At 52.5% G+C, this 57671-nt stretch carries 45 protein-coding genes and 6 pseudogenes (1 of these 51 running past the window's edge); 44 read left to right on the top strand and 7 right to left on the bottom strand.

Going from position 1 to position 57671, the window contains the following annotated elements; translation table 11 throughout:
- Window positions 1–831, top strand: partial view of a sugar-binding transcriptional regulator gene (locus tag EO763_RS17205; protein WP_161529678.1) — the 3' portion only. 111 nt of this gene lie to the left of the window's left edge; the window shows 831 of its 942 coding nt (coding positions 112–942); its start codon lies beyond the left edge, outside the window; it ends in the stop codon at window positions 829–831.
- 309 nt (window positions 832–1140) lie between these two features.
- Here the strand turns inward: EO763_RS17205 and EO763_RS17200 are convergent.
- Both EO763_RS17200 and EO763_RS17195 read right to left on the bottom strand, forming a co-directional pair.
- A pseudogene (locus tag EO763_RS17200) lies at window positions 1141–1734 on the bottom strand (IS3 family transposase); the annotation flags it as partial.
- Window positions 1707–1856 (bottom strand): annotated as a pseudogene (locus EO763_RS17195) (IS4 family transposase); the annotation flags it as partial. The pseudogenes EO763_RS17195 and EO763_RS17200, both read right to left, overlap by 28 nt.
- Window positions 1857–2855: 999 nt before the next feature.
- Between EO763_RS17195 and tssB the strand changes: the two are divergent.
- The 31 genes and pseudogenes from tssB to EO763_RS17040 all read left to right on the top strand — a co-directional run bounded on the left by tssB (window position 2856) and on the right by EO763_RS17040 (window position 45146).
- Window positions 2856–3359: a type VI secretion system contractile sheath small subunit gene (gene tssB / locus EO763_RS17190; protein ID WP_010282535.1), complete on the top strand. Its 504-nt coding sequence runs from the start codon at window positions 2856–2858 to the stop codon at window positions 3357–3359.
- A 22-nt stretch (window positions 3360–3381) separates the two neighbouring features.
- Window positions 3382–4860 (top strand): type VI secretion system contractile sheath large subunit, encoded by a 1479-nt coding sequence (gene tssC / locus EO763_RS17185; protein WP_010303163.1) that lies wholly within the window; start codon window positions 3382–3384, stop codon window positions 4858–4860.
- A 5-nt stretch (window positions 4861–4865) separates the two neighbouring features.
- Complete coding sequence (gene tssE, locus EO763_RS17180) at window positions 4866–5297, top strand: type VI secretion system baseplate subunit TssE (protein ID WP_161529677.1); 432 nt, start codon at window positions 4866–4868, stop codon at window positions 5295–5297.
- Window positions 5298–5299: 2 nt separating this feature from the next.
- Complete coding sequence (gene tssF / locus EO763_RS17175) at window positions 5300–7066, top strand: type VI secretion system baseplate subunit TssF (RefSeq protein ID WP_039494780.1); 1767 nt, start codon at window positions 5300–5302, stop codon at window positions 7064–7066.
- A complete protein-coding gene (gene tssG / locus EO763_RS17170; RefSeq protein ID WP_039547063.1) occupies window positions 7030–8028 on the top strand; it encodes a type VI secretion system baseplate subunit TssG in 999 nt (332 codons plus the stop codon). The genes tssF and tssG overlap by 37 nt, the downstream gene beginning before the upstream one ends.
- A 2-nt stretch (window positions 8029–8030) precedes the next feature.
- Window positions 8031–9251, top strand: coding sequence for a type VI secretion system-associated FHA domain protein TagH (gene tagH / locus EO763_RS17165; RefSeq protein WP_161529676.1), 1221 nt, complete (start codon window positions 8031–8033; stop codon window positions 9249–9251).
- Window positions 9251–9772 carry a type VI secretion system lipoprotein TssJ gene (gene tssJ, locus EO763_RS17160; protein ID WP_010303144.1) on the top strand — a complete coding sequence of 174 codons (522 nt, stop codon included), beginning with the start codon at window positions 9251–9253 and terminating at the stop codon, window positions 9770–9772. Before tagH ends, tssJ begins: the two co-directional genes overlap by 1 nt.
- Window positions 9773–9774: 2 nt before the next feature.
- Entirely contained in the window at window positions 9775–11112 is a 1338-nt protein-coding gene (gene tssK, locus EO763_RS17155) for a type VI secretion system baseplate subunit TssK (RefSeq protein WP_010282513.1), read from the top strand.
- Window positions 11113–11127: 15 nt separating this feature from the next.
- The gene (icmH, locus tag EO763_RS17150) at window positions 11128–11904 is read left to right on the top strand and encodes a type IVB secretion system protein IcmH/DotU (protein ID WP_161529675.1); all 777 of its coding nucleotides are present in this window, start codon (window positions 11128–11130) and stop codon (window positions 11902–11904) included.
- Window positions 11905–11917: 13 nt separating this feature from the next.
- Window positions 11918–14515, top strand: coding sequence for a type VI secretion system ATPase TssH (tssH, locus tag EO763_RS17145; RefSeq protein WP_161529674.1), 2598 nt, complete (start codon window positions 11918–11920; stop codon window positions 14513–14515).
- Window positions 14516–14517: 2 nt separating this feature from the next.
- Window positions 14518–16056 carry a sigma-54 interaction domain-containing protein gene (locus tag EO763_RS17140; protein ID WP_161529673.1) on the top strand — a complete coding sequence of 513 codons (1539 nt, stop codon included), beginning with the start codon at window positions 14518–14520 and terminating at the stop codon, window positions 16054–16056.
- Window positions 16056–16616: a type VI secretion system-associated protein VasI gene (vasI, locus tag EO763_RS17135; RefSeq protein ID WP_161529672.1), complete on the top strand. Its 561-nt coding sequence runs from the start codon at window positions 16056–16058 to the stop codon at window positions 16614–16616. Before EO763_RS17140 ends, vasI begins: the two co-directional genes overlap by 1 nt.
- An 11-nt stretch (window positions 16617–16627) precedes the next feature.
- Window positions 16628–18046: a type VI secretion system protein TssA gene (gene tssA, locus EO763_RS17130; protein WP_161529671.1), complete on the top strand. Its 1419-nt coding sequence runs from the start codon at window positions 16628–16630 to the stop codon at window positions 18044–18046.
- A 24-nt stretch (window positions 18047–18070) separates the two neighbouring features.
- Window positions 18071–21568 carry a type VI secretion system membrane subunit TssM gene (gene tssM, locus EO763_RS17125; protein WP_161529670.1) on the top strand — a complete coding sequence of 1166 codons (3498 nt, stop codon included), beginning with the start codon at window positions 18071–18073 and terminating at the stop codon, window positions 21566–21568.
- A gap of 48 nt (window positions 21569–21616) precedes the next feature.
- Window positions 21617–23050, top strand: a complete 1434-nt coding sequence (locus tag EO763_RS17120; RefSeq protein ID WP_161529669.1) for a VasL domain-containing protein — start codon at window positions 21617–21619, stop codon at window positions 23048–23050.
- Between the two features lie 28 nt (window positions 23051–23078).
- On the top strand, window positions 23079–24434 hold the full coding sequence (locus tag EO763_RS17115) for a tetratricopeptide repeat protein (protein ID WP_161529668.1): 1356 nt from the start codon (window positions 23079–23081) through the stop codon (window positions 24432–24434).
- 109 nt (window positions 24435–24543) lie between these two features.
- Entirely contained in the window at window positions 24544–26514 is a 1971-nt protein-coding gene (locus tag EO763_RS17110; RefSeq protein WP_161529667.1) for a type VI secretion system Vgr family protein, read from the top strand.
- Entirely contained in the window at window positions 26507–27403 is an 897-nt protein-coding gene (locus EO763_RS17105; RefSeq protein WP_161529666.1) for a DUF4123 domain-containing protein, read from the top strand. The genes EO763_RS17110 and EO763_RS17105 overlap by 8 nt, the downstream gene beginning before the upstream one ends.
- 11 nt (window positions 27404–27414) lie before the next feature.
- Complete coding sequence (locus tag EO763_RS17100; protein WP_244322016.1) at window positions 27415–29019, top strand: hypothetical protein; 1605 nt, start codon at window positions 27415–27417, stop codon at window positions 29017–29019.
- A gap of 65 nt (window positions 29020–29084) precedes the next feature.
- A complete protein-coding gene (locus tag EO763_RS17095; protein ID WP_244322015.1) occupies window positions 29085–30059 on the top strand; it encodes a hypothetical protein in 975 nt (324 codons plus the stop codon).
- Window positions 30060–30085: 26 nt separating this feature from the next.
- The gene (locus EO763_RS17090; RefSeq protein WP_039495236.1) at window positions 30086–30352 is read left to right on the top strand and encodes a type VI secretion system PAAR protein; all 267 of its coding nucleotides are present in this window, start codon (window positions 30086–30088) and stop codon (window positions 30350–30352) included.
- Between the two features lie 105 nt (window positions 30353–30457).
- Window positions 30458–31543, top strand: a complete 1086-nt coding sequence (locus EO763_RS17085) for a hypothetical protein (RefSeq protein WP_161529664.1) — start codon at window positions 30458–30460, stop codon at window positions 31541–31543.
- A gap of 24 nt (window positions 31544–31567) precedes the next feature.
- Complete coding sequence (locus EO763_RS17080) at window positions 31568–32029, top strand: hypothetical protein (protein WP_161529663.1); 462 nt, start codon at window positions 31568–31570, stop codon at window positions 32027–32029.
- Between the two features lie 594 nt (window positions 32030–32623).
- Window positions 32624–33142, top strand: a complete 519-nt coding sequence (locus EO763_RS17075; RefSeq protein WP_039276651.1) for an Hcp family type VI secretion system effector — start codon at window positions 32624–32626, stop codon at window positions 33140–33142.
- A gap of 175 nt (window positions 33143–33317) precedes the next feature.
- The gene (locus EO763_RS17070) at window positions 33318–35354 is read left to right on the top strand and encodes a type VI secretion system Vgr family protein (RefSeq protein ID WP_161529662.1); all 2037 of its coding nucleotides are present in this window, start codon (window positions 33318–33320) and stop codon (window positions 35352–35354) included.
- Window positions 35355–35363: 9 nt separating this feature from the next.
- A complete protein-coding gene (locus EO763_RS17065) occupies window positions 35364–36734 on the top strand; it encodes a Tle-like phospholipase domain-containing protein (RefSeq protein ID WP_161529661.1) in 1371 nt (456 codons plus the stop codon).
- A gap of 80 nt (window positions 36735–36814) precedes the next feature.
- Window positions 36815–37513, top strand: a complete 699-nt coding sequence (locus EO763_RS17060; RefSeq protein WP_161530428.1) for an ankyrin repeat domain-containing protein — start codon at window positions 36815–36817, stop codon at window positions 37511–37513.
- Window positions 37514–37672: 159 nt separating this feature from the next.
- Window positions 37673–38630: pseudogene (locus tag EO763_RS17055) on the top strand (DUF4123 domain-containing protein).
- A complete protein-coding gene (locus tag EO763_RS17050; RefSeq protein ID WP_161529660.1) occupies window positions 38627–39544 on the top strand; it encodes a DUF4123 domain-containing protein in 918 nt (305 codons plus the stop codon). Before EO763_RS17055 ends, EO763_RS17050 begins: the two are co-directional and overlap by 4 nt.
- Before the next feature lie 20 nt (window positions 39545–39564).
- Window positions 39565–44778: an RHS repeat-associated core domain-containing protein gene (locus EO763_RS17045; RefSeq protein ID WP_244322012.1), complete on the top strand. Its 5214-nt coding sequence runs from the start codon at window positions 39565–39567 to the stop codon at window positions 44776–44778.
- On the top strand, window positions 44775–45146 hold the full coding sequence (locus EO763_RS17040) for a hypothetical protein (protein WP_161529659.1): 372 nt from the start codon (window positions 44775–44777) through the stop codon (window positions 45144–45146). The genes EO763_RS17045 and EO763_RS17040 overlap by 4 nt, the downstream gene beginning before the upstream one ends.
- Before the next feature lie 60 nt (window positions 45147–45206).
- Here EO763_RS17040 and EO763_RS17035 read toward each other — a convergent pair whose 3' ends face one another.
- Window positions 45207–45518 carry a SymE family type I addiction module toxin gene (locus tag EO763_RS17035; protein WP_244322100.1) on the bottom strand — a complete coding sequence of 104 codons (312 nt, stop codon included), beginning with the start codon at window positions 45516–45518 and terminating at the stop codon, window positions 45207–45209.
- A 619-nt stretch (window positions 45519–46137) separates the two neighbouring features.
- Here EO763_RS17035 and EO763_RS17030 point away from each other — a divergent pair.
- A complete protein-coding gene (locus tag EO763_RS17030; RefSeq protein ID WP_161529657.1) occupies window positions 46138–46482 on the top strand; it encodes a hypothetical protein in 345 nt (114 codons plus the stop codon).
- Window positions 46479–46880, top strand: a complete 402-nt coding sequence (locus EO763_RS17025; RefSeq protein WP_161529656.1) for a DUF7674 family protein — start codon at window positions 46479–46481, stop codon at window positions 46878–46880. Before EO763_RS17030 ends, EO763_RS17025 begins: the two co-directional genes overlap by 4 nt.
- Before the next feature lie 66 nt (window positions 46881–46946).
- Here EO763_RS17025 and EO763_RS17020 read toward each other — a convergent pair whose 3' ends face one another.
- Window positions 46947–47087 carry a SymE family type I addiction module toxin gene (locus EO763_RS17020; RefSeq protein WP_244322011.1) on the bottom strand — a complete coding sequence of 47 codons (141 nt, stop codon included), beginning with the start codon at window positions 47085–47087 and terminating at the stop codon, window positions 46947–46949.
- Window positions 47088–47215: 128 nt separating this feature from the next.
- Between EO763_RS17020 and EO763_RS17015 the strand changes: the two genes are divergently transcribed.
- Window positions 47216–47587: a hypothetical protein gene (locus EO763_RS17015; protein ID WP_161529655.1), complete on the top strand. Its 372-nt coding sequence runs from the start codon at window positions 47216–47218 to the stop codon at window positions 47585–47587.
- Between the two features lie 59 nt (window positions 47588–47646).
- Here the strand turns inward: EO763_RS17015 and EO763_RS23975 are convergent, their stop codons facing one another.
- The gene (locus EO763_RS23975) at window positions 47647–47943 is read right to left on the bottom strand and encodes a SymE family type I addiction module toxin (protein ID WP_425281366.1); all 297 of its coding nucleotides are present in this window, start codon (window positions 47941–47943) and stop codon (window positions 47647–47649) included.
- Here EO763_RS23975 and EO763_RS17005 point away from each other — a divergent pair.
- Both EO763_RS17005 and EO763_RS17000 read left to right on the top strand, forming a co-directional pair.
- Window positions 47899–49599, top strand: a pseudogene (locus EO763_RS17005) (RHS repeat-associated core domain-containing protein); the annotation flags it as partial. The gene EO763_RS23975 and the pseudogene EO763_RS17005 sit on opposite strands and share 45 nt — an antisense overlap.
- A gap of 1 nt (window position 49600) precedes the next feature.
- Complete coding sequence (locus EO763_RS17000) at window positions 49601–49969, top strand: barstar family protein (RefSeq protein WP_161529654.1); 369 nt, start codon at window positions 49601–49603, stop codon at window positions 49967–49969.
- Window positions 49970–50032: 63 nt separating this feature from the next.
- Here the strand turns inward: EO763_RS17000 and EO763_RS23970 are convergent.
- Window positions 50033–50275, bottom strand: a pseudogene (locus tag EO763_RS23970) (SymE family type I addiction module toxin).
- A gap of 17 nt (window positions 50276–50292) precedes the next feature.
- Here EO763_RS23970 and EO763_RS16990 point away from each other — a divergent pair.
- From EO763_RS16990 to EO763_RS16970, 5 genes and pseudogenes are all read left to right on the top strand, one after another.
- A pseudogene (locus EO763_RS16990) lies at window positions 50293–50487 on the top strand (RHS repeat domain-containing protein); the annotation flags it as partial.
- Between the two features lie 265 nt (window positions 50488–50752).
- Window positions 50753–51712 (top strand): L-tyrosine isonitrile synthase, encoded by a 960-nt coding sequence (gene pvcA, locus EO763_RS16985; RefSeq protein WP_373367349.1) that lies wholly within the window; start codon window positions 50753–50755, stop codon window positions 51710–51712.
- Between the two features lie 54 nt (window positions 51713–51766).
- A complete protein-coding gene (locus EO763_RS16980) occupies window positions 51767–52618 on the top strand; it encodes a TauD/TfdA dioxygenase family protein (protein WP_161529650.1) in 852 nt (283 codons plus the stop codon).
- Between the two features lie 11 nt (window positions 52619–52629).
- Window positions 52630–53970 (top strand): glycosyltransferase, encoded by a 1341-nt coding sequence (locus tag EO763_RS16975; RefSeq protein WP_161529649.1) that lies wholly within the window; start codon window positions 52630–52632, stop codon window positions 53968–53970.
- A gap of 220 nt (window positions 53971–54190) precedes the next feature.
- Complete coding sequence (locus tag EO763_RS16970) at window positions 54191–54529, top strand: bacteriocin immunity protein (RefSeq protein ID WP_244322009.1); 339 nt, start codon at window positions 54191–54193, stop codon at window positions 54527–54529.
- 94 nt (window positions 54530–54623) lie between these two features.
- On the opposite strand, the gene grxB is transcribed toward EO763_RS16970, so the two are convergent.
- Window positions 54624–55259 (bottom strand): glutaredoxin 2, encoded by a 636-nt coding sequence (gene grxB / locus EO763_RS16965; protein ID WP_161529648.1) that lies wholly within the window; start codon window positions 55257–55259, stop codon window positions 54624–54626.
- 215 nt (window positions 55260–55474) lie between these two features.
- Between grxB and EO763_RS16960 the strand changes: the two genes are divergently transcribed.
- Together EO763_RS16960 and EO763_RS16955 are read left to right on the top strand one after the other, a co-directional pair.
- Window positions 55475–56356, top strand: a complete 882-nt coding sequence (locus tag EO763_RS16960; protein WP_161529647.1) for a LysR family transcriptional regulator — start codon at window positions 55475–55477, stop codon at window positions 56354–56356.
- A 115-nt stretch (window positions 56357–56471) separates the two neighbouring features.
- Window positions 56472–57668 carry an MFS transporter gene (locus EO763_RS16955; protein ID WP_161529646.1) on the top strand — a complete coding sequence of 399 codons (1197 nt, stop codon included), beginning with the start codon at window positions 56472–56474 and terminating at the stop codon, window positions 57666–57668.
- Window positions 57669–57671: the final 3 nt, after the last annotated feature.

The raw sequence follows: 57671 nt of genomic DNA, 5'->3' as shown, positions 1-57671 counted from the left end.
CCGGTTGTTCAACGACTCATCGCTGCCGCTAAAGATGAAGGAATCGTTTCGATTAGCCTTCACCATCCTGTAGCCAATTGCCTCGATTACGCCCAGTTGCTGCAGGAAAAATACCAGCTCATTGAATGCAATATTGTCCCCACCTACAGCCAGGAAAGTACGCTGGACAGCGTTTCTTTCGGTTGTTATCAATTGATCGCGCGCTATCTGCAAAGCGATAAACCAAAAACGATCGGCATTGGCTCCGGGATGACACTGAAAAAGACCATCCAGCGAATCGACTTCGATAGCGCCAAAACTCGCTGTGTGGCGTTAATCAGTGCGATGGATGCCAATGGCGAGTGTAACTATTATGACGATGTTCCCCTGCTGTTGGCGCGAAAAATTCAGGCGAAATATTATCAATGGCCTGTACCGCGCTACACGCAAACGCAGAAGGAACATGAAATGTGGTGTTCCAGCCGTCTCTTCTGCAATGTCTCCGCTGTGGCTCAGGAGTCAGATGTTATTTTCATTGGTATCGGTTCATTAGATATGCAAAGTCCTATATTCAAAGATGGATTTATTAACCAGGTGCAACTAAACGAGCTGACAGAACAGGGGGGAATTGGCGAAATTCTGGGATGCTTTATCAATGCTGATGGAGGTGTAGTAGACAGTGATATTAACCGGCTAATTACCAGTTATGATATTCGCCGTAGCCAGTGCCCACGAATCGCGGTCGCATGCGGAGAATACAAACGCCCTGCAATTCTGGCGGCACTGAAAGGTGGCTGGATAAACGGTCTGGTCACAGATGAACAGACCGCACGGTGGTTGCTGACCCGTTAACAATTTCATTTTCCGCAGAATTGAAACGGGTACGAAATTCATCGACGCATTGTTTGTACTCCAGAGTCGAAAAGACCTGCATTTATTAGTTGCTATCAGGTCTTTCACCGCTCCCAGCATATCTTCAATGGTTATATCTGAGGCGGAAGATATAACAGAATAATGACTGCTGTATTCGGCGTAGTTATGACATTAGCATTTAGTAATATCTGATATGAAATTTTTTTCGGATTGAGAAGACCGTTACTGGGTTAAACTCTGGACTCGTAAATACGGCAATGATCCTACCCACGTAATGTGGACACAGCCCTAAGCGAGGTTCTGGTTTTCAAACTGTTCCGGGCTGAGTCCGCCACAGGCACTGTGACGACGCCAGCGATTGTAATCGCACTCGATATAATTAAACACCGCTGTTCGCATCATTTCCCAACTGGAAAATCGTTCTCCGTGGATACATTCCACCTTCAGCAAGTGAAAGAAGCTTTCCGCACAGGCATTATCGTAGCAGCAGCCTTTTGCGCTCATACTGCCTCGCAGATTATGGCCTTTCAGCATGGTCTGATAGTCTGCTGAACAGTTCTGACCGCTACGATCAGTGTGAACAATGACGTTTTGAGGCCGTTTTCGTCGCCACAGTGCCATGTGTAGAGCCTTACATGCCAGCGCCGCCGTCATTCTCGATGACATCGACCAACTGATAACGGCACGCGACCACAGGTCAATGACCACCGCCAGATACAGCCAGCCTTCATCTGTACGTAAGTAAGTGATATCTCCTGCCCATTTTTGATTCGGACCGCTGGCGATAAAATCTTGCTTCAGCAAATTTTCAGACACAGGCAGGCCGTGCTCCCAGTAGCTGACCGGACTGAACTTCCGGGCGGCTTTTGCCCGCATCCCCTGAGCGAAAGTGTCGCACCGTTTATCAACGCAGTGGTTGAATCAATAAGCGCATTTTGCCGATATTGATGTGTCGAAGCTAAAGCATCACGGAAAAAAGTCTGGCATACTTTACGGGCAGGTATGGGGTGATCTCATTGAATTTTTTGGCGAAAACCAGTAGATCATAAAACTCTATGCTTGTCTCCTTTTCTAGGGATTCGTCAGCCCCTAGGGCGTCCTTATTCCACGATATTGCTGATAATCCATTTCACGATATCTTTTTATGGCCTCATGCCTTTTCCCTCATTTCCTCTTTCCGTCGTACACCAAAAATCACGTTCAGTCTGGAATAGCCTTCTGCCGGATAACTGCCATTTTTTAACCTGAAAGTGACATAAAAAAGATCATTTCACTGTCTCTTGTGGTGATTTTTGTTATGAAATAATGAAATAATATCATTATCAGTCATTTGTGCTTGCTTTGTGTTTTTTGATAGTTAAAAAAACCAATAATTTTCATTATAAAATAAATGATTGCTAAATTATCTAATATTTATATTTTAATCAGGAAATAATTTACGAAAGTAATGTAGCTGTTTGTTCTGCTAAAAGTAAAAAATAGAGGTTAATTTGTTTTTCTAAATTAAAATTAAAGCATCGTTTGTAATTTTTTTATTTATTAGTCTGTTAAGTATTTCGTTATTAACGAAATTAAAAGGCACAAAATATATTCCTTTTCCGTTAATTGAAAATCAGCGTAATAGTCTTTTTTATTTTGTTTATTTTTGCTTAAAATTTGTCTAATTTATTGTTTTTGTTGTGTTTTGTGTTTTATTGATTCCATTTACTTGCTCTGCTATATAAGCATTGACCGTGTGTTTGTGTTGTGTGTATGATCCAAACTCAAAATATAAATGTATTTAACTCCTTCTTGGTGTGATTTTTTTACGCCGATATAAGCCGCAACGTTACGGTTTTATTATGATTTTTAATTCGATTTTAATTTATTTCATCTCGCTGGTCGAAAAGCAAATGTGTTATTTGTTTGCCGAATCGCTGCCGTTCTTATGAATTACGGTGGGCTTTTGGTAGGAATCGACTTTACTTCTCCGGGCCCGAGTGCCCTTACGTTGGTATAGACACATGGCAAAAGGAACTGATGGTGCATCTGTCGCACCAAAGGAACGTATTAATATCAAATATGTTCCGGCCACTGGTGGTCAGCAGGCGGAAATAGAATTGCCGTTGACGCTGATGATCGTGGGAAATATGAAAGGGCGCACAGAGGAAACGCCGATCGAAGAACGTCAAACCGTATCGATCGATAAGAACAACTTTACCTCGGTGATGAAAGAAGCAAATCTGGAATTGAATTTCAGTGTGCCAAACCGTCTTGAAGAAGAAAGTCAGGACGACCTGCCAGTGAAACTGAGCATCGGCGGTCTGAATGATTTCTCCCCTGACCGTATTGCCCAACAAGTGCCTGAATTACGTAAGTTGCTTGATTTACGTGAAGCACTGGTCGCGCTGAAAGGCCCTCTCGGCAATATTCCCTCATTCCGTAATCGTTTGCAGGATCTGTTGTCCAGCGAAGAAGCCAGAGAGCAGCTTTTGAAAGAGCTCGATCTGGTAAAACCCGCCGAATAATTGACGAAATAGGGAAATAAATATGTCAATAATTGAAGAACAGGTTCAGGCAGGCGCTGCCAGCGCTTCTGGATCGCTGCTTGATGACATCATGGCTCAAGCGCGTATCAGCCCGGTTGATGAAGGCTACAGCGTGGCTAAACAGGGTATTGCCGCACTGGTCGCTAACATTCTTGATAGCGGTAATGCAGCAGAACCCGTGAACAAAGCGCTGGTCGATAGCATGATCGTCGAACTGGACAAAAAGCTCAGCAAGCAGATTGACGTGATTCTGCATGCTAAAGAACTGCAGGAACTGGAATCTTCCTGGCGTTCGATGAAACTGTTGGTTGATCGCACCGATTTCCGTGAAAACATCAAACTGTTGGTGTTGCATGCGACGAAAGAAGAGCTGTTGGAAGATTTCGAATTCGCTCCTGAAATCTCCCAGTCTGGCTTCTATAAGCACGTCTATTCCAGCGGTTACGGCCAGTTTGGCGGCCAGCCTATCGGTGGCGTGATTGGTGACTATGCGCTGACGCAAAGCTCACCAGACATCAAACTGATGCAGTATGTCAGCGCCGTTGGCGCGATGGCGCATGCGCCGTTTATCTCTTCTGTTGCACCGACCTTCTTTGGCGTTGATCGCTTCACCGATCTGCCTTCCATCAAAGATCTGAAATCCGTTTTCGAAGGCCCAGCCTATACGAAATGGCGTTCGCTACGTGAGTCCGAAGATGGTCGCTATCTGGGGCTGACGGCACCGCGCTTCCTGGCTCGCCTACCTTATGACCCAGTAGAGAACCCGATTAAGGGCTTCAACTACAAGGAAGATATCAGCACCGATCACGAACACTATCTGTGGGGCAATACCGCTTACCTGATGGGAACGGCGCTAACGGACAGCTTTGCGAAATACCGCTGGTGTCCGAACATCATCGGTCCGCAGAGCGGCGGTGCGATTACCGACCTGCCTGTGCATGTTTATGAAGCTATGGGCCAACTTCAGGCCAAGATCCCGACTGAAGTCCTGATCACCGATCGTCGCGAATATGAAATGGCCGAAGAAGGCTTTATCACGCTGACGATGCGTAAAGACAGCGACAATGCAGCCTTCTTCTCGGCTAACTCGGTGCAGAAGCCGAAGGTGTTCCCGAACACCAAAGAAGGCAAAGAAGCGGAAACCAACTACAAGCTGGGTACGCAACTGCCGTACATGTTCATCATCAACCGTCTGGCGCACTACATCAAAGTGCTACAGCGTGAACAGATTGGCTCATGGAAAGAGCGTCAGGATCTGGAGCGTGAGCTGAATACCTGGATTAAACAGTACATCGCCGATCAGGAAAACCCGCCGGCAGATGTCCGTAGCCGTCGTCCTCTGCGTGCCGCACAAATCAAAGTGCTGGATGTAGAAGGAGAACCAGGTTGGTATCAGGTCACCATGTCTGTGCGCCCGCACTTCAAGTACATGGGGGCGAACTTTGAGCTGTCGCTGGTAGGGCGTTTGGATAAGGAATAAGGCTGATGCCGTCTCTTTCTGCCTGGGAAAGGGGAAACGCGGCAAGTCTGTTTGATCGTATCCGTGGGGAGGAGCGACGCTCCTCCCCTGAAACGGACGTTGAAGCACTGATCGAGTCCGTTAAGCGTCAACTGGACAATGTGCTCAACACCCGGCCCGGAAATTGCCGCAGCGCACCTGAGCTTGGCGTGATTGATTTTAATGACGCGACGCAAGGTGGTGCGGATATTCGGGGGAAAATCCGGGAGGCGATCCGACAGTGTATCTGTCGCTTTGAACCTCGAATTGTTCATGTGGATGTCAACACATCGGACTATTTATCGAATCCGATGGAGATGTCGTTTCAGGTTACCGCTCGGGTCAGATTGGAAGATCTGGAGCAGGTTGCCTCTTTCAATATCCATATGGATAGCCACCGCCACTACAGAATGATCTGATTATGTCACTGGAACATTTTTTCAGGGATGAGCTGACCTACTTGCGCCTGCAAGGGCGTGAATTCGCCAAGGCGCACCCTGAGCTTACCCGATTTTTGTCAGAACAAACCACGGATCCAGACGTCGAGCGTCTGCTGGAAGGGTTCGCCTTTTTGACAGGGAGCCTGCGGGCGAAGATCGAGGATGAATTTCCGGAACTGACACACGGTCTGCTGGGCATGCTGTGGCCTAATTACCTGCGCCCCGTACCGAGCATGACGATTATGCAGTTTTCGGTACTCCCTGGCGCGATTGCCCAACCCGCGTTTGTTGAGCGCGGCTGTGAACTTGATAGTCTGCCGATTGATGATGTGGTTTGCCATTTTCAGACCTGCCACGATGCCTGGATTTATCCGGCGGATATCCGTGATATCAAGGTACAAAGCGGCAACGATCTTTCCACCATTACGCTGGACGTTGGACTGCATGGCCCGCTATCGCTAAGCGACCTGCAACTCGACAAACTGCGCTTTTATCTGGGTGGTGATACCTATACGGCCTACGAACTCTATTTCTGGATTGCCAGCCAACTGTCGCACATTGAGCTAGAAGTCGATGGGCAACGCTTCCGTCAGGAAGCCAATGTGCTGAAGACGGTCGGCTTTGAGCGTGAAGATGCGCTATTGCCGTATCCCGGTAACGTTTATTCGGGCTATCGTATCTTGCAGGAATACTTTTGTTTTCCTGAAAGTTTTCTCTTTTTCCAACTCGCTGGCGCGGTATGGCCTGATCTGCCGCTGACGGTAACGGAATTCCGCCTGCATTTCTGCTTTGATCGTCCGTTACCGGCGGAACTGAAGATCCGCCCTGATTCGTTCATGCTCAACTGCGTGCCTGCGATCAATCTCTTCCAGCATGATAGCGAACCGATCAACCTCAGCGGGCGCCAGACGGATTACCCGTTGAAGGCCAGCTACCGTGACGCGGATAGCTTTGAAATTTTCTCTGTGGATAAAGTTGAAGGTTGGGTTGAAGGGAACTCAGGCCGTGCTCGCGGCATTCCGCGCACGTACCAGCCTTTTGAGAGCTTTCAGCACCAAATCGAACGTGCTAAAGGGCGGCTGGCGCTCTATTACCGTATTCGGATAAGAGAAGCGGTGAACGGCAATGGTTTTGATCACATGCTCTCTTTTGTCCGCGGCGATGAGCAGGAAGTGATTGATTTGGATGAATCGATCTCGGTGACGTTGACCTGTACCAATCGATCGCGTGCAGCACAGTTGTCCGTTGGGGCGATCTGCGTGCCAACGGGGAATTCCCCGTCTTTCGCAACGTTCCGTAATCTGGTTCGGCCGACGCGGCCGCTGCGGCCTGCGATGGATGGGAGTCTGCACTGGACGCTGATCTCCAACTTGTCTTTGAACTATGTGTCGCTGCTACGGCGTGATGCGTTGGTACAGATTCTGCGTACTTACGATTTCCCAGCGCTGCACGATAAGCAGGCAGAGCAAGCCTCGCGTAAGCGTCTGGCGGGTATCGACTCTATCGAAACCACCCCTATCGATCGTCTGGTTCAGGGGATGCCGGTTCGCGGCTTGAAATCCATTCTGTCAGTACGGCAATCCGCGTTCTCCAGTGAAGGAGAACTCTATCTGTTTAGCACGGTGCTGGCGCACTTCTTCTCGCTATACGCCAGCGTCAACGCTTTCCACCTGTTGGAAGTGGTCAACATCGATAACAAGGAGCGCTACCGATGGCCGGTACAGATAGGTCAACACTCAATGATGTGACGTTCCGTCAGGATGTCTCACGCTTTAATTTTTTTCAATTGGTGGAGTTACTTAATCAACTGGAAGGCGTGGATCTGGAACAAGAGCTGGATTTCCGCCCTGAACAGGAACGCCTGCGCTTTCGCTCTACGGCCTCCATCGGTTTTCACCCCAGCGATATCTTGCAGGTGGGGCGCGATGACGAGGGCCGTCAGGAGCTGGAAGTCGCGTTTCTTGGCCTGCACGGCAGCCAGTCGCCGATGCCCGGTTATTACCTCGAAGAGCTGGCCTGGGAATACGCGCAGGGCGAGCAGAAGCTTGGCGTATTTCTCGACTTCTTTCACCACCGCTTACTCACGCTGTTGCATCGCGCATGGCGTAAATACCGCTATCACGTCCGCTTTCAGAATGAGGGGGAGGATGGATTCTCCCGCCTGATGTTTGCGCTCGTGGGGTTAGGGAATGACGCCGTACGCGACAGCCTGCCTGTTAACCGCGCCAAGATGCTCTCCTACGCCGGAGTACTCGCCAGCCCCAGTCGCTCACCAGAAGTGGTCGCGGGGTTAGTCATTCACTGTTTTGACCTGGATGACGTCGCCGTTCTGGCCTGGCAGCACCGTCGCGTGCCCATTCACGAAGGGCAGCAGAACCGTCTGGGAAAAGCAAACATGATGCTGGGCGGTGATTTTGTTATCGGTGACAAAGTAAATGACTGCGCTGGCAAGTTTTTGCTCAAGGTTGGCAATCTCAGCTTTAGCCGCTTTCTCAGTTTTTTGCCCAACGGCGAGCATTTTCAGCCGTTGGTGCGTTTTGTCTCTTTCATTCTTCGCGATCAGTTGGCCTGGGATCTGCGTCTTGGCTTTGCGGAAGGTGAAGCTAAGGGCTTAAGCCTGGGCAGTGAGCAAAGCAGCCGATTGGGATGGAGCAGCTTTCTCGGGCAGCCGCCCGCGGACCCCTATGTGACGATTTGTGTGCAGGAGTAAATGTGAACGTAACCCATCCACTCACGTTGGTTGTGCTCAACAGTGAGCAGCTCGATATCAATTCTCAGGTGCAGCACCAGTTCGATCATCGTGGTGGCACGCTGGGTGCGTCGGAAAAAGACCAATGGCAACTGCGGGATCGGCTGGGCTCTGTCGTGCCAGAGCACGCCCGTATCGAAGTGACCGATGGTTATTTCAGCCTGTGTGATCTGAGCGGGCAGTCTTTTATTAACGGTTCTCTGTCGCCGATTGGGCGAGATCGCAAAGTCATTCTGTCGCACGGCGATGAGCTGGTTATCGGGCCTTTCCGGTTGGGCGTTTATATCGGCGATCCCACCACGGAACAGGATATCGATCAGGTATTAGGGCAAGGCACGGTCGATGTGCTGGGCGGCTGGCTAAGTGAAGATAAAAAAAGGCGCTCAACGGATCTGGCCGATCCCACGGTTGTGTTGAATGACCCGCTGTGGGCGCTACAGAAAGAACAGAGCCAGCCACTCTTGCCATCAGACAGTGAGACGGTCGGAGCCTCACTCACGACCTCTCTTTCTTCTTTTTCTTCTGCTGAGGACACCATGGATCAGAAATTTGTGGAATTACCGACCATCAACACACCGTACGCGGGAGACGGGCTGGAAGGGTACAGCGATGGCACCTCTCTGGCTCCGCTGATGCGCGGGCTGGGGCTGTCGCTTCAGCCGGGCGATGATGCGCGATTGCGCGAAATGCTGGAAGAGATGGGAAAAAGCCTGCGCGCGATGGTTGAAGGCCTGCTGGCATTGCAGACGGAACAGGCTGCACTGGCGGACACGCATTTACGCCCGATTGAAGATAACCCGCTGCGTCTGGGGTTGGGCTATGTGGATACGCTGTCGGTGCTGTTTGCCGAAGGGAAAAGCCCGGTTCACCTGTCTGCGCCCGCTGCGGTGGAAGAAGTGTTGAACAATGTGCGGGTGCATCACATCGCGAATCAGCAGGCGATTGCCGTGGCGTTGGAAAATATTCTTCAGGCCTTTTCGCCTGCTGCGCTGCTCAGCCGTTTTGAGCACTATCGCCGCAGTAGCGAACCGCTTGCGGCAGATGACGGCTGGGCGTGGCAGATGTATCAGCACTATTACCGAGAATTGACGTCACCACGCCAGCAGGGGTTCCAAAAATTGTTCCATCAGGTGTATGCGCAGGCGTATGACCGTTCCGTGCGTCAGCAGCAGGAGCAAAAATGATGCTACGGGCATTGTGCTTATGTTCCCTGATGTTCCTGCTGTCGGGGTGTACCACGCTGGGCAAAATGGCGCAGGTGGCGGCGAACCCTGATATCCAGGTGGGCAGCAATAATCATCAGCCTTCTACCGTGGGGTTTAGCCTGCTGGCGGAACCGGACGTTAACCCGAACGACAGCGGTGAAGCTGCCCCTATCGAATTCCAGCTGGTTCTATTGGCGGAAGATTCGCGTCTGTTAGCCACCGATTACGACCAAATCACAACGGATATCGAAAAGGCGTTAGCCAAGAATTATCTCAGCCATCAGGACTACACGCTGTTGCCGGGGCAGTTCAAATATCTGCCGCCCGAAGCGCTGGATGAAAAAGTGCACTACCTCGGCGTGGTGGCGCGCTATGCGGATTCTGAAAGCGCCGAGTGGCGCAAAGTCATCAAACTAAAGAATACCGGGCAGACGTATCAGATCCTCGTGCACCTGCGCAGGGATGAAGTCGAAATCAAAAAAGACCAAGAAGAAGAATAATTATGTCGAGTCGCAATCGCATTATCTGGCGGGAAGGTCTGTTCATTAAACCGCAGCATTTTCAACAACAGCAACGACACACTGATTACGCACTGCACGCGCGTCTCAGCGCCCTCAGTGACTATTTCTATGGCTTGCAGTCGCTGGCGATTAATGAGGAATATCTCAATTTTGGTCGCATCGCGCTGGTTAACGCCAGCGGTGTGATGCCTGACGGCACCGTGTTCAATATTCCGGGTGATGACGCTCTGCCGCTACCGTTGGAGATTACCGATGTCGCGCTGGCAAACCAGAAAGTGTATCTGGCGCTACCGCTGGCGGTGAATGGCGTTAGTGAAGTCGGTCAACCGGGGCAGGGGATCGCCAGCCGTCTGCAATCGCACCGGCATGACGTGCGCGATTTGCACAGCGACGGTGGCGATATCGTTTCTCTGGAAGTCGGTAAGGTCAGCCTGCGTCTGATGCTCGATCGTGACGATCGCAGCGCCTATGCCTCGCTGGCGATTGCCAACATTCTGGATAAGCGCCCTGACGGCGGCTTGATTCTGGATCCTAACTTTATGCCGTGCAGCATCAGCGTCACTGCGATCCCCACCCTAAAACGCTTTTTGGGGGAATCTGCCGGTTTAGTGGCAGAGCGCGCACGCAGTCTGGCGCAGCGTATTGCCGCCCCGGGACAGCAGGGCGTAGCGGACGTGGCCGAATTCATGATGCTGCAATTGCTTAACCGCGCTCAGCCTAAACTGTCACATCTGGCGCGCCTTGGCACGTTGCACCCTGAACGCCTGCACGAAACGCTGGTTGAGCTGTGCGGTGAACTGATGACGTTTACCGATGAGTCGCGTCTGCCGCCGGAGTTCCCCGCCTATCGTCACGAACATCAGCAGGCCAGCTTTGAGCCGCTGATGATGGCACTGCGCCAAGCCCTGAGTACCGTGCTGTCGCCGCGCGCCGTTTCCATCCAACTGAAGAAACAGCCGTATGGTGTGATGGTGGCGATGGTGGGCGATGCGGAATTGATGGCTAGCGCCGAGTTTGTGCTGGCGGTGCGCGCGCGTATGCCGCAGGAGCATTTGCGTAAACAACTGCTGCAACAAACGAAGATCGCTTCCAGCGAGAAGATCCGCGAACTGATCAGCCTGCAATTGCCTGGCATTCCGCTGCTGCCGCTGCCGGTCGCGCCGCGTCAGTTGCCTTATCACGCAGGTTACAGCTATTTCCAACTGGATAGGCAAAGCCCTGCCTGGCAGGTGCTGGTGTCTGGCAACACGCTGGCGTTCCACATTGCTGGTGAATTCCCAGAACTGGATATGCAGCTTTGGGCTATTCGTGGTCAGTAGTCAGGAGAGGAAGAGATGAGCATCGAAGTGATTAAAAATGAGCAACTGGGCGATCTGCTTTTTGACCATGCCCGACAAATGGATATGGACTCTGACTACTGGTTCCGCCTGCGTGGACAAAGCATCAATCCGATGGTTGATGCGGTTACACCGCTGCTGGGCATGGTAGAGCGGGTCCGCCAACTGTCTGCCTATGGGGGTGTGGAGGATCTCTATCAGCGCGTGGTGTCTGAAATTCAGGCCATTGAGCAGGAATTGCATTCTCATGGTTATGAAAACGGTGTGATTTTGTCTTTCCGCTACATCCTCTGCACCTTCATTGATGAAGCCGTGATGGGGCGGGAGTGGGGTGGCCAAAGCATGTGGTCGGCACATTCCCTGCTGACGCGTTTTCACAATGAGACCTGGGGAGGTGAAAAGGTGTTTGTCCTGCTGGAGAAGCTGCTGGACGATCCCACTCGCTATCGCGACATTCTGGAATTTATCTACCTCTGCCTCTGTCTGGGGTTTGAAGGACGCTATCGGGTGATGACGCAGGGGCGTGAGGAGTTGAACCGCGTTGTGAGTCAGTTACATGACTCCTTGCACCCTGAGCCCACTAATGCACCTACGGTATTCCACCTGAATTTGGGGCAGCAAGCCTCGCGCTACCAACTGCGCAGACAGGTGTCACTGCGCACGCTGTTTGTCGGCGTGTGTGTGGTTCTGGTGGCCGCATTCGGCCTGTACCGCTATCAGCTAACTCATCAAACCCAGGACGTACTGCGTCAGCTGGGAGAATTATTACAATAACAGGAGCTACACCGTGATTCGAATTGAACTGCCGACACTGGTTGAACGACTCAACCCCGTGTGCCGTCATATGCTGGAAGAAGCGGCGGCACTCTGTATTCAACATCAGGGTGCGGAAATCCGTATTGAGCACCTGTTGATGAAAATGCTGGAAACGCCGCTGTGCGATGTACGCCAGATCCTCAAGCGTGCAGGCGTGGATGCGGATGAACTGTCTTCGCTGCTGTTGCCTTCCTCCATGGATAAAGAATTTGACGCGGGCTACCCTTCTTTCTCCCCTCTGCTGGTGGAGTGGTTACAGGATAGCTGGCTGCTGGCCTCGGCTGAGTTTCAACACGTACGCCTGCGTAGCGGCATCTTACTGCTGGTCTTGCTGCTGACGCCCAATCGCTATGTGGCAGGCGCGATATCCCGCCCGTTGGCGCAGATTAACCGTGAGCTTTTACGCCAGCAGTTTGATGAGTGGGTGAAGGATTCGGTTGAAACGGAAGTCGCGGTGCAGTCCGCCACGGCCGAACAGGCTGCTGCGGCGAACACGCAACTCTCTCGCTATACCCAAAACGTGACGGAATCTGCCCGACAGGGGCAACTGGATCCGGTGCTGTGCCGCGACCATGAAATCGATCTGATGATCGACATTCTGTCCCGCCGTCGTAAAAACAACCCGATTGTGGTTGGGGAAGCGGGCGTCGGTAAAAGTGCGCTGATCGAGGGGCTGGCGCTGCGTATTGTTGCGGGTGCCGTACCGGAAAGATTACGGGATGTGGAACTGCTTACCCTCGACCTGGGGGCGATGCAGGCCGGTGCCTCGGTGAAAGGCGAATTTGAGAAACGCTTCAAAGGCGTGATGCAGGAAGTGAAAGATGCGCCGCGCCCTATCATTCTGTTTATCGATGAAGCGCATACGCTCATCGGGGCTGGCAATCAGGCCGGTGGGCTGGACGTTTCCAACCTGCTTAAGCCTGCGCTGGCGCGCGGTGAACTACGCACCATCGCGGCCACGACCTGGAGTGAATACAAAAAATACGTCGAGAAAGACGCCGCGCTCTCCCGCCGTTTCCAGCTCGTCAAAGTCGGTGAACCGAATGCTGAAGAAGCCACGGTTATCCTGCGTGGGCTGCGCGGCATCTATGAAAAAGCGCACGGTGTCCTGATTGATGAAGACGCGCTTCAGGCGGCCGCGCAGCTGTCGGCGCGCTATATCTCCGGTCGCCAGCTCCCCGATAAGGCGATTGACGTGCTGGATACTGCCAGTGCGCGTGTCGCCATTAACCTGACGACGCCACCGCGTGCGGTCAGCCAGCTACAGACCCGCCTGCGCCAGCAGGAAATGGAAATCACCCAGCTTGAGCGTCAGGCACGCATCGGTTTGGGCAATACCGAAGAGCGGTTAGTCGAACTGCGTGACGCCCGCGAAGCTGGTGCGGTGCAACTGGCACAGTTGGAAGCCGATTGGCAGCAGCAGAAAACACAGGTTCAGCGCGTGATTGAACTGCGCACGGCGCTGCTGGATGAAGAGCAGTCTGTCGATTTTGATGCGGTGTCGGCGGCGGCGGAACTGGCTACCTGTGAACAGGCACTGGAAGCGCTGCAACAGTCCTCCGTGCTGGTCTCTCCTCACGTTGATAAAACGCAGATTGCAGCCGTTATTGCCGAGTGGACGGGCGTGCCGCTGAACCGTATCTCACAGAGTGAAATGGATGTCGTCACGCGCCTGCCTGAATTCCTTGGGGATTTAATTAAAGGACAGCAGTTGGCGATTGCCCAATTGCATAAGCACCTGCTGACCGCGCGTGCGGATCTCCGTCGTCCGGGACGTCCGTTGGGGGCTTTCCTGTTGGTGGGGCCGAGCGGCGTGGGTAAAACGGAAACGGTGGTGCAAATTGCCGACCTGATGTTTGGCGGACGTAATTATCTGACCACCATCAATATGTCGGAATATCAGGAAAAACATACGGTTTCGCGTCTGATCGGTTCACCTCCCGGTTACGTCGGGTTTGGTGAAGGCGGTGTATTGACCGAGGCCATCCGCCAGAAACCGTATTCTGTGGTGCTGCTGGATGAGGTGGAGAAGGCACACCCGGATGTCCTGAACCTGTTCTATCAGGCGTTTGATAAAGGTGAACTGGCTGATGGTGAAGGCCGAGTCATCGACTGCCGCAACGTGGTGTTCTTCCTGACGTCCAACCTCGGGTTCCAGACAATCGTGAACTACGCCGAGCAGTCGGATGTGTTGCTGGATGCGCTTTATCCCGAATTGGCGGCCTTCTTTAAACCTGCGCTGTTGGCGCGTATGGAAGTCATCCCTTATCTGCCGCTGGCGCATGACACCATGGTTGAGATTGTACAGGGCAAATTGTCGCGTCTGGTGTCTCTGTTGCAACAGCGCTTTGGCGCGGAAGTCATCATTGAGGACGAAGTGCCGGAAGAGATTCTGCGGTTGGCGAATCGCAGCGAAAACGGCGCACGTATGCTCGAATCGGTGATTGATGGCGCCTTGCTGCCACCGGTCTCGCTACAGCTGCTGCAACGTATGTCGGCGGGTGAACCTGTCAGCCGTATTCATTTCCGCGTCGAAGCCGGCCAGTTCCAGACTGAGGTTGAGGGCTGAGTATGCAACATGCCCTCGAACTGGCGCTTGCACTCACCCGACAGCATGATGAGGCCGGTCTGTGCGACTGGCTGCTGGAGACGATGCAGGCCGCCTGGCAGCCTCAAGGGATGCTACTGGGTATGGTGGATGTCAGCGGCAGGCAACTGACCTGCCAGGGGCGAGTGCATGAAACGCCGGTGGCGCTGAATTTGGGCGTGGATGACTTTAGCCACCCGCTGGCTTATGCGCTGCATAAGAATCAGGCGCGCACTTGGGATTCTCTCTATGGCGGTGCCCGCATTGAGCACCGTGAATTTCGGCAGATGCTGGTCTCTGTCGGGACGAACTGCGGGTTGCACGCGCTGCCGCTGCTGTCGGATAGCGGCAAACCGCTGGCGGTGTTGGCGCTGCTGGATACGCCGACGCGTCTGCAAGCGCTGCATCAACGAGGCGAATGCGAACGGCTGGCGCAGGTGTTTTGCCGTCAGCTTATGCTGCTGCGAGAGCTGGCGCATACCCGGCGGGAGCAGGTCGCACTGAGAGATTCGCTCCGCCAGATTAAGGATGAAGGGCAGAGCCGTCGTGAGCAGAAAAAGCGGGTAGAAGCCACGCTAATTGGTCGCTCTGTCGTCATTAAAGCGCTGCATCAGCAGATCTATCAGGCGGCAAAGCACCGGCTTTCGGTGCTGATTCAGGGCGAAACCGGTTCAGGGAAAGATGTGGTGGCGCGTTTGCTGCATCAGTGTTCCGAACGTGCCGACAAACCTTTTATCGCTATCAACTGTGCTGCAATCCCAGAAAACCTGATTGAAAGCGAGCTGTTTGGCTATCAGAAAGGGGCGTTCTCTGGTGCACAAAGCAACAAGATTGGTCTGGTCGAGCAGGCTAACGGCGGAACCCTGTTTTTGGATGAAGTCGGCGATATGCCGCAGTCCATGCAGGCCAAGCTGTTAAGGGTATTGGAAACGCATAGCTTCCGTCCCCTCGGTGCGGAGAAAGAGGTGCATTCCGATTTCCGTCTGATTGCCGCGACCCATCAGCCGCTGGAGCAGCAGGTGTCTGACGGTGTGTTTCGGCAGGACCTCTATCATCGCCTTTGCCAATGCCTGTTGCAGGTCGCACCGCTGCGTGAGCGGCCGGATGATATTCGTCTGCTGTGTGAGCACTTCATCGGTCAATTTGCAGATAAACAGCAAAAACACGTGGGGCCGTTGAACCGGGCCTTCCTGCGCCAACTAGTCGCATATGACTTTCCCGGCAATGTGCGGGAACTGCGTAATCTGCTGGAAGTCGCCTGCGCGCATACGCCAGACGGTGAGGCGTTGTCTCTGGCATCGCTACCGCCTGAACTGCGCGATCGGCTGAGGAGCAGTACAGCTGAGGAACAGGATCGTTATCAGCATATCCACGATTTACGTATCGCCACACAGCGGTATGAAGCGGCTGTTATTGAAGCACGCCTGCGCCAGTTTCAGGGCAACCGCCTGCTGGTAGCCGATAGCCTCAATATTCCTAAACGCACTCTCGACCACAAATGCCAGAAGCTGGAGGTAAATTGATGTTTCTGACGATGGCACCCTTACTGTTGGCAACCGCTGCGACCCCCGATCCCGCCTGGCAGTCGTTATGGGAACAGTGCCGCAATGAGACGGCTTCAGAGCTCCGGCTGGCCTGTTATGACGCGCTGGGCCGGGAAGCAGAACGCAGCGGCACGCTGTCCCCACAGAGTGATAACGCCGCGACGGGCGGAACGTTTCAACTGGGACGTGAAGTAGACAGCGGCGATATGACGCTCACCCGCGTGCTGGCCGATGGCAATACGCTGGTGATTAGCTGCGCCAGCAATATTACGCACTTGCGCTTAACGCTCAGCGAACCCTGGGCAGGTGAGTCCGTCACATCGCAACTGGATGGTGTGACGGTGTCCGACAGTTGGTTTATCCGCAACCGTGGGCTGCTGCTGGAGTCGGGACGCGGCCTGCCAGCGATTGATGCGTTAAAGCGCTGGATTGGGCATCGCGAACTGGTGCTTAACGGCGCGGACGGTCATGCGCTGCGTATCGAACTCGCCGGGCTGGGCGAAGCACTCGCGCCGCTGCGTCAGCAGTGTCACTGGTAAAGGAGGCGTTCATGCATGCACATCCCTGGTGTAAACGCCTGCAAACCTCGTTGCCGGATGAGAAATTGCGCGCGGCGGTATTGGCTGACGATCCGCTCTGGGAAAAGGTCGAAACGGAGCTGGTCAAGCTGGGATCGCTGGCGCATAACCAGGTCGATCTTAACGTGGTGGCAGGGTATTGCCTGACCTTGCTGGAAAGCAAAACCAAAGATATGCGGGTACTGGTGCAGCTATTGCGCTGCTTACAGCACCCGGCTAAAGCGACACCGTTTTCTACCGCGCTGATGCTGCTGGATAGCTGGCTGGAGAGTTACTGGGTGCCTGCCTGGCCTGCCAGTCCGGTTCAGAAACAGAAGTTGATGCTCCAGATTGTTCGGCGTTTTGAGAGCGCGCTGCCCCGCATTGCAGAAAGTGCCTCCAGCGCAGAGCTGGAGCAATTACAGCAGTTAACGGAACAGGTGGCGACCCGCTGGGGTGAACTGGCGAGCGACAAAGCGGCGCTGATGGATGAACTGGTGCAGGGTGTTAAGCGCGCCAGACAGCGACAGCAGGCGCAGGAACAGGCGAATCAGACGGCAAAACCGCCTCCGACAGCGAGCGGTAGCTCAGGCGGGAGTGAAACCAGCGCGAGCGCGGCCTCGACACCCGTCAGTTCGGTGGAGATTAATTCATCCGACGAGCGCGGTTGGCGGCAAACCCAACTGAACGTCGCGGCGCTGCTGGTTGAGCGCCATCCCGATTCACCGATGGGTTACCGTCTGCGACGCCACGCTATCTGGTCCGGTATTGCCACACCGCCGATGTCGTCCAAGGGAAATAAAACTCAGTTGGCCCCCGTCTCGTCAGACCGCGTGGATGAATACCAAAGTGCGCTGGCTCAGGCTGATTTGGCGCTGTGGGAACGCATAGAACAAAGTCTGGTGCTGGCACCTTACTGGTTTGATGGCCACATGTTGTCCGCTTCGGTGGCCTCACGGTTGGGGCATGCCGCCGTCGCGACGGCGATTGCCGAGGAGCTTTCTGCGTTTATTCAGCGTGTGCCGGAGTTGCGTGAATTGGCGTTCAGTGATGGTGCCCCTTTTCTGACGGGGAAGTGTAGCCAGTGGTTGCAGTCCAGCCAGCCGGTTCGCGGCGGCGGCGGGGTGCGGCAGGACGATCTGGCGACGGAGGCGGCAGCCTGCCGAGATGAGAAAGGTATTGGGGCGGCGATGCAGCTATTGGATGAACGCATGCGTCGCCTGAAAGAGCCTCGCGATCGCTTTTATGCCGAGTTGGTACTGGCGGATTTACTTGCCGAAGAAGGGATGAAGTCACTGGCAGCACAGCACTATCAGCACATGTGGCAGGAAAGCCAACAATTGGGCCTGATGCAATGGGAACCGGGACTGGTCAGCCGCGTGGAGCGGTTGGCGGCATCCCGCAAAAAATAAGACATTCGGAGTGAATGGTCACTTATGTTTAAAACAATCATAACCTTTCTACGCAAGCAGTTGCCTAAACTGAAACCCTCCTGGCTACTGTTGGGCGTGCTACTGTGGGTCGTCGTGTTGGTTCTGGCCTGGTGGCTGGGGCCGCGTTTGACGGTGGGCGAGTCCCGTCCGTTGCAGGGAATCTGGGGCCGCGTGGTGTTCACGCTGGTCTGGCTGTGGCTGGCGTTCTCCTACAGCGCCTGGCTGGTCTGGCGTCGTGTGCAGCAGATGCGTGCGGAGCGTCATGAACAGCAGGTGATTGAGCAGGATCCCTTGCAGGTGTATGTCGACAGCCAGCAGACGTTTCTCGATCGCTGGCTGGACGCGTTTCAGACCCAGTTGGGCAAAAGAGCGCTGTATGCGATGCCGTGGTATCTGACTATTGGCCTGGCGGGCAGCGGGAAAAGTAGCCTGATCCATCGCGCCAATCCGGCAAACAAAATGAATCCGAAGCTGGATGCTGAGCTGCGAGATGTGGCGGCAGGCCAGCAGGTGAGCAGTTGGGTTGGGGAATCTGCGGTGATTTGGGATCCCAGCGGACAGCTACTTGCCCAGCCTGAACTGGAGGGCGATTCACTCGGGCAGCGTCATGCTCGTCTGTGGCAGCACTTGCTACAGTGGCTCAGTGAAAACCGCCGCCGCCAGCCGCTCAACGGTCTGGTGCTTACGCTGGATATCTCGTGGCTGGCGCAGGCTGGGGTCGCGGATCGCAAAGCCTACGCGCAGGTCATGCGTGCGCGTTTGCAGGAAATTTCCGTCAACATCAATACGCGCTTACCGGTGTATATCGCGCTGACCCGGTTGGATATGCTGAGCGGCTTCGACAAGGTTTATCGCCAGTTGAACCGTGAAGCGCGTCAGGCGGTATTAGGGGTCACGTTTACTCCGCAGGCGAGCAACAGCAAAGGCTGGTTAGAAGAGCTGGAACGCTTCTGGGACGAGTGGGTCACGCACCTGAATGACAACCTGCCAGACATGCTGTTGACGCAATCGGACAGAAGTGTGCGCAATTCGCTGTTCTCGTTCGTTCGCCAACTGGCTGGCGTGAAAGATTACGTGATGGACGTGCTGACGGAAACGTTAGCGACGGGTGAGGATCGCGCGTTCCTGATTCGCGGTGTCTACGTCAGCTCTGTCTATCAACAAGGGGTGCCGTTCGATGCCTTTGCGCAATCGGCGTCCCGGCGTTATCAACTGCCCGAGCCGATTAACCCTGCGCTGCGCGGTGAATCGAACACGTTCTTCGTGCAGCGCCTCTTCCCTGATGTCATTTTCCCTGAGGCCAGTCTGGCGGGCGAAAACCGGCTGCATAGCCTGTATCGTCGCCGTCGGCTGAGTATCGGTGTGGGCTGCATGCTGCTCGCCAGTCTGGCGCTGGTTGGCAGTTGGCACCATTTCTATCGGGTCAACGAAGAGGCTGGGCGTAACGTCCTGACGAAAGCACAGGCTTTTATCGGTACCAATGAGCTGGAAGGCCAGCAGGGCTACGGCTATCAGCAACTGCCGCGTCTGAATTTGATTCGCGATGCGACCTTATCCTTTGGTAATTACCATGAGCGCACGCCGCTGCTAGCCGACCTTGGCCTGTATCAGGGCGACAAGATTGGGCCTCATGTTGAAGGCACCTATCTGCAAATGCTGAATCAGCGCTTTCTCCCTGCTGTGATGCAAGGGCTGCTGGAAGATCTGAATCAGGCACCGGCCAATAGCGAGCAAAAGCTGACGATTCTGCGCGTGATGCGGATGCTGGATGATGCGTCAGGGCGCAATAAATCGCTGGTCGAGCAGTTTATGGCGCAGCGTTGGCAGAAGGCATTTCCCGGACAGGGCAACGTGCAGGAACAGCTGATGCAGCATCTGGATTACGCCCTTGAGCACACCGATTGGCACAAGGCGCGTGAGCAAAAAGATACGTTAGCGATCAGCACCTTCGCGCCATTTAATCAGCCGATCACGCTGGCTCAACAAGAACTGAGCAAGCTGCCGATGTATCAGCGTGTTTATCAGAGTCTGGTGATGAAGGCGACGCAGGTACTGCCGCCAGATTTAGCCATTCGTGATGAAGTCGGGCCGACGTTTGATCCGGTGTTTTCCCTGCGCAATGACAAAGCGGGAAGCGTGCCTCGACTGCTGACGTATCCCGGCTTTAGCGATTATTACCTCAAGCAGGACAAAGCGCTATTAGAGCTGACGGCACTCGATGCCTGGGTGCTGGGACAGCGTGAGCGTGCGCAGTTCAGCGAGGCCGATCGGCGGGAAATTCTGCGTCAGGTGAATGACCGCTACATTACGGATTACATCAACCAGTGGCAGAAAGTGCTGGCGAACATTGATGTGCAAACGCTCGATACGCCGGAGCAGGCGCTCGATATCCTCACGGATATTACCGGCAACGATCAGCCCTTCCAGCGTGTGCTGACCACGGTGAGTGATAACACCCGTATCCGCAAGTTGGCTGATGATGATAACGACACGGCGCAGAGCATTAATACGCGTACGGGCCGTCCGTTTATGACTATCAATGCGGCGCTGAGCGGACGCGGTGAGCAGGGGCCGCTGGTGCAAGAGGTTAATCAGAAACTGACGGATCTCTATCACTATCTCGACCAGATCGTCAACGCGACCGATCCGGGACAGGCGGCGTTGAAAGCGGTGCAGGCGCGGCAGGGAAATAAATTTGCCGATCCGGTGTTCGCATTACAGCAATATGCCCGCAGTTTGCCTGCACCGCTGGATCGCTGGGTAGGGCAATTAGCCGGAGAGAGCGCCAGTCTGGTGACCGGGTTGGCGATGTCGTCGCTGAATCAGGAATGGCTGGATAAAGTCGTGACGCCATTCAATGAGAAGCTGGCGGATCGTTATCCCTTCGACCCGTCATCGAACAAGGATGTGCCGCTATCGGAAATGGAAATGTTCTTCATGACTGGGGGTACGCTGGATAGCTTCTACCAAACCAACCTCAAGGCGATGATGGAAAGCGGCATGCTGGAAGAAGGCATGGCGTCGCCTTTGCAGGCTGAGCTGGTGAAGCAGCTTGAGCGTGCTAATCGCATCCGCCAGACCCTGTTTAATGCGCAGGGCAGCCTGGAAGTGCATTTCGTTCTGGAACCGCTGGAACTGACGGCGAACAAGCGCCGCAGCGTACTGAATCTGGACGGACAGTTGCTGGAATACAGCCACGGTCGTCGCCAGAAAACGCCGTTGGTGTGGCCAAACAGTATGCGTGACGGTGCCGAAAGCAAGCTGACGTTAGTGCCGGACGATCGTGAGCGTTCACCGCGCAGCCTGAGCTTTAGCGGGCCGTGGGCGATGTTCCGGTTAGTCAATAGCGATCAGTTAACTCAGGTGAATGAGAACACCTTTGACGTGCGCTTCTCGCTGGAGAACGGGGCGATGACGTATCGCGTGTACACCGATGCCAGCCATAACCCGTTTGCCGGTGGTCTGTTCAGCCAGTTCACGCTGCCTGACTCGCTTTATTAATTAACTCTCGGGAGCCTGCTCAGGCTCCCTATTGCTGGATGATGTGATATGCAAGATGCACAACAGGCCCTGAAAGTGGGCCGCGATCCACGGATGCTGCCGGAGTTTGACGCACTTCGGGCTGAAATTAACAAGTTGAGTCACGCATCTCGCCCTGATGTGGATTGGATGCTGGTGCACGATATGGCCACCACCATCTTTGAAAAGCAGGGCGTGGATCTTCAGACTGCGATCTACTTTACGCTGGCGCGTTCACGGCTGGCGGGATTGACCGGCTTCACGGAAAGCTGTGAGTTTCTGGCAAACCTGATCGTGACGCAGTGGGATAACTTCTGGCCGCCGGTACATCAGGAACGGGCGCGTATTGAGATGCTGGACTGGTTTATTGCTCGCATCAGCGAAGTGGTGCGGCAGTACGCCATCAGTCATGAACACAAGCGGCTGGTTTACCGTTGCGAACGTGCGCTGCAATTGATGAGTGAAAAGCTGCATAACTCTGGGCTGAGCCGCATTCCTCGCGTCGAGAATCTGCTGCACTTCGTCGAAGGCTATACCCATTTGTTTGATGAAACCGAGATTGTCATTGTGTCGGACGATCAGGAACTGAAAAAGCAGGATATGCAGATTCCCCCCATGGTGTTCTTTCACTCAGACATGGAACCCGGCGCGACGGTGCAAAGCGGTTCATCAGGCTCGGGTCAGGCTGCTCTGCCTGCGGGCAGCATTCTCATCGGACGGGAGAAAGGGCAAATGAAACCGACGGTATTGAAAATTGAGGCGCACAAAAAGCAGAAGCCAGCGTGGTTCTGGTTTGTCTCTGGGCTGCTAACCTGCGCGTTGCCTGTCGCTGCGATTACAGGCTGGCAGTATTGGCAGGAACAGAAGGCTGATGCGCTGGCGTTACTGCAACAGCCAGCCTACGCGTTGCCCGTCGCCCCCGATCATAATGACATTCGCCGGGTGCGTATTGCGCTGGGCGAGCAGAAATTGCAGGGCATGGAAGGCGAGCTGATCAACCGCTATCAGGCACAGTTGGAGCAGGTGAAAAATGCCTCGCCGTTCTATCTGTATCAATACGGCAACGGCTTGAAAAACGTGATGCAGCAGCTCTATCCCGATTCGTTGGCGGTGAAGGAGATGGAACGCCAGTGGCAGATTGCGCTTGAACGTCAGCAGGGCGATGAACCGAAAACGCGCGGGTACGAACAGGCTCAGGCCCGCGTCAACGAGACGTTGCAGCAACTGCTGGAACTGGAACGGCAGCGCCGGACGGTGACGATTTCCTATCTGAAATCAAAGCTCTACGATATGCAAAAAGACCTGATGTCGGACGTTCCCTTCGGGATACGACTGCGAGAACTTGAGGCACGTAAAACCAAGAGCCAGTCGCTGACGCCAGCGGAGCTACGCGCGATGGAAGACGAACTGCGCGCCTTCAACGTTCGCTTGTACCGTTTGCAGCAGAGTAATTCTGCCAGCTGATTGTCGTGAAGGGAAAAACGCTGAGCACATGATGAAATACAAAAAATTAGTGATAGGCCTGTCGGCCTGTTGGCTGGTGTCATGTCAGGCACCCGTCACATCGCTGTCTGAACCAGAACTCGTGGCATCAGCGAACCGGGGAAACGGAGAGGCGCAATATCAGCTGGCAAAGACGCTGGCCGCGCGCTCGCAGTACACCGAGGCGATGCAGTGGATGCAGAAGGCGTCTGGCCTGTCTGAACTTCCGGGCAATCAGGAACTGCGCGCGGCCGCCGCACTTCAGGTGGGGGATTGGTATCAGGCCGGGCTGGGTGCGCCCAAGAACAGCCCGTTTGCTCGCCAGTGGTGGGCAACGTCCTCACGTTTGGGAAATGGCGAAGCGGGGCATCGGCTTGGTATGGACTGTCAGGTTCAGCATCAGGGAAAGCTGGTGGCGGCCTGCCTGAGTGCTTTTGAATCCGCTGCGGCAAATGGTTATCCCCCCGCGCAGTTGATTGTCGCCCAGTGGCACGCAACGCATGCGGGCGGAGAAAAAGATGCCGTAGCGTGGTTGCTGAAGGCCTCCGAACTGGGTAATCGGGATGCGCAATACCAGTTGGCGCAGCGCTATGAGCAAGGTAAAGGCGTGGTGATCCGTCGCGATCTGGCCGAACGCTGGTATTTCCGCGCGGCGACGCTAGGTCAGGCACAGGCACAGCTGTGGATGGCGCGACACGAAGACGGCGAGAATGCGTTGAACTGGTATCAAAAATCCGCGTCATCAGGTGATGCTGAAGCACAGCTTTGGCTGGGCAAGGCATACCGCGAAGGTAAGCGCTTACCTTGGGATGAGCAAAAGGCGCGTTATTGGCTGGAGCGCGCCGCGTCTGGCGGATCGGGCGAGGCTGATTATTTGCTCAGTCAGAGCCAGACAACCCATGAAAAGCGTGAACAGTATCTGGTTCAGGCCTCCTCTGCGGGCTATATCCGGGCGCAACGCGAACTGGGTGAGCGGTTATTTAACGCGAGCGAGTTTGCGCGTGCGCGTGAAGAATATGCCAAAGCGGCATCAGCAGGAGACACCGAATCCCGTCTGGCCTATGGCGAGATGCTACGGTTGGGGCAAGGCGGCAAAGAGGATTATGTTGAGGCGATGAAGCAGTACCGCCTGGCGGCAAATGACGGCAACCGTATGGCTCAATATCGTATGGGCATGATGCGTCAGGATGGGCTGGGCGCTTCCCGCAATCGTATTCATGCTTACGCCTGGTACGCGATGGCAGCAACAGAGGGAATGAGCGAAGCCATTCATGCACGTAACGATCTGGAAGCGACGATGCAGCCTGATGAAATCAAAGCCGGGCAGCGGCTGGCGATGCACTGGTCATCCGGAAAAACAGAGTAATCCGTGATGGTGCATTGAAGGGCAATATTTTCATCAGGATAGCGACGTGTCGCTCCAACGGGAGCGGGGGGCGTGCGGTAGCCATGGCGAAGGAAAAAGGAGAAGGCAGGTGGCAAATAGCACAGGATTGCAGTTCACCGTAAAAGTCGGCGCGCTGGAGGCAGGCACCTTTGCGGTGGTGGATTTCAGGCTGGATGAAGGGCTGAACCGGCCTTTCAGCCTGTCGCTGAGTCTGGCGAGCGCGTTGCCGGATGTGGATTTCGGCGCGGTGCTGGACCAGCCGTGCGAGCTGATGATTTGGTATGAAGGCGAACTGAAGCGTCGGGTCAGCGGGATTATCAGTGGCTTCACGCAGGGCGACACCGGCTTTCGCCGCACGCGCTATCAGGCGGAAGTCCGTCCGGCGTTGTGGCGGCTGGGGCTGCGTACCAACGCCCGCATCTTTCAGGCGCAAAAGCCGGAAGTCATTATCGGTACGTTGCTGGAAGAAGCCGGTATTACCGATTACGCCTTTGCACTACGCAACGAGCATGCGGTCCGGGAATACTGCGTGCAGTATCGGGAAAGTGATTTGGCGTTTATCACCCGTCTGGCGGCGGAAGAAGGGATGTATTTCTTCCACGAATACGAAGAGGGTAAACACCGCGTGGTATTTGCCGATGATGCGGGTGCGCTAACCAAAGGCCCCGAGCTGTTCTTAAACCTCGCCAATCAGGGATTAAGTGAGGGCGAATATGTCCGTCGCTTTCACTACGCAGAGCGGGTGAGCACATCGGACGTCGAGTTGAAGGATTACAGCTTCAAGACACCGGCTTACGGGCTGTCGCACAAGAAGATGAGCGGCGAGCTGGCGCACCAGCGAGAAAGCTATCAGCACTACGACTATCCGGGGCGCTATAAGCAAGACCCGAGCGGCAAGGCGTTCAGCGGCTATCGGCTGGATGCGCTGCGGGCAGGGGCGGTGACAAGCGAAGGCGAATCCAACTGCGCAGGGCTGATGCCGGGCAATACCTTTACCCTGACGGAGCACCCGAATGCGGCGCTGAACGCGGTATGGCAGACGGTGAGTGTGACGCACGTCGGGCAGCAGCCGCAGGCGCTGGAAGAGGAAAGCGGCGGCGAACCGACGACCATGAGCAACAGCTTTGCGGTGGTGAAAGGCACGACGACATGGCGTGCGGCCATGCCGTACAAACCGATGGTGGACGGCCCGCAAATCGCGACTGTCGTCGGCCCGACGGGGGAAGAAATCTACTGCGACCAGTACGGTCGGGTAAAACTGCAATTCCCGTGGGATCGCTACGGGGCGAGCAATGACCAGAGCTCCTGCTGGGTGCGAGTCAGTCAGGGCTGGGCGGGCGGCCAGTACGGGATGATTGCCATTCCGCGCATCGGCCATGAAGTGATCGTCAGCTTCCTTGAAGGCGATCCGGATCAGCCGATTATCACCGGGCGTACTTTCCACGTTACCAATCCGTCCCCCTATCCGCTGCCCGCTAACAAAACGCGTACCACGCTTCGCTCCAAGACCCATAAAGGCAAAGGATTTAACGAACTCAGCTTTGAGGATGCGACCGACAACGAAGAGATCTTCCTCCACGCCCAGAAAAATATGGCAGTGCGGGTGCTCAATTCCAAAGATGAGCGCGTGGACTATAACCGCACAACAAGCATCGGACATGATGAAGAGCTGGTGGTCGCCAACGATCGTAAAGTCACGGTGGAAGGCAATCAGGATCACAAGACCACAGGCAACCATTTATCGCTGACCGAAGGCGATCGGGGCATACAGGTTAAGGGGGATCTGACGCAAAAAATCAGCGGCGTATTCAGCGTAGACAGCAACGGCGATCTGACGCTGCAAAGCGGCAGCAAATTAACGCTCAGGGTTGGGGGCAGCTTTGTGGTTATCCACGCCGGTGGGGTCGACATCAAAGGGCCGGCCATCAATCTGAACTCAGGTGGCAGCCCCGGCGATGTGGCACTCCCTGCCGATCCGGCGATATTGAAAGCGGCTGCTGCCGCAGGGACGCTGTTTGTGGCGCACTGCCCGGCAAAGGAGAAAGAAAACCGTGAGTGAGACTGTGCAATATGCCGTTATAGATGGCTCAATTGAAGAAGGACTACTGGATTTTTTGGCTGAACACGACCCGCCGCATTGTTGCTTATATGCAGAGCCCTTACAGCAGGAGTTAGTCCCGCTGGCTCCCTATTTAGTTGAAGTCACGCATGAGGTTTCATCCTGGCTGGTGAATAAAACCTCGGCGTGGGGGATCTATCTATTTACGTCGGTGAGCATGAAGGATTTACGCCACCATCTACGTAAATATTTACAGGTTCTTTTGCCCTCAGAAGATAAACCCGTGTTTTTCCGCTTTTACGATCCGCGAAATATCTGGAACTTATGCCATGTTCTGAGTGAATGGGAATTGCATTGTTTTATGGGGCCGATTGAAAAGATGATGACGCTCCATAATGGAACCATTCGGGAAGAACATTTTCAGCCCATCCGTGCCCAGTTTCCGCCAACGGCTAAAAGCCGAATGAAATTGTTCAGAATCAGCCAGCCACAGCTTGATTTACTGAATCAGTATGCAGAAGTGAAATACATTGAGGGGTTAACGGCTAAAACGATGACTCAGTACGCAGAAAAAATACAACATAGTGCACCGTATGTTCCCGAATGGAAAATGAGCCAGACGGAGGACATTTATAACGGCTTAAAAGATAGCCCTGAGCGCCTAACAGTCAACGAGTCTGTGAGCGAGTGTTATTATTTTTGTAAGGCAAAAGGTATTGAAGACGATCGCGCTATTCGCGGATTACTGCATTTATTGATAGAAAAAGAGATGTATTCAATAAAAAAACTCCCTGTGCTATGGCAGGACTTATTAAGTAATGAAAGCGTTCCCGGCCATTACCGAGTTGAACGTTTGCTTAAAGATACACTGGGATATATTCCCCGCTAAAGGAAAAGCGCATGTCTGAAGGAAAAGTCTCACTTGCGGCGGGCAATGCCTGCGCAACCTGTAATCATCCCGATCCCTGTACCTATGAAATAACACTTGATGCATTTGATGAGAAAATCCATGTCTGGCCTGTTGAGCAGAATATTCATCTCAAAGTCCTGGATGATGGAACTGGCAGTCAGGGAACGATAAAAATAGAAGGGAAGTGCGAGAAACCCACCTGCCCGCAGGCTACGCTGGAAAGTGGAAATGAGAAAATTGCGTTAAAGAACGGCGCGCCAAACCCCATCACGCTCTATTACAAGAAACCCGCAGATAGCGATCAGGCTGATTTGCCCGTCGATCCAATATGGTCCTATTTCAATCGTATTCACTTGCCTTCTGATGCCATTGCCGCCCCCCATCGTTATCAGTTGATTACGCAGGGCTGCACGGGTAAAGCGAGTTATGCACAAATAGATGTTTATCCTGAAGTGGAGCTACGGGCTGTTATCGGTTTCAGCTATGAGCTAAGGGGAAAAGAACGCACCTGGAAAGAGCGGCGGGATGAACAGGCGGCTGCCAGAAAAAAGATGGAGAATACCCAGCCTAAAAATGGCAATAAACTGCGGAGTGGCTGGACATTGCAGACCGATCAGTTCCAAATCACGCAGGAGCAGAAGCTGAATATTGAGTACGGGCTGAAAATCGGTGGTACGGAATATTCGGCTAAGTTTGCCGAATTGACCCGTAATAAAGTCAAAACGGTCAAGACACTGGAACAGATTGGCAAAGTAGAGCGCTTTTTATCGAATATCAACAAATATCTCCTGCCCGATCCCGAAAAAAAGGGAACGCGCGAATATCGCCTCTTTGATTTCTCCGTTGAGCCGATTAATCTGGGGGTGTCCTATGCGTATCAGTGCAAGGACCGTGTTGATGATGCCACGCATTTTATGGGGCTGTACGCGGCACCCTTCCTTAGCATGAGTATGAAAATAGACCTGATACAGCTTCTGGCGGCCTATTGTAAAGTAGAACGTATTGCCGCGAAGTGCCGGGAATATATCGCGAAGGGCGGCAGTTCCCTCGAGTGTTATATAAAATTGACGGCAGAGCTGCATTTCTCTGTCGGTGCGGCCTATAAACAAGCGCAATGGACCTTCGCGCCAGAGGACGACAACAACAAGCTGGCTTTTCTGCTACAGGGGGTTGTCAGCACAGCCTTTGAAACAAAAGTGTTGTTTGTTGAAATTGCGCTAAAGGCCGAAGGAAGTCTTAAAACGGAAGCAGGAATGAAGCTGGATCCACATGATGATGGTATTGATTTGGTCGGATATCATGATGGTATCATGGCCGAAGTGGCATTAATGGCTGATTTTAAATCATCACCAGATCGTGGAATGAAAGGCAGTACAGACGATGAGTATTCCTACGAATCAACAACCGAACTGGCTGGGCCACTAAAAGCGGATGAGTCTGCGATGAGAATTAATTTGTTTGGTAAAGAGAGGGTTATCACTAAACCGGAAGTGATACCCGCTCAGCCGTGGGCAATGGGGTCTAACCCTAAATACAATAAAGCGAAAAAAATGAGTCAGGAGCCCTGGGCGATGGGCTCCAATCCGAAACGTTAGGAACACAAGGAAAGAAAATGGTCGGGAAATTTTTTCAATGGAAATGCCTAATACTGTCAGGAGTGATGATGATGTCTACCGCCAACGCAACTAATGAGCCGTTAAGGATCCGCAGCGTATTCGATATTAACTCGGCGTTTTGCGCTATCAAAACCAACGGCGTGCTTGGAATGGATAACCGAGATTCAGCGGTTGCAGGAAGAGGGTTTGGTACATCCAGCACTAACGCATTGCTTGCGCTGGAAAATGGAGAGAATGAAATTACAGTTGAAATCGGGGCGCTGGATTGGTTCTCACAGGAAACAATTGGTGATAATGAACGCAAAACATTTAAGCCAGATGCGGGGTGTAAAGTGGCCCTCACTGCATTTAAAGGCGAACAGTCAAAGGTATTAAGCCAGCTCACGATTGCTATCGGTAAAGACGGTATGCCTTATGCGCAATCAGGTGGAGAAGCGGACAGCGCTAAAGCTGAAAAAGCTACTGTAAAAAAAATCACTGCTCAGCAGGTTGAAATGGGACACCTCTCCTCGGATTATCTGATCGATAACTATTTCCCTGCTGGTATGGAGCTCTATCAGTTTACGCAGAAGGTTTATCTTAAAGGTATTCCTGAGTGGAAATGGACAAAAGCAGCCCCGTTTACAGGCAAGCCAGAACAGATTCAAGCGCTAAAAATCGCTTACCTCGATCTCTGGTACCTCCTAGCAGAAAAGAATGATATAGAAATAAAGAGATATCTTAATGAATCTTTGAAAGCATGGGCAATGACTACTGGAGATAGTATTGATGATGTTTACAAAAGTAATACATTTGTAGATGATTTAAAAAACCATGAATTTAAAATGATCAATATCAACTGGAATGATTATGAATTTGAGGTGATGAATGATAATAGAATGGTTCGATTTATAAATAAATCTGACCCAAGTTTTTCTCCTCTAATTTATTTCATAGTAAATGAAAATGGTAATAAGCGGCTTAGGGGGTATTCACCAATTTTTTCCTTCATTGATGGAAAATTTATTCCTGTTATTTGATCGCTGTTTACACTAAGGATTGTCGCATGGGAAACGCAGTTAAATTAGGCGATAGCGATACCGGGCACGGTAGTCATCCACCAACCTCCGTCGTGGCGGGTTCATCAACCGTTAAGGTTGACGGCCTACCGTTGGCTCGACAAGGCGATCCTCTGGCTCCGCACGGGCATAGCCGCATCATTAGCGGTGGTTCATCCAGTGTCTTTATTGACGGCAAACCCGCTGCACGTACGGGAGACACCGTTAGCTGTGGCGGTGTTATTATCGGCGGTGGAAGTGTGGCGATTGGGTAACTGGCTGTAATTCTTATGCACCATCCAGACGCTGGGAGCATATTTGCCGAAACTTCTTTTCCACTCAGGACGAACCAATAACGACAGGAGCGTTGATGTATCAATATGTGGCTTAAATATCTGTCTCGCTTTTTTAACGGCCCCGGTTTTCTGCTGTTACCGGTCATACTCTCTATCCTGCTTATCACTGCGGGTAAAGTTTGTCATCTGATCTTTGGCGATGCTTTTTTCAATATGCTCTTAACACCTGTTGGGATTATTGCACTGATTGTTGTGCCCGCTCTGCTATTTTATGGCATTTCGGCACTGCTGAATATCGCTAAGGATGATGACCTAGGTACGCCTGAATCTCCACAGGAAAAGGCCGCCCCCCGCAACGTTGCTACCCGCAGTCCAACAATAGACATCACTACCATTACGACAAAACGTACGCCGTTGTGGAAAATTGTGCTGAATAGTCTGACGCTTATCGCGCTAATACTGATTCCTTTTTTCGGCGTATTGGCCATTATCGCGTTTATGGGTATCGTGATTTTCCGCGTTGTGCAGCCATCAGCGCAGAGCCGTTTTATGCGTTTTCAGGAAATGTTACCCAGCAGTAAAGTGCGTTCAATGACGACCGGCATGGTTCAATTGGAAGGCAAACTGGTGGCGCAACAGCAGATGTTGGCACCACTGAGCGAAGAGCGCTGTATTGGTTACTACCACTGTGTTAGCGAAGAAAAGCGCGACCGTGAGGGGAGAACGCATTACCGAATAATTCATGAGGAGCAGTGCTGCCATCCATTTCTGCTGCGTGACAGTACAGGTAGCGTGCTGGTTGATGGCATTGACCTGGATTTCCATCTGTTATCGGCGAATGCACAGCAACGTAGTGGACGCGAAATTGAGCGAGAATATATTATTAAACAAGGCTCTAATTATCGGTTGATTGGTAACGCAGTACGTCGTGATGATGAATGGGTGATCACACGTGACAAACTGCATCGTGTATTTGGCATTGCCCCCATCGGCAATATTCAGCGCCGCAAAAAGTTAGATGTTGTGTTTGGCCGCGCTCGTTACTTTTTGGCCGGCACCGCTCTGGCGATAGCGTTGATACTCGCGGTTCCCATTGAAGTAAAACAAAATCAGGTTGTTATCCACTTCGAGCAGTTGTTTCCGTTCTCTTTTTCCTTTCCCTCACTGTAAACGAGTATGAAATGAGTTATCGCGTTGTTTTCCGCTGCCTTTAACCGTGGCATCAATGTGCTTCCCGCCCTGATGTTGGCGAAGATGATGTGTGATCATTTCCATCCGCTATTACAATTATCTCTGAAGAGACATGTCATGCTGACCTTACCTATTAATTTTCTGTTTCTGATGCAAGAGCCGGGCTACGCACTGTTAATCACTATCCTAAGCCCGTTGGCAACAATTATTATTGTTGGACCTTTCTTACACTCCCCGACATTTAAGTGGCTGAGTGGGGTATTGGCAGGAACTGCCGCAATCGTGTTTTTTCCAGGATTCGCACTGTCCATTATTCTGTTTTTCAGCGGGGTCAGTGGAGTAAAAATTTTGTTCTGCTGGCTGGCGCTACTTTTAGGCGTTCTGAGTTTTGTGCTGCTTAATCACCGCCAGCTCAGTGTGGTGGTCAGTGAATATAACCGTAAGACTGACCCTGACCTAGGTTGACACGTTTTCGATATTAAAACGCCCGATTAGGTGCATCAAGCGTTTGGTATTTTAGGGAGAGATGAAATCGCTCACGGTTATAGATTCGCACTGACTCATCAACCATCTCAGTAGATTACTGGTAGCCTTATAACACAGATAATATTTCAGGTTTGTCAGGTATTTAGGGTATTAGCTGAAGGCATACACGGCTAAAGTCACGGAATGCAACCGGAACTATTTTGGAGTTGAATCCGCCGTAAACGCTTACTCTTATTGTTATGGAAATGAGCGACTTATCGCCAAGTATAGTTTTTTACTATTAATAAGTACTCCTTCTATCGGTCATTCATTTCGTTAATTTACCACTAATTCAAACTTTCAGCATAATTGCGCATTCTGCGCAACTTCTTGCTCACTTTCTGGTTGAAATCACTTTTTGCGCAATGGATGCCGTTTTTTCACGAGGTCTGCGCAATTTTTTGCTCAAATTTTGCTTAAGTAAAATTTGAGTTAAGTTTTTTTATATTAAAAACAACAAGATAAAAGTTGGCATGTGAATTGCTATACAGAGCGTGAAGTTATTCAACTCGTTCAACAACAAGGAGCAAGACTATGCCAACTCCATGCTATATCAGCATCGAAGGGAAAACTCAGGGCAACATCACCGCGGGTGCTTTCACCTCTGACTCTGTCGGCAACATCTATGTGGAAGGCCACGAAGATGAAATGCTGGTGCAGGAATTCAAACACATCGTCACCGTACCGACCGACCCGCAGTCCGGTCAGCCATCTGGTCAGCGTGTGCACAAACCGTTCAAATTCACCGTGGCACTGAACAAAGCGGTTCCGCTGCTGTACAACGCGTTGTCTACCGGTGAAATGCTGCCCACCACCACCCTGAAGTGGTATCGCACCTCGGTGGAAGGCAAGCAGGAGCACTTCTTCTCTACCATCCTGACCGATGCCACCATCGTGGATATCGACTGCAAAATGCCACACTGTCAGGACCCGTCAAAACTGGACTACACCCAGTTGATTGAAGTGTCGCTGGCCTACCGCAAAATTGACTGGGAGCACACCGTTGCCGGGACTTCCGGCTCTGATGACTGGCGTGCACCGGTCGAAGCGTAATTCCCATCTAACCCGGGCTTGCCCGGGTTTTCTGTTTTTTTCTTTGGCGTGAGTTGTGATGTGAGCAGGCTCAGACCACAACTCAGGTATTTCATTTTAATCAGGATAGCGACGTGCCGCTCCAACGGGAGCGGGGGCGTGCGGTAGCCATGGCGAAGGAAAAAGGAGAAGGCAGGTGGCAAATAGCACAGGATTGCAGTTCACCGTAAAAGTCGGCGCGCTGGAGGCAGGCACCTTTGCGGTGGTGGATTTCAGGCTGGATGAAGGGCTGAACCGGCCTTTCAGCCTGTCGCTGAGTCTGGCAAGCGCGTTGCCGGATGTCGATTTCGGCGCGGTGCTGGACCAGCCGTGTGAGCTGATGATTTGGTATGAGGGCGAACTGAAACGTCGGGTTAGCGGGATTGTCAGTGGCTTCACGCAGGGCGACACCGGATTCCGACGCACGCGCTATCAGATGGAAGTCCGTCCGGCGCTGTGGCGACTGGGATTGCGTACCAACGCCCGCATCTTTCAGGCCCAAAAGCCGGAGGCGATTATTGGCGCACTGCTGGAAGAGTCTGGGATTACCGACTACGCCTTTGCGCTGCGCCATGAGCACGCGCCACGCGAATACTGCGTGCAGTATCGGGAAAGCGATTTAGCCTTTATCACCCGTCTGGCCGCTGAAGAGGGGATGTACTTCTTCCATGAGTTTGAGGAAGGCAAACACCGGGTGGTGTTTGCCGACGATGCGGGTGCGCTGACCAAAGGCCCCGAACTGTTCTTCAATCTGGCGACACAGGGGCTGAGTGAAGGCGAATATGTCCGGCGTTTCCACTACGCGGAGCGGGTGAGCACATCGGACGTCGAGTTGAAGGACTACAGCTTTAAGACACCGGCTTACGGGCTGTCGCACAAGAAGATGAGCAGTGAGCTGGCGCACCAGCGCGAAAGCTATCAGCACTACGACTATCCGGGGCGCTATAAGCAAGACCCGAGCGGCAAGGCGTTCAGCGGCTACCGGCTGGATGCGCTGCGCTCAGGGGCGGTGACGAGCGAAGGGGAATCCAACTGCGCGGGGCTGATGCCGGGCAACACGTTTACGCTGACGGAGCACCCGAATGCGACGCTGAACGCGGTATGGCAGACGGTGAGCGTCACGCACGTCGGGCAGCAGCCGCAGGCGCTGGAAGAGGAAAGCGGCGGCGAACCGACCACCATGAGCAACAGCTTTGCGGTGGTGAAAGGCACGACGACGTGGCGTGCGGCCATGCCCTACAAACCGATGGTGGACGGCCCGCAAATCGCGACGGTGGTTGGCCCAGCGGGAGAAGAGATTTACTGCGACCCGTATGGTCGGGTGAAACTGCAATTCCCGTGGGACCGCTACGGCGCGAGCAACGACCAGAGTTCCTGCTGGGTACGCGTCAGTCAGGGCTGGGCAGGCGGCCAGTACGGCATGATCGCCATCCCGCGCATCGGCCATGAAGTGATCGTCAGCTTCCTTGAAGGCGATCCGGATCAACCGATTGTGACAGGCAGAACTTTTCACGCGACCAACCCGACGCCATATGTTTTACCCGCACACAAAACGCGCACCACGCTGCGTACCGATACCCATAAAGGCAGTGGCTTCAACGAACTGCGGTTTGAAGATGAGGCGACGCGTGAACAAATTTATTACCACGCGCAGAAAGATATGGATGGTGTCATCAACAACATTCATCGACAGAGCGTGGGGCGCGATCAGCACCTCAGCGTGACTCAGGATCAGTTCCAGCGGGTCGATCGCCACCGCCATCGAACGATAGGGAAAGATGATTTTGAGAATATTGGTCAGGATCATCATCAGGAGATTGGGCGGAGTTTTATTCAGAAGATTGGTTCTTCCTTCAAGCGCTTTATCGGCGGGGGAGAAATTACCCGTATCGAAGGGAGTCGTCAGACCACGATGTCTGGCTCTGAAGAGACGCTGATTGGGGCGCACCAGCGTATTCTGGTCAATACGGACAGCTATCTGAAAGCCGCAGATATCGTGCTGGAAGCGGGGCAGGCTTTGACCATTAAAGCGCCTGGTGGTTTTATCAAGATTGATAGCGCGGGTGTCACAATTTCTGGGACGATTGTGAAGATCAATGATGGCGGTGCGGCGGGTGTAGGGACTGCGCCGGTGTCGATTACGCCAGAAGACCCTACGAAGCCGACGCTGCCGGATGCGCCAGACAGACGTTAAGGAGGAACTATGCCAGGTGCTGCACGTTTAGGGGATAGCTGTGCGGGTCACGGCTGTTTCCCTGCCACCCCGATTATCGAAGGCAGCGGTGATGTCATCATCAATGGCAAACCAGCGGCCCGTAAAGGCGATGGGGTTTTGCTCCATGCCTGCCCTTGCCCAAATATGCCTCATGGTGTGCACAATCGTGCCATATCCGCAGGGTCTGGTACTGTTATCATCAATGGAAAGCTGGCGGCGCGTATCGGTGATGCGATCGGCTGTGGCGGCTCGGTCGCTGCGGGGAGTGGGAACGTCATTATTGGCGACTCGCCCTATCAGTCCCCAGTGAAGCCGTGCGCTGAGCAATCGGCAAAAAGCCGTGCGCCTCTGCTGGCATTGACGCCAATGCTATTGCCGACGTTAATGGAGTGGGCTTCGGTCGCCGAGCTGCCCATTCTTGATGACCTGCTCTCCGTTGCTCAGCGTAAAGATCGCTATCTGGCGCGTGCCAAGTTGGCGACTGAAGCCGCGACGCTGCCGGGGTTAGCCGATGCGGCAAAACGGTTAGCGTTTAACAACGACAGTATCCTACGTGCCGAAGCGGCTCAGTACGTTTATTCGGTCGATGAATTCCGGCGAGGCGTGCTGGATAAACTGCCTAAGGCACCGGTTGGACTGGATATTCTGGATACGAGTCAGCTTCCTGGCCTGACAGACAATGATTTTATGGATAAGAAAACAGGGTTTGGTTCTGCCCTGTTCAAATCAGCAATTAATGGCGAAACGATGTTGACCTACCGGGGCACCAATAATGCGGTGACAGGCGTTAAAGACTGGTTGACTAACGCTGGGCAAGGTATGGGATTGGAGACGGATCAATACAATCAGGCTATGTATTTGGCAAAGCGGGTAAAAAACGTTCTTTCTCCGCCACCTGTCATCGTGGGGCATTCATTAGGCGGTGGTTTGGCATCGGCTGGCGTTGGCGTCACGGGATTGCCCGGCTATACCTTTAATGCTGCGGGTTTGCATAACAATACTGTGTCACGTGCAGGTGGTGCCGATTTGGCGAAAACAGCCTCTCTGATAACGACGCAGGCGGTGGATGGTGAGGTATTAACCATGGCACAAACCTACGGTAAGGCTTTGATTCCAGGCTTATTGTCTGGCGCAGGCGCATTGATTGGTGGAACCGCCGGTGCAGTGCTCGGGGGCGTCATCGGTGTTGCAAAATTACTGGAAGGGGGCCTGCCGAAAGCAAGCGGTGATATGATGGCACTTCCCGCAGTAGGGGGCTCGCCGATTGCGCGTCACGGTATGGATCAGGTGATTGCGGGTATTGAAAGCCAGAAAAAGGAAGATATCGGGAAGATAACCAATACATTCAGGGGAATATAATGCAATGGTTGGCACGTATAAAATGGGTAGGCGTCGTTATTCTGGGATTATTAACCGCTTGTCAGGCAGGAGGACACAGTATGCGGGCGAGTGAACTTTTTGAGCCTCCTGTGGTGGCGGTACTGGAAAATATTCAAAAAGGTGATGAATCAGCAGCTCGTCATCAGTTGTCACAGGGCGTTAACCTGAATATTCAGGGAAAAGAAGGTATCACGCCGCTGCTGTGGCTGATTTATGAAACCAAGGATAAAAAGGCCGTCACGCTGGCGCTTAAATTGGGTGTCGATCCAAACTATAAAGACGGCTTTGGTGACAGCGCCGTCAATTCCGTGGCGGGCGCAAAAGACCCTGACTGGCTGCGCATTATTCTGGATGCGGGAGGCGACCCGAATGCGATTGGGCGTCGTGGCCAGCCAGCAATATTTAGTGCTATTGGTGAGGAGCGCTGGGACGATATCAAATTACTCGTAGAGCGGGGAGCTGATTTGAACCTCGTTGATGGCTCCAAAGTAAACAGCGCCCACTATGCTGCTTATCTGAATAAATATGAAGTCGCCTATTGGCTGATAGAACAAGGCGCAGATAGTAATATTTATGATGATACAGGAAGTAATCTCGCTTTTACCGTGGATGACAGCTTATCCATTATGTCTCCTAAATCGCCTCACTACCCTTGGGCACTAAAGGTAAAACAGCTGTTGCTGGATCGCGGCGTTAAATTTCCACCGCTGTCACCTGCTGAAGTTCGGGATCGTTGGGAAAAGGGACTGCCAGTATAATTTTATTTTGATTCACGGTTTTTATTATTTTCCCTACGTCATAAAAATAAACTGCACTTCCCGACCAGATAATCATGCTGATTATCTGGTCGTTGCTGTCATGCTTAATACACGCCCAGGGTATTAAAACTTATCCCATTTAATTATAGGTAAATAGCCATGATAACAAACAGTTATACTCTGTTTGAAATCAGCCAGGTTGATGCGCCGTTGTACGCTATTATCTCGCCGCTGAGTTATCCCGAATTACCTGAATATTGGCAGGCTTTTCAACCTGCGGCGTCAGATATATGGCAGCAGCTGCATTTTGGCAAGGATACCGAAAACTGGCAGATGTGGGCGCCTATTGTGGTGAAAATAGAAGAAGGAAAACCAGGAGAAACATTACTGCATTGGCTGAATGAGACACAGCCAGCGCGACAGAGCGGTGTGATCCTCATGCATTGCGAGCTGGCATTGCAGCAGGTTATTGATTTTTGGCAGCAGCGCATTTTTTTGTCTCTGGCCTGATGGCACTCGAGCGCTATTTCGTAGCTATGCACCAGACGTTTTATCGGCCTGGTGGTCCACTCTGGATCGTGCTGCTCAAACGGATTTCCTCGGCTCGCTGAATAATATGTATTTACCCATAGTGAGTAGCGAACGTGGGGAATATCAGTTATTCGCACAACAGGAAATGAATAACGAAAATAAGAACGAAATTAAGAAAGACTATCAAATTAATTTAACGCGTTATCAATATTATCTTCTCGCTAATGACAATCGCCTACACCGGTTGGCAAATGAACTCTTTCTTTTTGTCAGCGCGAAATGTGTTTTTCCACTGGACATCGAAATAGTAAAAGCACGCTTTATTAGCGGCATTGCATTAGCAGAAAAATATTATCCCAAAGCCAGCGAAGCGGAATGTGAAGCCTGGTCCGCTCATCGCTGGGTACTCGGTAGTGAATTCTATTTGCACCCGATTTTTATTCATCTGACAGAGCGCTATTCGATTGCGGACAGTATTCGGATTTTTAAATCCGAACCTGAACGCATTGAGAGCGTGCAGCTTAATTACCATCGACCCGGTTGGATGCGGGGAGAGTTACCTGACATAACGGAGGTCACGCTGTGAGTGTATCGCAACCTTTCCTTGAACTGATGCCGGAAGATGACGCCGTCTGGCAAGCGCGTATTGCTCAGGGCGGCTGTTTTGTTATCGCCGAAGCGTCGATGAACGATGCTGTGCCGTGGCTGGCCGAACGCTGGGGGGGTAGCCTGGAACAGACGCGTTTGTACTGGGGTGAAGCGGGGCGCGTTCATGCCTCGGTATCGCCCTATTGCATCCCACTTCACGTCGCTAACTGGTCGCAGGTGAAAGAACACATCATCACTCAGCTGGGTTGGGGAATGGGTCTACAGCTGGAATGGTTTATGCAGGCATATTCGCCGCTCGATCAACTGCTTGAGGTTACGAAGCATCTGCGACAGTGGAGCCTGGTGACCTCACCTTCCGGGGAGAATGCCATCCTACGCGTGGGTGACTGGCAGGTGGTGAATCAGCTGTTATCCGCCAGTTCCGCACAAGAAGCCTGTGCGCTCTATGGCCCAATAGCCAGCTTCTGCGACATTTCCCCTGACGGCGTGGTACGTGCCTTAAATCTCACTGCCCGCGAACCACACTCTATTCCAGACATCCTGCCGCGCCAACTGAGTGACGAACAATGGCAAGCCATCATGGTGCCTTACGGACATCACAATCTGGCGCGCTATAGGGAACATCTGCGTGCTTACCATGCTGACTGGCAAAACGCGCCTGATGATGAACTACAGGCGTTTACTCATCAGCAGACGGAACAGGCGAAAAACAACGGCTTTAACAACGACCGCGATATCGTGCGCTGGCTGGCATTGGCGACAGAACTCTCGCCGGAATTTATTCATCAGCCCTGGGCAAAAAACATTCTGGTACAGCCTGAATACATTGGCACGCAAAGCCGTATGGATCGCCTGTATCAGGCAGCCATTGACCACCTGGACGAAGCATAAAATAAAAAGGACGTCATTTCATGAGTCAGGATAAAAGCAGCGCGTTAGCTGCCAGCGGGGATGCCGCAAAGCGTAATTTCACCACGGATAATAAAATTTCAGGGGGATGTACAACCTGTGGCTGCGAAATACTCGTGTATTACCACTACGATTCAGGCGACCCAATACCGAACGCCCCTTTTCAATTAACCGATAGCCGAGACCACAAGATAGAAGGCAAAACCGACGATAACGGAATGTTTTTTATCCATGATATGGGGTGTGGCACGTTTGAGCTGTTGATGGGGGAAGGCAGCGATACGTTTGATCCTCAGGAAACGGTGCAGAATAACCCCGTATTCCAGTCAAATCCGGAATATATGGCATTGTCTGGGGAGTATTTCTCTCTGTTCATCATACTGAGAGAAAAGGGATTTCTGGAATATAATGCTGTACAAAATGCGGTAGTGAGCAAGCTCAGTTTTTGGGAGTCTGTTCCTGACGAATACAAACCAGCTCTTAAACGTTTCCAAAAATTGGAAATGATCATCCGGCGTGACAACGGCCCATTAAAACAGGAGATCCGCCGGATTCAGCACCGACTGTCGGCAGAGGTGGCAAGTAAAGCAGCAAGTATTGATGATGCCGTGCTGTTGTTCTGTGAAGTGATTCTGGGCTGTATTCCCGTGGTCGGGCAAGCGATGGACGTCTATTTCCTTGGGGAATGGTGTTGGGATAGCTACAAAAAGCCCGAGCTGATGGAGGATACCATGCACCGTATTGACGGTGTGCTGTGTGTAATCGGCTTTGTTCCTGGTGCGGGTGATGCGCTGAAAATCAGCGGCAATGCCATTACTAAAGCCATGAGGAAATTTAAGGGTAACAAAACTCAGGATATTCAGGAAGCAACTCGAACTATTCGAAGTTTGAGTAATGGTGACGTGGTTAAATGGCTCACTGCTATACGCGGCGATATTAGGAAATACGCGCAAGATGGCAAAGCGCTGCTGATAACGATGAAGCAAGCGCTGAATTTACTGGTGACCGGCGCTTCTGGTGGGCGCAGTTGGATTGTTACCCTGATGGCGGATACCTTCCAGTTGCTTGTCAATGTACTTGGCTTATTAATTGAACTGTTTGACAGCGTAGTGGGCTTAATTGAAGCCGAATTCGCGGCGTTCATCCCTAAAATTATGACGCAGATTATCGCGAGTTCACTTCCAAAAGGAAGTTGTGATCTCTCGGCAATGGCAATGGATGTGCAAAAAGGTGAATCAGGCGACTATCGTACTGATGAGGAAATCGATGAGCACACTAAGCGAGCGTCAGCGTCTGACGGCTCTCTTGGCATTATGGCAACGGTGTTAGCGGCGACGATGGCTCTGGGACGTGGTGGCGGACATAACAAAGGTAAGCTCGGCGTATCTGAGACGGGGGCTGCTGGGGGGAAAAGCAATTCAACCGGATCGACACATGCTTCTCAGACTTCCCATACATCATCTGAGCAACCTCATTCCACGTCATCGGAAACGCCGCAGAGCGCTAAACCCAAAAGCGAGGCTAGCAGCGATAAAAAACCACCACAAAAACCTGACGAAGTAAAAAGCAAAGATGAAGCCACGCCGAAAGATGATAAGGAAACGATAGAACTACCTAAAGGTACGCAGCCTATAACGCCCGGTGCTGCTCATCCATCGAAGTCGGGTGACGATGGTGCAGCACAGAAGAAGGCTCGGGATCAGAACGACGGCACTGAGGCTGATTCTAATAATGGTGAGCAAAAGGGCGATCCCGTCGATATGGCAACCGGCGCGGTGGTGGAACAGCGCACCGACATTCAGGTAAGTAGCCCACTATCCCTGTCACTGCAACGCTACTATCGCTCCACGGGAAAACGTCACCCCGGTTTGCTGGGGACACTGTGGCGGACTAACTGGGATATCAGCCTGACGCTCGACAACGGGGTGGCTACGTTAACGGATGGTGAGTTCAATCAGGCATTCTTCGCCCTGCCCAATGAAGGGGAGATCAGTCGTTCATCGTCAAACCCACAATGGCGGTTGACCCGGCAGCAGGGTGAATTGGTGCTCCAGCATGTCGGTGGCCTGCGCTATCGGTTTGAATATGCGCTCGGCCTCCAGCTTTGTTTGACGTCTATCGACGATGCTGCGGGTAATCGAGTGACTTTCGAGTGGGTGTTGGGTGAACTGCGTTGGGTTGCGCTGTCGGACGGGCGTTTAATTCACGTCATATCGGAACACCAAAAGATCACGACACTTACGCTATGCACCCCGCAGCGCCAGCCCTTAAAAACGCTGGCGAGTTATACCTATGACGACCGTGGGCATTTACTGAGCGTACGGGCAGATGAGGGGCGTAATTTTGATTATCGCTACTCGTCGGAAGGCTGGCTGCTGCGCTGGTCGGATTTAGGCTCGACCTGGGTTGAGCACGATTACGATAAAAAAGGCCGGGCTATCCGGGACAGAACCTCGGAAGGCTACTGGCCGGGTCACTTTGAATACGACGATGACACCTTGACCAGCCATTACCATAGCGGGTTTGGTGGAGTATTCAGCTATGTGCGCGATGAGCGCAACAATATCCTGCTCAAACGTACACCCGACGGCGGTGAGACTCAGCTTGAATGGGCAGACAACCAACTGGTGGCAGAGACCGACCCGTTGGGTGGCCGCACGGCGTATCAGCGCAATGACTGGGGGCAGGTGACCGAGGTTACCCTGCCAGACGGCGCGACGCACCACTACGCGTATGACGATAACGGACAACTGCTGGCCTATATCGACCCGCTGGGCAGCGAATGGCATTACCAGCGTAATGCTGCCGGGCAGGTTGTGGAAGTGAACGACCCGGAAGGGCGCGAGTGGCTGTACCGTTATGGTGAAACAGGGCAACTGTCGACGGTGATAGGCCCGGATGGCGTGTTGCAGCGTTATCACTATAACCGCCGTGGCCTGCTGAGCCGCCTTGAGCGGGATAATGCACCGGCGGTGATGTTCCGGTATGACGACCTTGACCGCCTGACGGAGCGGCATATCGGGCATGAAGCGGGTGTGCAGGTGCGACGCTGGGAGTATGACGGCGTGCGCGAGTCACCGTCGAAAGTGGTGTACGAAGACGGCAGCGAGACGCGGTTTGGTTACGATGTGGAAGGTAACCTGACGGCGGTGACGGATGCGCTGGGGCAGCGCTACCAGTTCCGCTACGGGGCGTTCGATAACCTGCTGGAAGCGACCGACCCGCTGGGGGCGACGGTACGCTACCACTATAACGCGGAAGCGGAGTTCGCCGGGGTGACGAACAGTCAGGGACGGGACTGGACGTACAGCTTTGACCCCAGCGGTCGGCTGAGCGAGGAGCGGCATTACGACGGCCGGGTATACCGGTATCAGTACGATGTGGCAGACCGTCTGGTGCAGCGTACCGCGCCGGATGGCAGCGCACTGCATTACGAGCATGATGCGGCAGGGCGGATAACGCGCATTACCGCACAGAAAGCGGACGGGGAAACCGACGGCATTACCGAACTGGCGTATGACGTGGCCGGTCGGTTGACCAAAGCCGCCAGCCCGGATGCGGTGGTGGAATACGCCTATAACCGGGCGGGGCAGGTGACGTCGGAAACGGTGAACGGCGAGGCGGTACAGAGCGGTTATGATGCGGGCGGTCAGCGTGCGGTGGTCGAGGGGATACTGGCGCCGCTGCAACTGGCGTGGCAGTCGGGTCGGCTGTCGTCGTTGGGGATTGGCTCACACCAGCCGCTGCAGTTCAGCCACACGTCAGCGGGAGAAGAGCAGCGGCGCACTAACGGCAGCGGGTTTGCACTACGCCACGAGTGGAGTCCGACAGGGCTGCTGCAACGTCAGGCGCTGGAAGGGGCGGATGGCCGGGTGAATGACGTGCTGGAGCGGCGCTATCAGTACGATGTGCTGGACCGTCTGACGGGCATCAGCGACAGCCACTGGGGTGAGCAGGCATTCCGGCTGAACGGGGCGGGTCAGGTGACGGCAGAGCGTCGCGATGAGGGACGGCGGCGTCAGGCACGGCTGTTTGGCTACGACAGCGAACAGAACCTGTGCGAGGTGTCGCAGATAGCACCGGGTCTGGGTGAGACGCTGAAGGTGCAGGATGCGGTGGTGCAGGCGTCGGCGCGATACGATGCGGCAGGCCGGGTGGTGGAGCGGGGTCATACGCAGTACAGGTATGACGACTGCGGGCGTCTGGCGATGAAGCGGGAAACGCGTCCGGGGTTCAGACCGAAGGACACGCACTTTGACTGGGACGTGCAGGACCGTCTGGTACGGGTGAGTTTGCCGGACGGGGCGCGGTGGCGCTATCGTTACGATGCGTTTGGTCGCAGAGTCAGCAAGGTGCGCGAGGGACAGGTTCCGTCGGCACAGGCGGTGGCGCGGGTGGCGTACCGGTGGGATGGCGACCAGCTTATCGGTCAGCAGCAATACTATGCAGATGGCAGTGCCGCACGGGAAGTGCAGTGGGTATATGAGCCGGGTAGCTTCCGGCCGCTGGCGCAGGTGGAGGCGCAGGGCGACAGCACGCAACTGCACTATATCGTGACCGACCTGACGGGGACGGCGAGAGAGTTGTGCAGCGAGGAAGGGGAAATCCGCTGGCGCGGGGAACAGGGGCTGTGGGGCGCCCACCGCGAAGAGCGACGGCCTATCCCGCTGCGGCGCTACCTGGGTGATGCAGCAAACGAGGAAGTGTACTGTGAGCTGCGCTATCAGGGGCAACTGTACGATGCGGAAACGGGACTTTACTACAACCGGCATCGTTACTATGATACGGAGAGCGGGCAGTATCTGTCGTCGGACCCGATAGGGCTGCTGGGTGGAAATAGGCCTCAAGGTTATGTGCATAACCCGCTGGAGTGGGTTGACCCGCTCGGGCTTACGCCGAAGGAAGGCGGGAAAGATAAAACTGATGAGTCTTATAAAAATAGATCCTTACCCAGAGACAAACATGGGAATCCTGTTCCTGATGTTGATGCGCCTCATACTCAGTTGGGAATGAAGAAGGGTAGAAAAGGTGATTATCTTCAAGGTAGGGAATGGGGATACGATGACAATGGAAAACTTGTTCCTAAGAGGGATATAGATTTTACAGATCATGGTCGCCCAGGTAATCACCCTAATCCTCACCAGCATGATTTTGTCCCTAACCCGACTGGAGGAACACTTCAACATGGGCCAGCTAAGCCATTGGAGTATCCATGATGAAAGTTAAAATGGGTAAAATGTTTTCTCGCGAAAATATTAAGTTGCAGCTAAATGATCTAATAAAAAAAATTCCTGATAATAATTGGAATTGGCGTCTGTATGAAATAGATGCGATAGGTTGTGCGTTATATGGATTGTCTATGCCTGACTTCGAAGAATTGGTTTTATCGAAAGAGTACGGGTTAGAAATGTCGTGGGGTGAGGTGAAGTTACTAGCTAGTTATCTAGACGACATAAAGACATTTTTTATCGTGGCCAGTTCTGATTTATTATCATATGAGGATATTGATGTTGATAATTTAACTAATTGCTTTGCGATAATTAATGTCTTCGATAGTTCATTTTGGGAAGTTAAAATAAAATAGATAATAGCCGGAAGTGATCGCCACGATCCTTCCGGCTTTTTTATTTTATCGGCTTGCGTGTTACGCCAGCATATTCCCCACCTCTGCCCGAATGACTATCTTACCGGGCAGCACGTCAATGCTTAACGGCTGACCGAGTAACCCGCTCAGGGTGAGCCAGTCGCCTGCCAGAGTCAGTTCTCCGTTGTCACTGACCCAGTCTGCGCCTTCCGTCTCGTTGCCGCCGAGTTCCGCCATCAGCGCGGCAATATCAGTATCCTCATCCAGTCGTGTGAGTATCAGCCCGTTGCGATAGAGACTGATACGGAACATCGCCTCGGCGGTAAAACCCGCCTGTGCCAGTTCGTCGCCTGTTCCGGCATCATCCTTCAGCTAACATCAACGTCAACAGAACAGGGGTTGTCGGCCTGCGGCCTCCGCTGAAGGGCTTCACCTCGCCCCCGCCCCAACCCCGCTGCACTGGCTGCGCCCGGCTCGCAGTCGCAGGCTCCTTGCTCGTTCCCGTGCTCGCCATCTCCGCCCCGTGCGGCCCCCGCCGGGGGCCTCCCCGTTCAACATCTTGTCTTGTGGGCTTCGCCAGCCCGCACCCGGCAGACGCTTCACCGTCCCACAGGCAAGCTGCGGAACGGCTCGCGCCGCGATAAAACCCGGTTCATTAACACAACGACTAATGGCAGCGGCTGCCGCCGCTGCTATGATGCGAGGCAGGCAGACAGGGACGTCACAGCATGGCGGTAGCGTGTCCGGGGGTAAAAGTGCGCGTCGGGGTGTTCGGGTTACGGGCGTGTTAATGTGGCCGAAAACGCCTCCTGAAAAGGGTGTTGCTTCAATGGGTTAAGTGCGCTAAAAAGTACGACCGTGCCGGGATCGTCCCTATGACCCGATAGGGCTGCTTGGAGGCCGCAGACCGCAAGGGTATGTTCATAATCCTTTCATTTGGGTTGATCCGCTGGGACTTGCGCCGAAGGAAGGTGTTAAGTCTAGAGATATATTGAAAAAAGCTAGGGATGGAAATTATGCTATATCGTCAGAGCAACGTCAGAAGATAATAGATTCTATCGATAACCCTAAATTAAAGAGCATGTTTTCTGAATTATATCGTCCTGGCGCAAATGTTCCTGATGGAGGTACGGCAGCTTCTATTCTACATACAAAAAATACTGGGCAATTAATTGGTGGGTCTGACCATATAAATAAAGGTGAAAGTTATTTAGGTGCGCTTAAGAATCTTTCGAGTGGTTCAGGAAAGTACAAAAATGAAGTGCTGAGTGGTTCAGATAGAAGCTTGGCAAATTATATGATAGATGATTTAAGGGGAGCACTGGGAGATCTATGAAAAAGAATGAGTTAGTTAGTGTGTTGAGAGAAAAATTTCCTCTTTTCTCTCAAACTAATGACGATGATGATATGTATTTGTTATATGGATCTTTTGGATCATTTTTCATTGATTTAATTAATTTCCAATTTATAAATAGATGCGAGCCTAGGAATTATTTCTATGGTAACGTTGAAGTTATTTATAAAAATAAAGAGCTTATTGATAAGGAAATAGAAAAGATTTTTTTGTTTATTGATGAGGTTTATTTAAATTCAGATTTTGATGTCCGCGATGTATTAAATACATGTGTATTTGAAGCGATGGTGGGTAATGGTTTTAGCTATAATTTGGCTAGAAAATTCCTTAGCAAAGAGACTTACAGTCATTATCTAGAGATAACTAAAAGGGTTGTTTAGAAAAAGCCGGAAGTGATCGCAAAGATCCTTCCGGCTTTTTCATTTTATTAGTGGTAAGGTCAGTCGCTATAAATTAATCTGCGTCTCAATAATAATCCTGCCGCGCTCCACCGTAACGGTAACAGGTATTCCGGTAATAAAGCCCAATTCTTTGAGTCTGCGGCCTTTAAGGTTGATGGCGTAATATAAGTCGCTAATGCTAAACACATGAAAATCAGTATGATTGTATCGTGCAGGCAATATAACGTAATGCCAAGGTATGGCGGTAGCATGTAAAGTTCATCGTGAAGCGCCGCTACGGTCACTTCCAGTATCCCAGTAGAGTAGAAGACAGAATGAAATATATTACCTGTCAGAATTGTTATTCTAGTTACGAATCAGAAGAAGAACGTTGCCCGGACTGTAACGCGTCACAGGGAAAAAAAGATGATGGGTTGATTGTTTTCACAGATGATGTTCGAAGTGAAATATCTTGGCTTGGTGGTATTCTTTATTACATCATTCCACTTTTCTTTGAAAGATATATAGTTCCATGTGAATGGGGAGTGATATTTTTTGATAATAAAAATCAGTTCTCGTGGAATTATCTTTGCGGGATAATTGACTCTGTAGAAGTGAATGAATATGTTGAGGTTATTCATGGTAATGATAAAGACTATCTCTCTGTTGACAAAGGTAATCTAATTAAAAGAGAGACATTAAAATAAATAAAAGCCGGAAGCGATCACACGATCCTTCCGGCTATTTTATTTTAGCGTCTTGAGTTTTACGCCAGCATAGTCCACTGTTCAGCCCGAATGATTATCTTACCGGGCAGCCCCTCAATCCTTAACGGCTGGCCGAGTAACCCGCTTTGGGTGAGCCAGTCGCCTGCCAGTGTCAGTTCTCCGTTATCATTTACCCAGTCAGCGCCTTCCGTCTCGTGGCCGTCGAGTTCAGCCATCAGCGCGGCGATATCGGTATCTTCATCCAGCCATGTCAGTATCAGGCCGTTGCGATAGAGACTGGTGCGGAACAGGCGTATGATGTGGCTGGCCGGCTGACTAAAGCCGCCAGCCCGGATGTGGTGGTCGAAGGGATTCTGGCGCCGCTGCAACTGGCGTGGCAGTCGGGTCGGCTGTCGTCGCTGGGCATTGGTTCTCATCAGCCGCTGCAGTTCAGCCACACGTCAGCGGGAGAAGAGCAGCGACGCAGTAACGGCAGCGGGTTTGCATTGCGCCACGAGTGGAGCCCGACGGGACTGTTGCAGCGTCAGGCGCTCGAAGGGGCGGATGGCCGGGTAAACGACGTGCTGGAGCGCCGTTACCAGTACGATGTGCTGGACCGTCTGACGGGTATCAGCGACAGCCACTGGGGCGAGCAGGCGTTCCGGCTGAACGGGTCAGGTCAGGTAACGGCAGAGCGTCGCGATGAGGGACGGCGGCGTCAGGCGCGGCTGTTTGGCTACGACAGCGAACAGAACCTGTGCGAGGTGTCGCAGATAGCGCCGGGTCTGGGTGAGACGCTGAAGGTGCAGGATGCGGTGGTGCAGGCGTCGGCGCGGTACGATGCGGCAGGCCGGGTGGTGGAGCGGGGCCATACGCAGTACCAGTACGATGACTGCGGGCGTCTGGCGATGAAGCGGGAAACGCGGCCGGGGTTCAGGCCGAAGGACACGCACTTTGACTGGGACGTGCAGGACCGTCTGGTGCGGGTGAGCCTGCCGGACGGGGCGCGGTGGCGGTATCGTTACGATGCGTTTGGTCGCCGGGTGAGCAAGGTGCGCGAGGGACAGGTAACGTCGGCGCAGGCGGTCGCGCGGGTGGCGTACCGGTGGGATGGCGACCAGCTTATCGGTCAGCAGCAGTACCGGGCGGACGGGTCGGCAGCACGGGAAGTGCAGTGGGTATACGAGCCGGGAAGCTTCCGGCCGCTGGCACAGGTGGAAGCGCAGGGTGACAGCACGCAACTGCACTATATCGTGACCGACCTGACGGGAACCGCAAGAGAGCTGTGCAGCGAGGAAGGGGAAATCCGCTGGCGCGGGGAGCAGGGACTGTGGGGGGCACACCGCGAAGAGCGACGGCCTATCCCGCTGCGGCGCTACCTGGGTGATGCAGCAAATGAGGAAGTGTACTGCGAGCTGCGCTATCAGGGGCAACTGTACGATGCGGAAACGGGGCTTTACTACAACCGGCATCGTTACTATGATGCGGAGAGCGGGCAGTATCTGTCGCCGGACCCGATAGGGTTACATGGTGGCATTCGACCTCAGGCGTACGTCCACAATCCGCTGGAGTGGGTTGATCCGCTGGGGTTGGCACGGTCTGTTTGTCAGGCTCGCTATGAAAGGTATAAAGACTATCGCTCACAAGGATATTCGGCTGAAGAGGCTGCGAAATTATCCAAAGGAGCTAACCCTGCAATGATTACCCCTGGCTCTCTTCCTGCTGCGGAAGAAGCAGCAGTAAATAGAACGCTAGGACATATTGATAACGGAGATAAACCTGCTGGAGCTCTTGGGAAAAAATGGGGAACTACATTTAAAAATCATCAAGGTGAATTGCCTGGTGGAAGTGGTGCAAATTCTCCTTATAGCGAGTATCGAGTAGATCCCGGTCCCGGTGTAAGTGGAGCTGGAGCTAGACGAGTTGTTGTCAACAATAATACAGGTGAAACATATTATACATGGACGCATTACGGTGATTCAGGAAACCCATCTTTTGTGAGGATTAGATGATATGTCTTTTAATTTTTTCCAAGCAAATGAATTGGATGCTCTATCTAGTGAGTATGAGAAAAATGGATATGTGATAATTAAATCCTGTTTCAGCCAAGCGAATGATATATATGACGTTTTTTATGAAATAAGAATATCTCTACCTCTAGATCCGCCATTATATAGTAGATGCAATTTTGATGCTTTTTCTGATTCTATGTTTAGTGGTTTGGACTCACTTGAAAATGATAAAGTGTGTGTCTTTTTAGTGGATATTAAGAAAGCTCTTAGAGATGACAGTAAAAGTTATAATATTTTACTAGATATATTTTCTGATAACTTGTCTTATCTTGAAACTGAAGGGAAAGAGGTTGTTTTATTTATTAGCTAATTAAAAAAGCCGGAAGTGATCTAACGATCCTTCCGGCTTTTTATTTTATGGTCTGGTTAACCGCTATAAATTAATCTGCGTCTCAATAATAATCCTTCCCCGTTCTACCGTCACATTCACGGGCATCCCAGTAATAAATCCCGACTCTTCGAGCCAGCGGCCTTTAAGGTTGATGGCGGAGGGCGGGTTGGCCTGCCGTTTTACTCGCCTCATCCTAAGGCTCGCCCTGCGGGCTAGCTAAAGCTGTTCAAGTCTGTTTGCAACAGGCTTGTGCGGGGCGTATTCCACGGTGTAGTAACGTTCTATTTTGGTGAGTTTATTCTCATGAAGACGGCAGCGAAACGCGGTTTGGTTACGATGTGGAAGGTAACCTGACGGTGGTGACGGATGCGCTGGGTCAGCGTTACCAGTTCCGCTATGGCGCGTTTGATAACCTGCTGGAAGCGACCGACCCGCTGGGGGCGACGGTGCGCTACCACTATAACGCGGAAGCAGAGTTCGCCGGGGTGAAAAATAATTAGGGACGCGGCGTACGATACTGAAAAAAGGAAGAGATCAATCTGTATCGTTACTTATCCTCGTTTTTAATAATTATTTTCTTAATCCTTGTTATATTTATTTATGATCGAATTTAATCATTAGCAGTGTAAATAAAAATACTGAATATGTTATTCAGTATTTTTTTGTATTCGCGTAAAGATTTTATTCTATTGTTTCTACGCCACTGCTATGCAGTTTATTCCCTTTTTTAAACTAATGTAAAGTAATGAGGTTGTTTTGTATATGATGAATAATGAATTAGTTTCATCGCTAATATTAAGTGAGTTAATTCAATATCGGCGTAGATTTACCCAGTCGACAAAATCAATTAGCGAAGAAGAGTCTCAGGTGACTCAGGTTCAATTACCCAGAATTCGAGCGTTTGTTGAAGAGGGGCGTCAAATTGAACTCATTCTTCCTGCGTTTCCAGTTAAATCTCCGAACCCTTATAAAGTGCTGGGTAGAGTACCGGATATGGCGGAGCGTTTGTCCCTGATCTTTCTGAATTCACTATGCCAGCGTATTCAGCTTTATTATCCGGCAGGAGCGCACATCCGTATTTGCTCGGATGGACATGTATTCGGTGACCTGATTGGGACTAGTGACGAAACGATTAACACCTATCAGGATGAGATTGAAAATTTACTGCATGAGTTGGGAGCCGTTCATCTCAGCGTCTTTAATCTTAAGGACGTAGAGAATATGGCGCCACTTACTGCTGACTATGATCATCTTCGTCGGCGGTTGGTTGAGGACTACGCCGAATCAGAAGAGGAGATCAAGGCGCAGCTCATGCAGAGCGAAGAAGGTTTGCAGCTTTATCGTTCAATAACCCGCTTTCTCTATGAGGATAGCCTGCGGCCTGACTATACCGGCTCTAATGCGGCGTTACAGAAGGATGCCAAAAAACGCGCGTGTGGCGTTATTCAACGCAGCTGGGCGTGGGGCAATCTGCTTGCTGAACAATTCCCAGATGCCATCCGGTTGTCTATTCACCCTCAGCCTTCGGACAGCCTGAAGCTAGGTATTCATATGATGCCCACGAAGGACGATTGGTTGACGCCCTGGCATGGTGTGGCCGCCAATGTTAATGGGCAGTTTGTGCTGATGAAGAATGCCGATGCACAGCAGTTGGACGGTGAGGTTGTGGAGATCCGCGGTACGCCTAGCCATTACTTAGTTAAGCAGCCTGATATGGCATAAGCGTTATCGTTCACCGAGACATCGAGATTGTCATCTTATAAAGGAATATACACGATGGAAAATAGCATGAACTGCCGCATTGAACCGCTTTCCCCTTTTGGCGCGCTGCTGACACCCGTTGAAACGGGGCAGAGCATTGCCACACTACCGATTGATACATTGCGTGAGCTCGCCCGCGAACATCATCTTCTGGTACTGCGTGGGTTCTCTTCTGGGTTTTCCGATCCTGAAACGTTGACCGAGTATGCCGGGCACTGGGGGGAAATCATGATGTGGCCTTTCGGGGCTGTGCTGGACGTCAAGGAGCATGCGGATACCAAGGATCACATCTTTGATAACAGCTATGTGCCGCTGCACTGGGATGGAATGTACAAACCAACCATCCCCGAATTTCAACTGTTTCACTGCGTTTCTGCGCCGGGGCAGGATCAAGGCGGGCGTACCACGTTTGTCGATACCACGCGTTTGTTGGCAGAGGCTAATGCACAATTAGTCGATGAGTGGCGGCGTGTTTCTATCACTTACCGTATTAAAGCCGTTGTGCATTACGGTGGTGAAGTCACGTCTCCATTGGTCATCCCGCATCCCAACGGCACGGGTGAGATTATGCGTTATAACGAACCGCCAACCGAAGGGGAGCGTTTCCTTAATCAGCATGCGCTCGAATACCACAATGTTACGCCGGAAACGCAAAACGCATTTAGCCAGACGTTACGGCAGCATTTGTACGATCCCCGCTATTACTATGCGCATCAATGGCTACAGGGCGATGTTGTCATAGCCGACAATTTCTCGCTGCTGCATGGCCGTGAAGCCTTTACGGCGCATTCTGCACGCCACCTCCAGCGCGTGCATATTCAGGGCACCCCGATTTGTGTGAATACCTGCATCGATAACGCAGCATAAGGAAAAGTATCATGGCACATATTCTTATGGCGGCGATGGCGACGCCGGGGCACGTTTACCCTTTACTGACTATCGCTCGCTATCTGGTTGAGCAAGGGAACGATGTCACGCTGTTTAGCGGCGAGTTGTTTCGTGAGCAGGTGGAAGCGGCTGGCGTCGGGTTTATCCCTTTTAGCGATGACATTGATTTCGACTACCGGCACCTTGAGCAGCATTTCCCCCAACGCGCGATGTTGCCGCCGGGTAACGCGCAGATGGCTCTGGCTCTGAAAGATTTCTTTGCGGCCCCGATTCCACTGCTGGATAGCCAACTACGTGACGCATTGGCAAAGACCCGCGCCGATTTGCTCATCGTTGAAAACTGTTTTTATGGTGTCTTGCCGCTGCTGTTCTCCAAAGAGCGGCCGCCCGTCATCGTAATAGGTGTTACGCCATTGTCCTATTCGACGCGAGATTCTGTTTTCTATGGGCCTCGTATTCCTCCCAAATTGTTGCCGCCTGACCTGAGCCATGAACAACTGGTCGATGAAGAAACGCGGGGATTGATGAGCGAGGTTCAGCACGCGTTTAATCATGCGATGGTGCAGTCGGGAGGAAAGCCTCTCGAACAGCCTTTTATGGATACGCTGATTGGCCGTTGCGATCGTTTCTTACAGTTATCCACCACTGAACTTGAGTATCAGCGTGATGATTTGCCACCAAGCGTGCGATTTATTGGGCCCTTATCCCACCACGCAGCAGCAGAGCGTGTTCCGCAATGGTGGGCACCGGACGACAAGCGGCCACTGATTATCGTTTCACAAGGCACATTGGCGAATGTCGATCTCCAGCAGCTCATTGGGCCAACGCTGCGCGCATTAGCTGACTTACCTGTCAGAGTGCTGGCGACCACTGGGGGGCGTTCGGTTGATTCGCTGCAAGCCTCCTTGCCTGAAAATGCCAGAGTGGTGAGTTTCCTCTCTTATGACGATTGGCTGCCAAGGGCGTCGATTGTCATCAGCAATGGTGGATACGGTTCGATTAATGCTGCGCTGAAAGATGGCGTTCCCTTAATTGTGGCCGGTGTTGGGGAAGATAAGCAGGAAGGTGCTGCGCGTGTGGTATTTGCCAAATGTGGGATTAACCTGCAAACCAGTACGCCGAGTGAACAGCAGATTAAGCTGTCTGTTATTGAGATATTAGAGGATCCTGGCTATTTACAGCGTGCAAGGTGGATTCAGGCAGATTATGCAAGCCATGATGCGCTTGCTCTGATTAAGGCCGAAGTGAATGCGCTATCCCTTCCAAATGAATGTCCGCTAAAGGAGGGCGGTATAACATCAGGTAAGGATGTTTCTCTGCTTCGCGTTTAGCCATTATTTCATCGTAATAACGTGCTGAAATCGGTCACGCGTTATGGGGTGAAACCGTGCCCCATAACGCTATTGCGGATCATGTTTTTTAAAATAGAATACGCGCACGGATGTTCTATCGCAGGGTTGCAGTCAATGAAGCTATTTTTGGCCGTGATTTTTTCAGTATTGATGATTCCCCAGACCGGTTTTTTCGGCAACCAAAACGGATGCGCTGACGGTGCTGAAGCATTTGGATGTGACCACTTTCCGCAGTTCTTTTGGGCCGAGACATTTCCCCAAGGGGACGCTGCTGAAGGATACCGGTGACTATGTGTTTAGTCAGGAAAACGACTGGGCAGACGCAACGGAGAAAGATGGCAGTTGGACGTATTCACTACGTATTATCTCGGAAAATGAAAAGGAGGTCATTGCCTGTTTCGTGGATGATGCCCACATTGGGAGTTACTTTTCAAGGAAGCCTTTCCTGATAAAGAAAACGAAAAATACTCAGGCGTATTCCGTGATCGAGCCTGATCGCAATGTAGAAGGATGTGAACTTTATCCCAAGGACCAATAATCCTGATTTCGGTAAATGAACCACGTTATCCGAACGCTGCTAAAAATAAGGAGCCGCTATAAGCCGCTCCTTTGTTGTTTCTATTCTTGCTGTTTTACAGCGCCTTATCGGTCAGCAAGGCAACCTTGCTGGCTGTTGAGACACGCTCAAGGTAGGCGTGAACGTTAGGGCCAAATTGCACGCCTTTCACGATCGTGAGCGACAGTAAGATCGGGAACAGAATAAAATCGGTGGTGGAAATGGTGCTGACGTTTGCTAGACGTGGCTCCAGCGCGTCGAGTTTCTGCTCCACTTCCGTAATCAGCTCTGGCGTTTTTGCGAGCAGTGTATCCAGATCGCCGAAGGCTTTCTCTTCACGCAGAATGTAGGCATGACGCGCCTCTGGCGTGGAAAGCTCTTTGAAATCGGCTTTTGTGAAGCGAGGGATCGCAAGGTTAAACACCGCGCTGGAAACGGATTTACACCAGGCTTCAATCTCGGCATCAACTGGTTTGTCGGCGATTAATGGCGCTTGCTTGCTGTCGACATAGTGGACGATATCCATGCTTTCTGGCATGAAACTGCCATCTTCTTTCTGCAGGATAGGTACCACTTTGCGGCCCACCATGCGCGTTGGCGTGTCGATGTCGCCTTCCATAATGACGGATTGCTCAACAGGCAGATTTTTCAGACCAAAAATCATTCTGGCTCTGACACAGAATGGGCAGTGTTCGTAAATGAAAAGTTTCATGCATCGCCTCGTAAGATTTTGAAAAAGGCAGCAAAAGTTCGCCGGCCCGGTCATGACAAGTCATGCCATCAGAGTAATACCTGATACGGTCGGTGGTAAAGTGAATGTGCCTGACGATGGTGATAACAGGGAAAGGAAGGGCGCGGTGTGGATCCGCCTTATCCTCGTAGGATTCCTGTATGATGCAGTGCCCCCCCTTTTGCGGAAGAGAAATCATGGATCGCCTGAGCGCGCTGGAAACATTTATCTGCGTTTTTGAAACGGGGTCGTTTTCCGCTGCGTCTCGCAGGCTCGGTATTGGGCAGCCTGCGGTGTCCAAAGCGATCATGCAGCTTGAAAATCAGCTGGCAACGCCTCTGCTGCTCCGTTCTACCCGAGGGCTGACACCGACAGAAGCTGGGCAGAGTTTTTATGAGCAAATCTCCCCCGCATTAAAGGTACTGAGGGATGCCCAAGAGCATGTGGTTAGCGGGAGCACTGCGCTGTCTGGGCGGCTACGCATCTGTGCGCCCGTCACCTTTGCCAGACTGCACATTATGCCGCGACTCTATGAGTTCATGGCAGAACATCCGCAGCTAAATATTGATGTCATTCTGGACGATCGTCCTATCGATCTGATTGCTGAAGGAATTGATGTAGCACTGCGTTTGGGTGAAATGAAGGATTCAAGCCTGATCGCCCAGCGTTTGGCCTCGTGTTCCATGCGCCTCTTAGCGACACCCGATTATTTTGCCGTTCATGGCATGCCTGCTTCTCCTGATGCACTGGCTGCGCATCCTGCCGTCATTTATTTGCAGGGAGAGAGAACCGATCGTTGGATTTTTTCTCGGGATGGAACACAGACCACGGTATTCCCCAATGGGCGTATCCGTGTTTCTGCGGCGGAAGGCGTACGTGCAGCGGTGCTGTCCGGCGTAGGGTTGACCATCGCTTCCGAATGGATGTTTGCACCAGAACTGGAGAGCGGACAGGCCGTCACCGCGCTGGATTCATGGTCGCTGGGTAAGATGGACCTGTGGGCTGTCTATCCCGGAGGCCGCATGACATCAGCTCGCGCCAGAATTTTTACCGATTTCGTTCAGCGTCTTTTCTCCTGATTCATTCCTATTCGGAATAGCTGATATTCATCTTGCCTCTCTACTGGGAATGAGTACGACGTCTTATGCTCTGTTCATTGCTTGCCGATTTCCGGCAGGAAACACACAGACAGGTATGATGATGAGCACATTATCCAGTGAAGCCGATGTCAGAACGCAGCAGGTTCCCAGCAAAGTATTGATTTTCTCGATGGCGGCAGCCAGCGGTATTTCTGTTGCCAATATCTATTACAACCAGCCGATGCTGGGCGTGATCGGCGAAAGCTTTACGTCAAGCGGGGCGGTTTCGCTGATCCCAACCGTGACGCAGTTGGGCTACGCCTTGGGACTGCTACTGCTGGTTCCGCTCGGTGATAAGTTCGATCGGCGTCGGTTGATCGTGTGGCAATTTTTGCTGCTGGCGTTGGCCTCTGCATTTGCTGCGTTGTCGACATCGGCTTTTGCCTTGTTAAGTGCCTCGTTGATTATTGGTTTTGGTGCCACCGCTGCACAGCAGATTGTTCCGGCTGCGGCGGCACTGGCCGATGCGAAGCAGCGCGGTGCGATTGTCGGAACGGTCATGAGTGGGTTGCTAAGTGGCATCCTGCTTAGTCGCACGATTGCAGGCCTGGTGGCGGAAAGCGCAGGCTGGCGGGCGATGTTTTGGCTGAGCGTGCCGCTGGCGCTGGCGGGCGCGTGGGCAATGGGAAGAATGTTACCAGCTTCACCATCGAACCAAACTGTTCGTTACCGTGAGCTGATGCATTCACTGGTAACGCTGTGGCGGGATGAACGCACGTTGCGTAAAGCCACGTTGATTCAGGCGCTGCTGTTTGCATCGTTCAGCGCGTTCTGGAGCGTGCTTGCTCTGTATCTGGCAAGCGGACGCTTTCACATGGGCGCTGCCGCTGCGGGTCTGTTCGGCGTGATTGGTATCGTGGGCATTTTTGCGGCGCCACTGGCGGGAAGACTGGCTGATAGAGCCGGCAGCCGCTCGGTTGTGATTGCCGGATCGCTGTTGACGCTGCTCTCATGGGGAATATTCATCGGTTTTGATTCCGTTATTGGCCTGATTATCGGCGTTGTCCTGCTCGATCTCGGCGTGCAAAGTGCGTTAATTGCCAATCAACATGTGATTTATGGACTCGGTGAAGCGGCCAGAGGCCGGATCAATACCGTATTCATGGGCGGGATGTTTCTGGGGGGCGCGGCGGGGTCCTCGTTTGCGATGGCCGCGTGGCATCAAGGAGGATGGTTGATGGTTGGGGGGCTTGCCAGCGTTCTGACCACCGTGGCGCTGCTGGCTGCGCTGATAAAAATCCAAAAAGCCTAATTG

The organism is Pectobacterium odoriferum (genome assembly GCF_009931295.1).
Classification (GTDB): Bacteria; Pseudomonadota; Gammaproteobacteria; order Enterobacterales; family Enterobacteriaceae; genus Pectobacterium; species Pectobacterium odoriferum.
The sequence above is the reverse complement of the archived record's forward strand: the minus strand, read 5'-3'. Positions and strand labels throughout refer to the sequence as shown.

Bases quoted from the DNA above. Each gene is read 5' to 3' on its own strand.
- EO763_RS17120 (WP_161529669.1), top strand. From the start codon at position 21,617: ATGCAAGATGCACAACAGGCCCTGAAAGTGGGCCGCGATCCACGGATG.
- tssA (WP_161529671.1), top strand. From the start codon at position 16,628: ATGCATGCACATCCCTGGTGTAAACGCCTGCAAACCTCGTTGCCGGAT.
- EO763_RS17090 (WP_039495236.1), top strand. From the start codon at position 30,086: ATGGGAAACGCAGTTAAATTAGGCGATAGCGATACCGGGCACGGTAGT.
- EO763_RS17095 (WP_244322015.1), top strand. From the start codon at position 29,085: ATGATGATGTCTACCGCCAACGCAACTAATGAGCCGTTAAGGATCCGC.
- EO763_RS17115 (WP_161529668.1), top strand. From the start codon at position 23,079: ATGATGAAATACAAAAAATTAGTGATAGGCCTGTCGGCCTGTTGGCTG.
- vasI (WP_161529672.1), top strand. From the start codon at position 16,056: ATGTTTCTGACGATGGCACCCTTACTGTTGGCAACCGCTGCGACCCCC.
- pvcA (WP_373367349.1), top strand. From the start codon at position 50,753: ATGATGAATAATGAATTAGTTTCATCGCTAATATTAAGTGAGTTAATT.
- EO763_RS17075 (WP_039276651.1), top strand. From the start codon at position 32,624: ATGCCAACTCCATGCTATATCAGCATCGAAGGGAAAACTCAGGGCAAC.
- EO763_RS17045 (WP_244322012.1), top strand. From the start codon at position 39,565: ATGAGTCAGGATAAAAGCAGCGCGTTAGCTGCCAGCGGGGATGCCGCA.
- tssF (WP_039494780.1), top strand. From the start codon at position 5,300: ATGTCACTGGAACATTTTTTCAGGGATGAGCTGACCTACTTGCGCCTG.
- EO763_RS17100 (WP_244322016.1), top strand. From the start codon at position 27,415: ATGTCTGAAGGAAAAGTCTCACTTGCGGCGGGCAATGCCTGCGCAACC.
- grxB (WP_161529648.1), bottom strand. From the start codon at position 55,259: ATGAAACTTTTCATTTACGAACACTGCCCATTCTGTGTCAGAGCCAGA.
- EO763_RS17065 (WP_161529661.1), top strand. From the start codon at position 35,364: ATGCCAGGTGCTGCACGTTTAGGGGATAGCTGTGCGGGTCACGGCTGT.
- EO763_RS17040 (WP_161529659.1), top strand. From the start codon at position 44,775: ATGATGAAAGTTAAAATGGGTAAAATGTTTTCTCGCGAAAATATTAAG.
- tssM (WP_161529670.1), top strand. From the start codon at position 18,071: ATGTTTAAAACAATCATAACCTTTCTACGCAAGCAGTTGCCTAAACTG.
- EO763_RS16980 (WP_161529650.1), top strand. From the start codon at position 51,767: ATGGAAAATAGCATGAACTGCCGCATTGAACCGCTTTCCCCTTTTGGC.
- tssC (WP_010303163.1), top strand. From the start codon at position 3,382: ATGTCAATAATTGAAGAACAGGTTCAGGCAGGCGCTGCCAGCGCTTCT.
- EO763_RS17140 (WP_161529673.1), top strand. From the start codon at position 14,518: ATGCAACATGCCCTCGAACTGGCGCTTGCACTCACCCGACAGCATGAT.
- EO763_RS16975 (WP_161529649.1), top strand. From the start codon at position 52,630: ATGGCACATATTCTTATGGCGGCGATGGCGACGCCGGGGCACGTTTAC.
- EO763_RS17015 (WP_161529655.1), top strand. From the start codon at position 47,216: ATGAAATATATTACCTGTCAGAATTGTTATTCTAGTTACGAATCAGAA.
- EO763_RS17060 (WP_161530428.1), top strand. From the start codon at position 36,815: ATGCGGGCGAGTGAACTTTTTGAGCCTCCTGTGGTGGCGGTACTGGAA.
- tssB (WP_010282535.1), top strand. From the start codon at position 2,856: ATGGCAAAAGGAACTGATGGTGCATCTGTCGCACCAAAGGAACGTATT.
- icmH (WP_161529675.1), top strand. From the start codon at position 11,128: ATGAGCATCGAAGTGATTAAAAATGAGCAACTGGGCGATCTGCTTTTT.
- tssG (WP_039547063.1), top strand. From the start codon at position 7,030: ATGGCCGGTACAGATAGGTCAACACTCAATGATGTGACGTTCCGTCAG.
- tssJ (WP_010303144.1), top strand. From the start codon at position 9,251: ATGCTACGGGCATTGTGCTTATGTTCCCTGATGTTCCTGCTGTCGGGG.
- tssK (WP_010282513.1), top strand. From the start codon at position 9,775: ATGTCGAGTCGCAATCGCATTATCTGGCGGGAAGGTCTGTTCATTAAA.
- tssE (WP_161529677.1), top strand. From the start codon at position 4,866: ATGCCGTCTCTTTCTGCCTGGGAAAGGGGAAACGCGGCAAGTCTGTTT.
- EO763_RS17085 (WP_161529664.1), top strand. From the start codon at position 30,458: ATGTGGCTTAAATATCTGTCTCGCTTTTTTAACGGCCCCGGTTTTCTG.
- EO763_RS16960 (WP_161529647.1), top strand. From the start codon at position 55,475: ATGGATCGCCTGAGCGCGCTGGAAACATTTATCTGCGTTTTTGAAACG.
- EO763_RS16955 (WP_161529646.1), top strand. From the start codon at position 56,472: ATGATGATGAGCACATTATCCAGTGAAGCCGATGTCAGAACGCAGCAG.
- EO763_RS17025 (WP_161529656.1), top strand. From the start codon at position 46,479: ATGAAAAAGAATGAGTTAGTTAGTGTGTTGAGAGAAAAATTTCCTCTT.
- EO763_RS17000 (WP_161529654.1), top strand. From the start codon at position 49,601: ATGTCTTTTAATTTTTTCCAAGCAAATGAATTGGATGCTCTATCTAGT.